Origin of the sequence: Vibrio gallicus (assembly GCF_024346875.1) — a bacterium.
Classification (GTDB): Bacteria; Pseudomonadota; Gammaproteobacteria; order Enterobacterales; family Vibrionaceae; genus Vibrio; species Vibrio gallicus.
Genome location: NZ_AP024871.1, coordinates 2,018,499 through 2,076,169, shown reverse-complemented (window position 1 = coordinate 2,076,169; position 57,671 = coordinate 2,018,499). Strand labels below are relative to the sequence as shown.

The window sequence follows — 57,671 nt, the reverse complement described above, 5'->3', positions numbered from 1 at the left end:
CATCTTGCAACGCCTAGGCGCTTGGCCCGCTATCGCTGAGTTGCGATGTACCGCTTATCAAACAATGCAGGTATGGGATCAAGATAGCTTTGCTAAGATTGAGTTTTCGGCGAGTGATGTAGTTCAAGACAATTTAGGCTACATAGTTGAAAACCAGATCATAGCTAATGGGCTATTGAAGCAAGTCCAGCAACAGTCAAACGTGAGCTTTTTTCAACCTAATCGCTGTCAAAGCTTGGCGGTTGGAGAGCGTGAAACATGGCTGACCTTAGACAATGGACAGAACCTAACTGCAAAGTTAGTGGTTGCGGCAGATGGTGCAAACTCTTGGGTTCGTCAGCAGCAACAAATCCCATTGACTGAATGGGATTATGACCATACAGCAATCGTATGTAATGTTGAGATGGAAGAAGGGCACCATAATACCGCTCGCCAAGTCTTTACCGAGTATGGACCACTTGCTTTTCTGCCTTTGGATGACCACAAGCTGTGTTCTATCGTTTGGTCACAGCAAACCGATAAGGCAATTCAATTACTTGCTTTATCAGATGCTGAATTTTCTAAACAGCTAGCGGTTGCTTTTGATATGCAGCTTGGGCGGGTTACCAGCCTTAGCCAACGGCAGGGAATTCCACTTAAAATGCGCTACGCCAGAGACTTTGCTCAGTCTCGTATTGCGTTAATTGGTGATGCAGCACATACCATTCATCCTCTTGCCGGCCAAGGTGTCAATCTAGGCATACTTGATGCAGCAAGCTTAGCTCAAGAGCTACAACAGCTTTGGGAGCAAGGTAAGGATATCGGTGACTATGCTAATTTGCGACATTTTGAGCGCTGGCGCAAAGCTGAAGCTGTGAAGATGATCTCTGCTATGCAGCTGTTAAAAGATCTGTTTAGCGGCAGTGATCCAGTTAAGAAGTTGGTCCGTGGTGTAGGGATGAACCTAGCCGGAGCTGTGCCAGGCCTTAAGCATGAGGTAATGCAGCGTGCGCTAGGGCTAAAGGGCGATCTTCCTAAGCTAGCCAAATAAGAAAGGGGAGGATATACCTCCCCTTTAAATTACACGTAACATTCCCTGAGTCGTTTGATCTCAACGTTCACTTCTTTTACAGTTTTGAAGTGACGCTCCTGTGCATGATGCGGCAAAATCAGCTTGCCATTGTCAAACTCAAATTGGCCCACACCGTAGATATAAATTCGTCCTCTGAATAATCTACTAATATGTTTTGCAATCAAGGTTGGAATATAACGCTTAAACAGTCTCATTACTGATACCTTTTTATATAGTTTTTGCTGTGCCTCCATGGCGAAGCAGATTATAGGCTACTTACTATTACGAAATTGTGATGCAACTGGATTAATGCACATCGTTCATTATCCAAACGAGATTATCGTCTCATTTAGTGACCTGAGTCGGGATTATATTGTGTTACATTTCGCTTGGTCGAAAGGTAAAACTTGAGTCACTGAATATTTGATGAAATAAAACCCAATTGGTTCAAAAGTAATTGAGCCCTATTTGTAACTAAGTATGTATTTGGTTTTCGACAACAGGTTGACTCAAACGATGCTTGTTTGTGGCTGTATGTCTGCAACATAAATGTGCATAGAGCTTGAGTTAAATTATGAAGTGCATGCTAAGGGGGTAGAGAGTGGTTTTTTGGGCTTGAAGCTATTGTGTTTAAAAGGTCTACATATTTAATACCAGCACAAAATAAAGCATCAGGCGCCTATCTTATGCTGGTGTCATTGGGGTGAATGTGAGTAGTTAGTCATCTAATCCGTAAGGAAGAGCCTGAAACTGCCATAGGTTTCCAGGGGCATCTTTTAAGCGAAACTTGGTTTGCTCTTCTAAATCTTTGTTGACTACGATAAGAGCAGATGCAACACCGTCTTGGTCGACAACATGCTTAATGGCAGTGCCTGCGCTGCGCCAGTTGTCTCCAACTTGGCGCTCAAACTCCATATTATCTGTTGCAGCTATACCGGTGATTAGACGCATTATGCGTTTGTTCATACCTCGATACTTCGCTCTTGCAACGATTTCTTGCCCGGTATAACAGCCTTTCTCAAAGCTAATGCCACCGACAGCTTGTAGGTTTAGGTTTTGAGGTATGTGTTGGTTTTGTTCTGAGGCCTCAAGGCTTGGGATACCTTGCGTAATATCTAACTCATCCCAGATGCTTGGTGTAACTTGCGGTATTTGAGCCAGTTGTTGGTTGAGGCTTGCTAGCTGTTCCTGTGCAACAAACAGTAACCAGCGACTGCCATCAATCTTGATAGCATGACCGCCTTCAATTGAGCGTACTGACTCACGGCCATCAGTTAGTGAATTAACAAAATCTTCAGCGCCTTCTCCAATTAGACCGAGACTACTATGATCGCTAATTGCCATATCTACCTTAGAAAATACAGAGTATTTCTTTAATTCAGTAAGAGCTGTTTCAATACCAGAAACGGGCTGCCATAGCGCGTAGCCTTGCTGCTGCTGAAAAAGACGGAAGATACTCCACATTTTACCCTTAGCATCACAGTGGGCACCTAGCGTTGATGTTGCTGTTGGTAAGGTGACGACATCACAGGTGAGTTGCCCTTGAAGGTAGCTCTTGGCATCGTTACCTGTCACAACAATCGCTTTCCATTGTTGTAATTCTGTCCATGCTAAAGTGGGTAGGTTCATGGTATTACCTTTTTGAGAGATTATAGGGGTATGGTAATGCTTAAATTCAATATTGTCTAAGTCAGTTAAAAAGCTGTGATTCATTTAATAGTTAGATCGAGATGCTATTGCTACACTCAAGCCAATTATAATGAATCAAAGGAATTAACTCATGTATAGCGTTGAGGATAAGGCACGTATCCGATGGGCATGCCGTAGAGGTATGTTGGAACTGGATGTGGTTATCATGCCATTTTTCGAAGAGTGCTTTGAAAACCTAACAGAGCAAGAGCAGCGTGATTTTGTGGCTCTATTAGAGTGCGATGATCCGGATTTGTTTACTTGGATTATGGGGCACGGTCGTAGTGAGAACTTAGCCCTAGCATCTATGATAGATAAAGTCGTAGCGCATAATATGAGTAAGGTTCGATAGCTTTTATAGATCACGAACACAACAAAGGCGCCCTCGGCGCCTTTGTTGTGTTCGTGCACTGAAAGACAGTGTTTACCAGTCAAATTTATCGTTGTTATTTGCGGGACGATATTCTGGTTTTAGTATTGTTGGCTTAGCTTCGTCTAAGGTATCAGGGTAGTCTAATGTGTAGTGCAGTCCACGACTCTCTTTACGCTCCATAGCCGATTTAACCATCAGGTCTGCAACCTGCAGTAGGTTACGCAGTTCTAGAAGGTTATTGGATACGCGGAAATTACTATAATAATCGTGTACCTCTTGCTGCAGCAGTTGAATGCGTCGTAAAGCGCGTTCAAGGCGTTTGTCGGTGCGCACTATCCCCATATAATCCCACATAAGTAGGCGCAGTTCGTGCCAGTTATGTTGCAGTATTACCTCTTCATCAGAGTTAGTTACCTGACTCTCATCCCAATGTGGGAGGTTTTGAGGCATTTCAGCATCATCAAGCTCGCTGAGGATGCTTTTTGCTGCAGACCAAGCGTAGACCACACATTCTAATAGTGAGTTAGAAGCCATACGGTTGGCACCGTGTAGCCCGGTATAGCAAACCTCACCAATAGCATATAAACGCTCAATATCGGTTTGGCCTTGTTTGTTTACCATAACACCACCACAGGTATAGTGAGCGGCAGGTACAATAGGCACAGGCTCTTTGGTCATATCGATGCCAAGGTCTTGTAGGCGCATGTAGATAGTAGGAAAGTGCTCCATGATAAACTCAGGAGACTTATGGGTGATATCCAGATACATGCAATCAACCCCCAATCGCTTCATTTCAAAGTCGATAGCTCGAGCAACAATATCTCTAGGTGCAAGCTCTTCACGCCCATCAAAATCCGGCATGAAGCGGGTACCATCTGGACGGCGTAGATAAGCGCCTTCACCGCGCAATGCTTCGGTTAGTAGGAAGTTACGTGCCTCTGGATGGTAAAGACAGGTAGGATGGAATTGATTGAATTCAAGGTTAGCAACACGGCAACCAGCACGCCAAGCCATAGCGATACCATCACCAGAGGATACGTCTGGGTTACTGGTGTATTGATAAACCTTAGAGGCTCCGCCAGTAGCAAGTACCACAAATTTGGCGGCAATAGTTTCTACGTGCTCAGAGTCTCGGTTCCATATGTAAGCACCCACTAATTTTTTGGTGCAGCCATTGGCAGTGGTTTTATCTTCAGTAATTAGGTCGACAGCATTATGACGCTCAAGAACCGTAATATTAGGGTGATTTAAAACATTTTCTTGTAAGGAGGTTTGCATTGCCATGCCAGTGGCATCGGCTGCATGTAAAATACGGCGATGGCTGTGACCCCCTTCTCTTGTTAAGTGGTAACGAGGTTCGTCATTCTCTGAGTCACTTTTTTCTTGATCAAAAGGAACGCCGCCATCGATAAGCCACTGCACACATTCACGTGCATTTTCTGCGATGAACTGAACTTTATCTTTTTCGCACAGGCCTGCACCCGCAATGAGTGTATCCTCTACGTGCGATTCAACGGTATCGCTTTCATCAAAAACGGCTGCGATACCTCCTTGTGCGTAAAAGGTAGAACCTTCGCGACTTAAGCTCTTGCTAATGACAGTTACTTTGGCTCGATTAGCAAGGCGTAGGGCTAAAGATAGTCCGGCTGCACCACTACCAATCACCAAAATATCGCATTCTTGCTGGGTATTTGAATTCATCGAAATGTCGTCCTTAAATATGATTGCCACGCTATCTGTCCGCTAAAGGGAAATTATAGTTTTGTTTTGTTATTATCTTTAGCGATAGTTAGGGTGCTACTATTCGACTATGTGTTGTTTTTTGATACCTTGTGTTGAATCAAAATTGCATCTAATTAAGCACTGTAATGAAAACAAAAATGCTCAATGGTATCTGTAGTACATCATATTTTTGATTAATTTTGGAAAAAAATTAATCAATCTGAACTTTTATGCATAGCGCTGGTCACAATAGTGCTCAAGCAAATAGTGGTGTCAGTGACAGATCACGTACTAGTACACTTATACCTGAGAAGGTACGAGAGAAATATAGGAGTATAGGCTCGAATGAACGAGCAATTGACCGATCAAGTTCTGATTGAGCGTATTCAAAATGGAGACAAACAGGCTTTTAACCTGCTGGTAGTCAAGTACCAAAATAAAGTGTGTAACTTGATTTCTCGATATGTGAATAACCCAAGTGATGTGCCGGATGTTGCACAAGAAGCGTTTATCAAGGCGTACAGAGCGATCCCTAATTTCCGTGGTGAAAGTGCCTTTTATACATGGTTATATCGTATTGCGGTGAACACGGCTAAAAATCATCTTGTTGCCCAAGGTCGTAGACCACCGGCTACTGATGTGGATGTTGAAGACGCAGAATATTACGAAGCAGGACACGCGCTAAAAGAAATTTCGAACCCAGAGAACTTGGCGTTGTCGAAAGAATTGAAGCAGGTAGTATTTGATGCAATCGAAGCACTGCCCGAGGATCTAAAAACGGCAATGACGTTGCGAGAATTAGATGGCCTCAGTTATGAGGAGATAGCAGCTGTAATGGAATGCCCCGTAGGGACAGTTCGCTCAAGAATCTTTCGCGCACGTGAGGCGGTTGAACAAAAAATGAAACCGCTTTTACAACGATAGAGTAACCATTAAGGTGAAGGTAATGTCTAATAAAGAAAACATTTCTGCTCTGCTTGACGGTGAAGCCGTCGATAAGGCGCTTATAAGCGAGATAGAGCATGACAAGGACGCGCAGCAGATTTGGCACGATTATCATTTAATAGGTGATGTGATGCGAGGGGATGCTCCTCAATCGCCGCAGTGGGATATAGCATCTCGAGTTGCTATCGCTCTAGAAAATGAACCAACACACTCTAAAGTGCAGCCGATGCTTGAATCTCAACCATTGCCGCAGCATGCAAAGAAAGCATTGCCACAATGGGTGACTCAGTTTGGTCAAGTAGCGATGGCCGCTTGTGTCTCGTTAGCTGTGATTGTCGGTGTGCAGCAGTACGGAGGAAGTGCTGATGGTAGTGTTACCGAGCAAGGTGAAATACCTGTACTGCAAACGGTTCCACTAGCTGGCAGCATTGAGCCGGTAAGCCTTACGCGAGAGTCGGTGCACCCTAAAGCCGTGAGCGAAGAGAAACTCACCGAGCAACGCCATCGTATTAATAATATTCTGCAAGACTATGAATTGCAGTTACGCCTAGATCAAGGCGTTAAGCCACTACCTGAAGAATCGGATATCCAATGAAAAAATTCCTGGCCAGTGCCGCAGCACTGATCAGTCTCTCCCTATCAACTGTTGCGTTGGCTGATGACGGTGCGTCGACGCTATTGGATAAGATGAGCGAAGCGAGTCAGTCTCTTAATTATGAAATGTCTTATGTACTGATTCGAAAGGGCAGTATTGAGCCTTTAGTGTATCGTCAAGCTAACGACAATGGTAAGCATCTAGCTCAGCTAGTTTACCTAAGTGGACCGGTACGAGAGGTTATTCAACGTGGCAGTCAAGTTAGCTATATTGAACCGGGTATCGATCCCTTCACTATTGCATCAGACCGTATGGTTGCACCCTTAATGCCAATGCTAAAAGTGGATGTCCAAGACCTTAAAGATAACTACGATATTGTAAAGGTCGGGCGTGCTCGTGAGGCAGGCTCTGCAACCGATGTAATTCGTGTCGTACCTAAAGATGGACAGAGATACTCATACATAGTGTGGATTGATGAGCACACTAGCTTACCACTTCGAGCCGATTTGATAGACCGAGATGGGGAAGTATTGGAGCAGTATCGTACGGTTTCTTACTCTGTTACCGACCATCTTGTGCCAATAATGAAAGGCTTAGAAGGTGCGGCTTTGCCTGAACTTGTAACCTTGCCTAAAAGTAATACCAAGCAAGTAGCTTGGCAGGTGACATGGATGCCTCAAGGGTTCAATAGCAAGAAAATACAGAGTCATCCTCTATTTGGCTCAAACCGCGTGGTTGAAAGTCAAATCTATACCGATGGCGTGTTTCAGTTTTCTATCTATGTTGCACCCGAAGATGATTACTCACTTAAGCGTCAATTAGTACGCCAAGGGCGAAGAACCCTGCAAAGCGGTATTGTCGATAAACATGAAGTTATCGTTATTGGGGATATTCCTCCAAGTACAGCAGAAAGAATCCTTCATTCTGTCACGTTTAATGCGGTAGCTTCCCAATGATGCAGGCACTGGCTGTTGTGACATCTGTTACGCCGGATCCTAAAAATTCGGCTAACTTTTTGGTTGGTCTGTCATGTGAACAGCAAACCAGTTGTAATGGATGTGCTTCAAAGTCGCATTGTGCAACAGGGCAAGTGACCAAAGCAATTGGTAATCGCCAACACGCTTGGACGCTTAATACATCGCACGCTTTGTCGGTGGGGGATGTAATTGAGATTGGCTTACCAGAGAAAGAGCTATTGTCTGTAGCATCTATCGTCTATTTGGTTCCTTTATTCGGATTAATGATTGGCGCTGCAATTGGTAATTGGATATCTAATTTGATGCTAGGCGATGTCGAATGGCCAAGTATTTTATTAGGTGTCGCTGGGGCGCTAGTTAGCGGTTATGTTGTAAAAGTCTACCTGCAGAGTAGCCAGGCAGACCAGAAGGTCACACTGGTGCGCGCCTTAGGTCAAGCTGTCGAAGTAAAATAGAGATAATCACAACCTAAGCTCAGTTCCAAATCACTTGGCTATGGCTACCAAGGCCGAAATTAGGTAGAATCTGCCCACTTAAGTAAAATGTATCTCTACATTTCCCTTTCAATTAGCAAGAGTCTAACTGCATTCAACTATGAAGAACATTCGTAACTTTTCGATTATCGCCCACATTGACCATGGTAAATCCACCCTATCGGATCGCTTAATCCAAGTTTGTGGTGGCTTAAGTGACCGCGAAATGGAAGCGCAAGTTCTTGATTCTATGGATCTAGAAAGAGAACGTGGCATCACTATTAAATCACAGAGTGTTACTCTAGATTATAAAGCTAGTGATGGGGAAACATACCAATTAAACTTCATCGATACCCCAGGACACGTTGACTTCTCATACGAAGTATCTCGTTCATTAGCGGCTTGTGAAGGTGCGCTATTGGTGGTCGATGCAGGTCAAGGCGTTGAAGCTCAGACCCTTGCTAACTGTTACACCGCAATCGAAATGGATCTAGAGGTAGTGCCAATCTTGAATAAGATTGACCTTCCAGCCGCTGATCCAGAGCGTGTCGCAGAAGAAATCGAAGAGATCGTTGGCATTGACGCGATGGAAGCAACTCGCTGTTCTGCTAAGACAGGCGTCGGTGTTGATGAAGTTCTTGAGACCATCGTTAGCTCTATTCCAGCGCCAGAAGGTGACCCTGAAGGGCCACTGCAAGCACTGATCATTGATTCATGGTTTGATAACTATCTTGGCGTTGTATCTCTAGTGCGTGTAAAACACGGTAAGCTTAAGAAGAACGACAAGATCAAAGTAATGAGTACAGGCCAAGTTTGGGGCATTGACCGCATCGGTATCTTTACGCCAAAACAGCTTGATACAACCGAGCTAAATACTGGTGAAGTAGGCTGGGTAGTATGTGGCATTAAAGACATCCTAGGCGCGCCAGTAGGCGATACCCTAACTCACGCTAAAGGCGGCTGTGAAACGGCACTACCTGGATTCAAAAAAGTGAAGCCACAGGTATATGCCGGTTTATTCCCTGTATCTTCTGATGACTATGAGAACTTCCGTGATGCATTAGGTAAGTTAAGCCTTAATGATGCTTCATTGTTCTATGAGCCAGAGAGTTCAGCTGCACTAGGCTTTGGTTTCCGTTGTGGTTTCTTGGGTATGCTTCATATGGAAGTTATCCAAGAGCGTCTCGAGCGTGAATACGATCTAGACCTTATCACTACAGCACCAACGGTGGTATATGAGGTAGTTAAAACCAATGGCGAGACACTATATGTGGATAGCCCAGCTAAACTGCCAGCGGTAAATGACCTCGAAGAGATCCGTGAGCCCATCGCTCGTTGTAATATCTTGGTACCGTCAGATTACCTAGGTAACGTGATCACCTTATGTGTTGAAAAACGTGGTATTCAGGTTGATATGGTTTATCACGGCAATCAAGTGGCATTAACCTACGATCTGCCAATGGCAGAAGTGGTTCTCGACTTTTTTGACCGTTTGAAATCTACCTCTCGTGGTTATGCATCATTGGATTACAGCTTCCAACGCTATGCTCAGTCAAATATGGTGCGTGTTGATGTATTGCTCAATGGTGATACTGTCGATGCACTGGCTATCATTACCCATAAAGACAATTCTCAAAATCGTGGTCGACTATTAGTTGAAAAGATGAAGGAATTTATTCCTCGTCAGATGTTTGATATCGCTATTCAAGCGGCAATCGGTAACCACATCATTGCGCGTTCAACTGTGAAACAGTTGCGTAAAAACGTAATCGCAAAATGTTATGGCGGGGATGTGAGCCGTAAGAAAAAACTATTGAAGAAGCAGAAAGAAGGTAAGAAACGCATGAAGCAAATTGGTAACGTAGAGTTACCACAAGAAGCGTTCTTAGCTATTTTGCATGTCGGTAAAGATTAATTTATTGAATCAATAGTAATTTATTTTGTAAAAGTGAAAGGGTCGATGACTCTTTCACTTTCGTTGTTTTAGAAACTTGTAATTTAAGGGATGTTAATGGCTAACACGTTTTCTTTAATCCTAGTTATCGTGACTTTGGTGACAGGTGTTGTTTATGCTTTGGAAAAGCTAAAGTGGAGTAAGCAACGTCAGGCTAAGGTAGCTGAGGTTGAGGCTCAAACCAATTCACTGGATGAGCAAACCAAGGCTAAGATCTCAATGCAACCGTGGTGGATCGAAAACAGCGTATCTATTTTCCCTGTGATTGCGTTTGTATTGATATTGCGTTCATTTATTTATGAGCCATTCCAGATCCCATCGGGTTCAATGATGCCAACTCTATTGGTTGGTGATTTCATTGTTGTTGAAAAATATACATATGGCCTTAAAGACCCTGTATTCCGTTCAACATTAGTTGAAACCGGTAAGCCACAACGCGGTGATATCGCTGTGTTTAAGTTTCCACCTCAACCAAATATTGACTACATTAAACGTGTGGTTGGGTTGCCTGGTGATACGGTTCGCTACTCAAGAGATAAGCAAATCTGTGTTCAGCCAAAAGGTGAAACTCAATGTAATATCGTGGCGTTGACCAATTATGAAGAAAGCGAATTTACTCAAAATAATATTCCCTTGATTCGCCTCGATGAGAAACTAGGCCAACATAAACACCAAATCTTGGTAAACCCTTTACGCCAAGACAATGTAGCAGCGTATCAGCCTCGCTCTGGTGTGAATGAATGGGTTGTACCACAAGGTCATTATTTCATGATGGGAGATAACCGAGACAATAGCGCAGATAGCCGTTATTGGGGTTTTGTTCCTGAAGCCAACTTCGTTGGTAAAGCGGTGGGTATCTGGATTAGCTTCGAATTTGATCGTGGCCAAGACAGTATTCTGCCATCTTGGATTCCTACTGGAATTCGTTTCAACCGCATTGGCGGCATAGAGTAATTAGAGAGTATGAATTCTCAACTATCAAGATTAGAAAGATGCATAGGTTATAAATATCAAGATATGGATAACCTATTATTGGCACTCACTCATAGGAGTGCCAATGGGAAACACAATGAACGACTAGAGTTTCTGGGCGATTCAATTTTAAGTTTTGTTATCACTGATGATCTGTATCACCGTTTTCCTAAGGTAAACGAAGGTGATATGAGTCGTATGCGTGCGACCTTAGTTCGAGGTAAAACCTTGGCTGAACTGGCGCGAGAATTCGAGCTAGGTGACTACTTAAAATTAGGTCCAGGTGAGCTAAAAAGCGGCGGATTCCGACGCGAATCTATCTTGGCGGATGCAGTTGAAGCCATTATAGGTTCAGTTTACCTAGACAGTGATACTGAAAGCGTGCGTAAAGTTGTATTGGGGTGGTACAAGTCACGCCTTGAATCTATTCAGCCAGGTGTATCACAAAAAGATCCTAAAACACGCCTTCAAGAGTTTCTACAAGGCAGACGTAAAGCGCTACCTAGCTATGAAGTGACTAGAATTAAGGGTGAAGCTCACAACCAAGAGTTTACCGTTATGTGTGCTGTAGACGGAATTGCACAACCTATAAAAGGGGTTGGTACTAGCCGTCGTAAGGCAGAGCAAGCCGCTGCTGAACTTGCATTGGAGAAACTAACGAATGTCTGATCACGATAACTCAGAAGAGCAAGAAATTGATCTTGATGCATATTTTGCATCTCACAATCAGCAAAAAACTACCTCAGAAGAGAACCAACACTGTGGATTTATTGCGATTGTAGGTAGACCAAACGTTGGTAAGTCAACGCTACTTAACCATCTACTTGGTCAGAAGATCTCAATTACATCACGTAAGCCACAAACTACCCGTCACCGCATTATGGGTGTGGATACCGATGGGGATTATCAAGCTATATTTGTTGATACTCCAGGCCTACATATCGAAGAAAAGCGTGCTATTAACCGCTTAATGAATAGAGCCGCCAACAGTAGCTTAAGCGATGTAAACTTAGTGTTCTTCTTAGTTGATGGTACACACTGGACTGCAGATGATGAGATGGTGCTCAATAAACTGAGAGCGGCTAACTTCCCAGTAGTTCTTTGTATCAACAAGGTTGATCAGGTTAAAGATCGCAACCTAGTGATGAGCCATATGCAGCAACTATCAGAAATGATGGACTTTGTTGATATCGTGCCTATCTCTGCTAAACAAGGCAAGAATACAGAGGTTCTGCGCAAGCATGTACGTGAACACCTTCCTAAAGCCGTTCACCACTTTCCTGAAGAGTATGTGACTGATCGTTCGCAGCGCTTTATGGCTTCAGAGATCGTTCGCGAGAAACTGATGCGTTTTACTGGCGATGAGCTTCCATATTCAGTAACGGTCGAAATTGAACGCTTTGACTATAATCCAGATAACGATGGTTTTCATATTAACGCCCTTATCTTAGTTGAGCGTAGTGGCCAGAAGAAAATGGTCATTGGCAAAGGCGGAGATAAAATCAAGACCATAGGTCGAGAAGCTCGCCTTGATATGGAAGAACTATTTGGCCGAAAAGTCTATCTTGAGACTTGGGTTAAGGTTAAATCAGGTTGGGCCGATGACGAACGAGCATTGCGCTCTCTTGGTTATATGGACGACCTATAACGTAAATAAAACTCCACCCACTGCGGTGGAGTTTTTTGTGGTGTGTTGAGCTAATGAGTGTAATTGATGGCTTTCAGCGTTGCTTTGTATTGCATCGTCGCCCCTATACAGAATCAAGTCTCATCTTAGATGTCTTTGCCGAAGACTACGGGCGGATGACTTTATTGAGTAAAGGTGGTCGTAGTAAGCGCTCACCGTTAAAGGGGGCACTACAACCCTTCACACCTTTGCTGCTAAAGTGGTCAGGCTCAGGCTCAATGAAAACCCTGCGCCAAGCTGAACCAATAAGCTTAGGCTTACCTTTAAACGGTGTTTTCCTTTATTCTGCAATGTACGTCAATGAAATACTGGCGCGTGTGACCGCCTATGAGGTGCCGTATCCTGAGCTATTTATCGACTATCTGCACGCCTTAACAGAACTTGCCCAAGCGGAAAATCCAGAGCCTGCCTTGCGCCGCTTTGAGCTCGCTCTATTAACATCATTAGGTTACGGGGTTGATTTTTTACACTGCTCAGGCAGTGGTGAGCCTGTGGATCCTAAAATGACCTATCGATATCGTGAACAGCAGGGCTTTATCGCTTCAGTGCGCAAAGACAACCTAACCTTTAGCGGTGATGAGCTAATTGCCATTGCAGAGCGCAGATTTACAACTCCAGCGCAACTGAGTGCGGCAAAGCGCTTTACACGTATAGCCCTAAAGCCTTATCTTGGGGGCAAACCATTAAAAAGTAGGGAACTTTTTCTTCCCCGCACACGGAGCATTGGACAATGAATTCAATTCTACTTGGGGTCAATATCGACCATGTAGCAACCTTACGAAACGCACGCGGTACCAAATATCCTGATCCTGTACATGCAGCAGAGATTGCAGAACGGGCTGGTGCTGCTGGCATCACGATTCATCTGCGTGAAGATCGTCGTCATATTAAAGACCGTGATGTACGCCTACTAGCTGAAACTATTCAGACTCGAATGAATCTAGAGATGGCAGTAACCGATGAAATGGTTGCGATTGCATTAGACACTAAGCCTGAGTATGTATGCCTAGTACCTGAAAAGCGCGAAGAGCTTACAACCGAAGGTGGTTTAGATGTGGTGACGCATCTAGAAAAAATTAAGGCAGCAACACAAAAGCTAACCCAAGCCGGAATTAAGGTTTCTCTATTTATCGACCCTGAGCAGTCTCAGATCGATGCCTCTAAAGCGGCAGGAGCCCCCTTCATTGAGCTGCATACGGGTCACTACTCTGAAGCAACTACGGATGATGTTCTATACAAAGAGCTCGATCGTATTGCACAAGCTGCTCGTTATGCCTCTGAACAAGGTTTAACGGTCAACGCTGGACATGGATTGACTTATCACAACGTAGCGCCTATCGCAGCTCTGCCTGAGATATATGAGCTTAATATTGGACACTCTATTATGGGACGTGCTGTATTTGATGGCCTGCACAAGGCTGTCGCTGATATGAAAGAAATTATGGAGCAGGCTCGTAGCTAATGGCTATCCTTGGTTTAGGTACGGATATCGCAGAGATCGAGCGAGTTGCAAAAGCACTCTCGCGAACTGGAAAGCCATTTGCTCAGCGCATCCTTACCGAAACAGAGATGAGTCATTTTGACGGCTTAAGCTTTCAAGCAAAATACCTAGCCAAACGCTTTGCGGCCAAAGAGGCTGCATCTAAGGCTTTGGGTACTGGAATTTCCAAAGGCGTCTCTTTTCAAGACTTTGAGATCCATAATGATCCATTAGGGAAGCCTTGCCTTACCTTATCTGGGCAAGCCAAGGTAATTGCCGATAGCCTTGGAGTTAAGCGCTACCACATCTCTATATCTGATGAGCGCCACTATGCAGTGGCGACCGTTATTTTAGAAGATTAAGTGCGCTTAACTTCATGTAGGAAGCTTGGCTCTAATTGAGGTACAAACGAGCCGTCGTTTGTACCTTTTCTATTTCATCTTGTAGCTCTAGCAATTCTGGCTCAACATCTTCGACGCTCGCTCCAGAGCGCAATGCTTTTTCTACCTGTGCACAGGCGCTTTTTAGCTTAGGTACACCACAGTAGCTGCTACTGCCATGCAGTTTATGTACGTGATGAAGTAGCTCCTCTTTAGCTAGTGATTGTTCTTCTAATGACTGCTCAATAATCTTATTTACTTCAGGAATAGAGTCTACCAGCATCTGTAACATCTCTTTTGCGAGATCTTCCTTATTTGCTGATTGCTTTAATGCCATCTGCCAGTCAATGATGACATCATTTTGCTGCGGGTTTGTATCGTCAACCTTTGTCCCTGATATAGGTTGGCACTCGCTATTATCTTCTTTACGTCCCCAATGGTTTAATACGTTAAGCAGAATAGGCTCTTCAATAGGTTTGGTTAGGTAGTCATCCATGCCTGCGTTGAGCAATCGATCGCGTTCACCCGTCATGGCGTGAGCTGTGACTGCGATAACCGGTGTTTGGGCATTGAGTGTGCTATTTTTGATAGCCTCACACGCTGCGACCCCATCCATTCCAGGCATCTGAATATCCATCAATATTAAATCGAAATGATGTTTATTGGCTTCAGCTACCGCATCGTGACCATTGCTGCAGGTGACGACAGAATCAACGTGTTCTTCTAATAGAGCGTCGATAAGTTTAAGGTTAGCTGGATTGTCATCAACGGCCATTATCTTAAGTGGTAGCTTTTCTAGCATTAGCGGTTCAGGCTTAATATACGGTGCGGAGTGCAGTTCTTGCCCATGAACTAAGGCCTGCATTAACTTAGTCTTGGTTAATGGCTTAATTACACAGGTCACAGAGTGTTGTGACATCAACATCTCAGATAGCGCAAGCTGGTTACTTGGCAGGCCTAGAATGATGTTAGGGGATACCGCCTTGGCTTTGTGAATAAAATCAATCAACTCAGTTTCACTATACACCTCATTTATCGGCAGGCTATACACGATATAGTCATGTGCTGTGAGCTGCTCTGGTATCGTTGAACGATATTGCGTAACGACACCTTCTTGAGTCAGAACCTGTTGCACCACATTAGCTGCTTGCAGATTCTGCTCAATAAGTAATACATCTTTTTCTCGGATAGGAGTGAGATCAAGCTGCTGTAATGGGAGGTCAGTAGTAGCAAGGCGGATAGTAAACCAGAATGTGGAACCTTGATGAAGGCGACTGGTTAAGCTGATTTCGCCTCCCATCTGACGTACCAATTTCTGGGTGATAACCAAACCTAGTCCTGTACCACCATAGCGTCGAGTGATGCTGGCATCTGCTTGGCTAAAGGCTTGGAATAGCTGTGCTTGTTGTCGCTCGGAAATACCAATTCCGGTATCTCGAATCATAAACTGGATTTCAACTTGATCTTCTTTTTGTGAACGCAGCTCAATAGAGACATCAATATTACCACGCTCAGTAAACTTGATAGCGTTGCCCACAAGGTTAGTCAGGACTTGTTGAATACGTAATGAGTCACCCACAACCCCAGTCGGGATCTTAGGATCGACTTTAAGCGTCAGTTCTAGCCCTTTATCATGTGCACTTGGAGCTTGTAAATTGACCACCTCTTCAAGGGATTCTTGAATATCAAATGGGATGTTTTCTAACAGCAGTTTACCGGCTTCAAGCTTGGAGAAATCTAGAATATCATTGATGATGTTAAGTAGGCTGTTGGCTGAGTGTTCTATGGTTTGCAAATAATCGGTTTGACTGCGACTAAGGTTGGTTTTGAGCATTTGTCGAGTAAAGCCAATTACACCGTTAAGTGGGGTTCGTAATTCGTGGGACATATTAGCCAAGAACTCAGATTTTACCCGTGCCGCTTCTTGAGCTCGTTTTTTAGCAATATCAAGTTCGACGTTTTGGATCTCAAGCTGTTCTAAGGTTTCTCGTAAATCGGAAGTAGCCTGATCTATGCTGTGTTGCATCTCTATATGGTATTCAGATAAAGACATTGCCATAGCGTTGATACCCGTTTTTAGGGAGTTTAATTCGCCATGCATTTTGCCCTCAATTCGGACATCGAGTTGTCCGCGTCGAATGCGATCTACACTATTTTTAAGGTGTGTGATTGGGGCGGTAATATCTTGCATCAAGCGATAAGCAAAGAATGCAGACAGACCGACCCCAAGGAACATTACAATCAGTGCAACTACGATTTCTTGATATTGTTGCAGGCGTAGGCTGGAGAGGTCGAGCTCTATCGCAATATAACCTAATACCTGGTCGGCTTCTTTAGCATTGGCTTGGGGGGCTATGTATTGCGCTTCAGCTATGATAGGAGAGCGGATTATCAATTTAGTATCAATCAACTCTACCGTACTGTGCATAGGGATGGGTTTCGATTTAGGAAACATCAAGCTTTCGAAATTGGGATGAAAGTTGGAGGTAACGAACAGTTCATGTTTTGCATCAAATACCGCAATACTACGCACCACATCCGAGTGTTTTCGGTGGCTATAGCTTATTAAGCGTCGTACTGCTTCCCGATTCTGCTGAAGCATGGCAAACTCGCTGGCGATAGCCAAGGGTTCGACGATATTGGTACCGGCAGTAATCAATTGAGATTCAAGGTCATTGTATCTATTTGATGTAAAAAAGACGCTCAATAGCAATCCGACAATTAACGTCGGAGCTAAGGTCAATGTGATTACGCGCGCGCGTAAGCCGTATCTTGTCATGTTTTATTGGTGCGCTATCTGTGAAAAAATAAGCCTAAATCCATTCCCTGCACGCATTAGTGAGGGGGCGTTGGTATAGTTTAACTAATTAAAAGCAATATTTCTGCATAGTGAAGGCATTGTGCGGAAAATGTTCAAGTGAGAATTTGTAATATGGCCAACTTTTTTAAGCCACAAAAGAAAAACTCTATTTCAAACAAGCACTTCGTGGTAGATATTGAAAAATACGACTATCAAGGTGCTGGTATTGGCTTTGATGGTAAAAAACCTATATTTGTAGAAGGGGCGTTGGTCGGAGAGAAGGTATTAGTTGCGCCGATAGAGGTAAAGGCTAAGTTTACCCGTGCCAAAATAATTAAGGTCCAAAATAGCAGCCCTTCGCGTCAGGTTCCATTTTGTGCTCATTTTGCAAAATGTGGTGGTTGCTCGTTACAGCATATGCCGTACCAGACACAGTTGGAAGTAAAGCAACAAGCGTTCAAAAAGCTGATGTCTAAACTTGCTCCAGTGGTTGGTTTATCGGAAGTTATTCAGGGAAGTGAGCAAGGCTATCGCCGCCGCTCTAGAGTTAGCCTGCGTTGGAACGCTAAATCACAACAACTTGAGTTTGGGTTTAGACAAGGTAAGAGCAATCAAATTGTAGATATAATCCAGTGCCCAGTTATGGCAACGGAACTACAGGGGTTACTAGAGCCGCTAAAAAAAGTACTGCAGTCTCTTTCTCAGCCAAGAATCTTGGGGCATGTGGAGCTAGTAGCTGCGGATAATGCTCAGGTAGTATTACTGCGCAGTAGTGATCAATTAAAGCCCAGCGATCAAATATTGATGCAAGAGTTTGCCCAGCAAAATGGGGTGTCGTTATACCTTCATCAAGGGGAGACATTGCCTCAACTTATCCATGGTAGCGCACCATGTTGTAATGAAGTGGGGGTAGAACTAGCGTTCTTGCCAACGGATTTCATTCAAGTGAATCGTTTGGTGAATCAACAGATGGTATCGCAAGCGATGGCTTGGCTTGCTCTAGATAAGCAAGATCGCGTATTGGACTTGTTTAGCGGTATTGGTAATTTCACTTTTCCGATGAGTCAGAGCGCGATTCAGGTTATTGGGATTGAAGGCGTGCAGGACATGGTAGAGCGAGCCAGCCAAAACGCGACAGCATTACAGGTCAACAACGCTCAGTTTTTCCAAGCCGACTTAGCGAATTTGGATGGAACAGAGGCGTGGTCTTTGCAAGGGTTTGACAAAATCTTACTCGACCCTGCACGGGCAGGGGCGGCTGGCATAGTTGATAAGCTTGGGCAATTTAAGGCATCGCATATTGTGTATGTATCTTGCAATCCTTCAACCTTGGCAAGGGATAGTGAATCCCTGCTTAAGCAAGGTTATCGAATTACTAAAATGCGGGTGTTAGATATGTTCCCACAAACGGGACATCTAGAGTCGATGGTGTTATTCGAAAAATAGTCGAACAGAATCAAAAAAGTACAAATTCAGATACAGGGATGTAGTGTAGATAGGTATACTAACTTAGTTTGGTGTTTACCTAAATATAACATAATGACAGCAAGGTTTTAGGGAAGAAATATGGTCGCAATACGCAGTGCGCACATTAATAAGGATGAAGAGTTTGGCCTTGAGCGCTGGGTAGATAGTCTTCAACAAGGACAGAAAACAGAGAACAAGCTTAAGAAGCTTTATATTGAGTGCCAACAGCTACTAGATGGTCATGAGCGACAGGAGTTGTTGCTATGGCGTGGGCGCGAGATGATAGAAATTTTGATTACTCTATCTATGGACCGCGCCACACTTGAGGCGGCCATGTTGTTCCCTGTTGTATCGAGTGGTTTGTATGATACTGAAGAGCTTAAAGAGCGCTACGGTAAAGAGATCATCAAATTGATTGAAGGGGTTGAGGAGATGGCCGCAATTGGTCAACTTAATACCTCAGAAAGCGATTCTAGTGCTTCTGGCCAAGTGGATAACGTGCGCCGTATGCTACTGGCAATGGTGGATGATTTTCGCTGTGTGATTATCAAGCTGGCAGAGCGGATCTGTAACCTACGTGAAGTAAAAAACGCTCCAGATGAAGTTCGTCAGCGAGTGGCAAAAGAGTGCGCCAATATCTACGCTCCACTAGCTAACCGTCTAGGTATAGGCCAGTTAAAGTGGGAGATTGAAGACTACGCGTTTCGTTATCAACAACCCACAACTTACAAGGCAATAGCTAAGCAATTAGGTGAGCGTCGTATCGAGCGCGAACAGTATATTACAGATTTTGTTGATGACCTTGAGAGTGAGATGAATCACTCTCATATCAATGCTGAAGTAAGTGGACGTCCCAAACACATATTTAGCATCTGGAGAAAGATGCAGAAGAAAAAGCTGGCCTTTGAACAGCTTTTTGATGTGAGAGCAGTGCGTATCATTGCTGACCAACTGCAAGATTGCTACGGCGCTTTGGGTGTCGTTCATACCAAGTATAATCACCTATCTAGTGAATTTGATGATTATGTTGCCAACCCCAAACCAAATGGCTATCAATCAATACATACCGTAGTGCTAGGCCCTGAAAACAAAACCATTGAGATTCAGATCCGCACCAAACAGATGCACGAAGATTCGGAGCTGGGTGTTGCGGCGCACTGGAAGTACAAAGAAGGCGGTTCGGGTGGACGCAGCGGATATGACGAGAAGATAACGTGGTTGCGTAAACTATTGGATTGGCAAGAAGAAATGTCAGACTCGGGCGAGATGCTCGATGAACTTCGTAGCCAAGTGTTTGATGATAGGGTATATGCCTTTACACCGCGTGGTGATGTGGTCGATTTACCTATGGGGGCAACCCCATTAGATTTTGCTTATCACATTCACTCAGAAGTAGGGCACCGCTGTATCGGAGCGAAAGTTGGCGGACGCATTGTTCCCTTTACGCATAAGCTCACCATGGGCGATCAAGTTGAGATTATTACCCAAAAAGAACCGAATCCATCTCGTGATTGGTTAAATTCATCACTGGGCTTTGTTCATTCTGGTCGAGCACGAGCCAAGATTAATGCATGGTTTAGAAAGCAGAGCCGCGAGAAAAATATTGAAGCGGGTAAAGATATCTTAGAAGCGGAGCTAGCTAAGATTGAAGCGACACTCAAAGATGCTGATATCTATGCTCTTAAACGCTTTAACGTTAATACCGCCGATGAGCTATATGCAGGGATTGGTAGTGGCGACTTAAGAATTACTCAGGTCGTTAATCATATCAATGCCTTGGTAAACAAACCCTCGGCAGCTGAAGAAGACCAGCAAGCCTTAGCAAAGCTACAGACTTCTGAGTCGATAATGCCACTGCCGAGTAAGCCTCACAAAGATGCGGTGGTGGTTGAAGGGATTGATAACCTAATGACGCATCTTGCTCGATGCTGTCAGCCGATACCCGGAGATACGATTAGTGGCTATGTAACCCAAGGGCGAGGTATTTCGGTGCACCGTAGTGACTGTGACCAGTTAAATGAGCTGCGATTACATGCACCCGAGCGTATTATTGATACGGTTTGGGGAAGCGGATTTGTCGGGTCGTTCATTCTTACCTTGCGTATAGAGTCTCTGGAGCGTACTGGATTACTTAAAGATATTTCAACCCTCATTACTAATGAAAAACTCAAGATTGCCAATATGCGTTCGCGTACCGACCATAAACGACAAATGGTGGTGATGGATATGGATATTGAGGTTAGTAATACCGATATTAGTAGCCGCCTGCAATCGAGGATAGAGCAGATAAAAGACGTTATCTTGGTGAAACGCCTCGGTTAATAGTAAATTTTATAAGACCCAAGCCCCTTAATCAGGGGCTTGATTTTTTTAGGAGATAACATGCCTAGCAAGTCCGATAACCTACAGCAATTACTCGAAATCATGGCAACCCTTAGAGACCCAAACAAGGGGTGCCCATGGGATATAAAGCAGTCCTTTGATTCAATTGTTCCCCACACCATAGAGGAAACTTATGAGGTGGTGGATGCGATTCAAAATCAAGATTGGAGTAACCTCAAAGAAGAGCTCGGTGATTTATTGTTTCAGATTGTGTTTTATGCACAACTGGCAAAGGAGCAGAACCTTTTTGAGTTTGATGATGTGCTAGAGGGCGTGAATGAGAAGCTTATGCGCCGACACCCGCATGTATTTGGTGAGCAACAATTTGCTACAGAAGCAGATATAGCCAAAAACTGGGAACAAGAGAAGGCAAAAGAAAAAGCGCGTGTAGGAAAAATTGAACAAAGTATTCTAGACTCTGTACCGAGATCGTTACCGGCCTTAAGTCGAGCCGATAAGGTGCAAAAACGCTGTGCTAAATTTGGCTTTGATTGGGATACGATTGGCCCTGTGGTTGATAAGGTTCACGAAGAGGCACAAGAGGTGTTAGATGAAGCCTTGTGTGTGCCATTATCTCAACCACGTGTAGAAGAAGAGGTTGGTGATTTGTTATTTGCCAGCGTCAATCTTGCTAGACATTTAGGGTGTCACCCTGAGGTCGCTCTAAACAAGGCCAATTTGAAGTTTGAACGACGATTTCGCGCAGTTGAACAAAAAGTAAAAGAGAATGGAGTTATTTTTGAAAACTGTGATCTAGATTACCTTGACAGCTTATGGGAGCAAGTAAAAGCTGAGGAGTCTAAACTACGATAATATGGTGATTTGATTTGAAGCAAAAAATAAATCAAATACGTATGATAAGTTTCGCGTTGTGGCAACTAGGTGCTTCTGGTATATTTGCTTCCCGTCCAGAAGAAGTCTATTCCCTCATTCAACCAACTTCAGGTTAAACATGACGACAAATTACATTTTTGTTACTGGCGGGGTTGTATCCTCACTAGGTAAAGGCATTGCAGCGGCATCGCTAGCAGCTATTCTCGAAGCTCGTGGTCTTAAAGTGACTATGATGAAGCTTGATCCTTACATCAACGTTGACCCAGGCACAATGAGCCCTACGCAACATGGTGAAGTGTTCGTCACCGAAGATGGTGCAGAAACTGACCTTGACCTTGGTCACTATGAGCGATTCATTCGCACCAAGATGACTAAGCGTAATAACTTTACTGCTGGCCGTGTTTACTCTGATGTTCTCGCAGCAGAGCGTCGTGGTGACTATTTAGGTGCTACGATTCAGGTTATTCCACATATTACTAATGCGATTAAAGACCGTGTAATCAAAGGCTCTGAAGGCCATGAAGTGGCTATCGTAGAAGTAGGTGGCACTGTTGGTGATATTGAATCACTACCATTTATGGAAGCTATCCGTCAGCTTGCTGTTGAGCTTGGTCGTGAGCGTGCGATGTTTATGCACCTTACGTTAGTTCCTTATTTAGCGGCGGCTGGTGAAGTGAAAACTAAGCCAACTCAACACTCGGTTAAAGAGTTATTGTCGATCGGTATCCAACCAGATATCTTGATTTGCCGTAGTGATCGTATCATTCCTGCCAATGAACGTAAGAAGATTGCTCTATTCTGTAACGTACAGGAACGCGCAGTAATCTCGATGAAAGATGTAGACTCTATCTATAAGATTCCTCAACTGGTTAAAGCACAAGGTCTAGATGACTTAGTATGTGCTCGCTTTGGCATTTCAGCGCCAGAAGCGAACCTATCTGAATGGGAACAGGTGATCTACGAAGAAGCAAACCCAACTGGCGATGTAACTATCGGTATGGTTGGTAAATATATTGAATTGCCTGATGCATATAAGTCAGTCAATGAAGCGCTTAAACATGCAGGGTTGAAAAACCGCCTAAACGTCCATATTAAATATGTAGACTCTCAAGATGTAGAGAGCAAAGGCGAAGAAGCCTTACTAGGTTTAGATGCAATCCTAGTTCCAGGTGGTTTTGGTGACCGTGGCGTTGAAGGTAAAATTCGCGCAGCACAATATGCTCGTGAAAATAAGATACCTTATTTAGGCATCTGCTTAGGTATGCAAGTTGCGTTAATTGAGTTTGCGCGAAATGTTGCTAATCTTGCTGATGCGCATTCAACAGAATTTAATAAAGAAACACCAAACCCTGTGGTAGGCTTGATTACTGAGTGGGTTGATAAAGAAGGTAACGTTGAAGAGCGTACTGAAACCTCTGACCTTGGTGGTACAATGCGTCTAGGTTCTCAGCTATGTCATTTAGAGAAAGGCACCAAAGCCTATGAGCTCTATGGCAATGCTAAGATCCATGAGCGCCATCGTCACCGTTATGAGGTGAATAACAACTTACGTCCGTTGATTGAGAAAGCAGGGCTTAAAGTTTCTGGTTTGTCTGCGGATAAGAAATTGGTGGAAGTTATTGAAAACCCTGCACACCCATGGTTTGTTGCCGCTCAGTTCCACCCTGAGTTCACCTCAACCCCTCGTGACGGACATCCGTTATTTGCAGGGTTTGTAAAAGCTGCTGGTGAATTTCAGCGCGGCGAACTTAAGTAAAATTAAGAATTAAGGTGTCTTAAAAGAGTGTTATGGCACCTGTAAATATTTAACATTTAAATTTTTAAATAAGAGGAAACATTTAATGTCTAAGATCGTTAAAGTTCTAGGTCGTGAAATCATCGATTCACGTGGTAACCCAACAGTAGAAGCTGAAGTTCACTTAGAAGGTGGCTTTGTAGGTATGGCTGCTGCTCCTTCTGGCGCATCTACTGGTTCTCGTGAAGCTCTTGAGCTACGTGACGGTGACAAATCACGTTTCCTAGGCAAAGGTGTTCTTAAAGCACTTGAAGCTGTAAACGGCCCTATCGCTGAAGCTCTAGCTGGCAAAGACGCTAAAGACCAAGCTGCTATCGACCAAGTGATGATCGACCTAGACGGTACTGAAAACAAGTCTAAGTTCGGTGCTAACGCAATCCTTGCTGTTTCTCTTGCTAACGCAAAAGCTGCAGCTGCGGCTAAAGGCATGCCTCTTTTTGAGCACATCGCTGAGCTAAACGGCACTCCAGGTCAATTCTCTATGCCTCTACCAATGATGAACATCATCAACGGTGGCGAGCACGCTGATAACAACGTTGACATCCAAGAGTTCATGATCCAACCAGTTGGCGCGAAAACTCTTAAAGAAGCTCTACGTATCGGCGCTGAAGTATTCCACAACCTAGCTAAAGTTCTTAAGGCGAAAGGCCTAAACACTGCTGTTGGTGATGAAGGTGGTTTCGCTCCTAACCTTGAGTCTAACGCTGCTGCTCTAGCTGCAATCAAAGAAGCTGTTGAAGCTGCTGGCTATGTTCTTGGTAAAGACGTTACTCTTGCTATGGACTGTGCTGCTTCTGAGTTCTACGACAAAGAAACTGGCAAGTACAACATGAAAGGCGAAGGCAAAATCTTCACTTCTGAAGAGTTTAACTTCTACCTACAAGACCTTGCTAACCAATACCCAATCGTATCTATCGAAGACGGTCTTGACGAATCAGATTGGGCTGGCTTCAAGCACCAAACTGAACTTCTAGGTGACAAGCTTCAACTAGTTGGTGACGATCTATTCGTTACAAACACTAAGATTCTTGCTCGTGGTATCCAAGAAGGCATCACTAACTCAATCCTTATCAAGTTCAACCAAATCGGTTCACTAACTGAGACTCTAGCTGCAATCAAGATGGCTAAAGATGCTGGTTTCACAGCAGTTATCTCTCACCGTTCTGGCGAAACTGAAGATGCAACTATCGCTGATCTAGCGGTTGGTACTGCTGCAGGTCAAATCAAAACTGGTTCTATGAGCCGTTCTGACCGTGTTGCTAAGTACAACCAACTTCTTCGCATCGAAGAAGCTCTAGGTGAGCGTGCACCATTTAACGGTCTTAAAGAAGTTAAAGGTCAATAATTCATCTTATTTGTGATTGCCTTGCTGCAGTCTCTATGAGTTAGAATTTTTGCATACTTATATAAACACCTCGCTTTGCGAGGTGTTTTTTTTGGTTTAGATAAAGAGCTTTGGTGATTTAATGTTTTATGCATCGAGTTTACAGCCAGCATAAAAGATTAAGCGGGTAAACATGGTAAGGGTTTTGTGATATAAATAGCGCAATATTATCGATAGGGATTTGAGCTGGTGCGTGTTTTTTCAGTAATACTGTTTGGGTTGCTAATTTGGCTGCAAACCGACTTGTGGTTTGGTAAAAATGGCATAAATGAGCTAAGACAAGTGCAAGATGAAACTGCGGTACAAAGCTCAGTGAATAGTCAACTGCGTAAACGTAATGACGAGATGTTTGCGGAAATTGACGACCTTAGCCAAGGCCTTGATGCTATTGAGGAACGTTCTCGCAACGAGCTTGGTATGGTGAAAAAAGGTGAGACCTTTTATCGTATTGTTGACTCTGATTGATTTAGGAACGGTTTGCAATTTTGAATAAGTATATCGCAATAGTTCCAGCGGCAGGTATTGGTAGCCGTATGCAGGCTGATAGGCCTAAGCAATATTTACTACTACAGAGTAAAACGATTTTAGAGCATACAGTTGAGCGTTTGCTGTCGCATCCTCAAATAGAACAAGTAGTGGTTGCGATAAGCGCGACTGATGATTACTTTGCTACTACTACGCTAGCGAGTAATTCCAGAGTTATTCAGGTTTTAGGTGGTAAAGAGCGCTCTGACTCGGTTCTCAATGCTTTGCAGTATCTGCATGCACAGAATTACAGTGGACAGGTTTTAGTGCACGATGCCGCTCGTCCAAATATCGATTTAGGCGACATTAGCGCGCTAATTGAAGCCGCTTGCCAGCACCCGACAGGGGCTATTTTAGCCAGTAGGGTAAAGGACACCATGAAGCGCTCGGATGGCGACAGTACTATTATCGAAACCGTATCTAGAGTAAATCTTTGGCATGCACTAACACCACAAATGTTTGATGCCGTAGCGTTGCGTCTAGCATTACACTCTGCCGTAGACCAAAATCAAGTTATTACCGATGAAGCCTCTGCTATGGAACTGATAGGCGAAGCGCCTATGATTGTTGAGGGTAGGGCAGATAACATCAAGGTCACTCAACCGGAAGACTTTTCATTGATGGGTTTCTATTTATCACAAAGTAGCAAGGGAAAAGCATGATTCGCATTGGACATGGGTTTGACGTACATAAATTTGGTGGAACAGGACCGGTCATAATAGGTGGGGTTGCTATCCCATATGAGCAAGGCTTGTTGGCTCACTCTGATGGTGATGTCGCATTACATGCTATTTGTGATGCTCTATTAGGCGCCATCGCTGCCGGTGATATTGGGCACCATTTTCCTGATACAGATGACAAATGGAAGGGAGCTAATAGCCGAGAGTTACTAAGGGATGTCTACAGTCGAGTGATCGAAGAAGGTTATCACTTGGGAAATGTCGACGTTACTATAATGGCTCAAGCACCTAAAATGGCTCCACATATTGAGTCTATGCGAAGCGTCATTGCCCAAGATTTGAATGCAGATTTAAATCAGGTCAACGTAAAAGCCACCACTACAGAACGCTTAGGTTTTACTGGGCGTAAAGAAGGCATCGCGGTTGAAGCCGTGGTACTTATCCTAAAAAATCAATAAGAAATATTATGACTGATACTCTTGGACATCTCGCTTATCTGCATGGTAAGCCGCTAGCAAAAGCTAAACTAAAGGTTAAGCCTGAACACTTCATTGTAAAAGAAGACCTTGGCTATGAGTTTAGCGGGCAGGGTGAGCACCTGATGGTAAGGATCCGCAAAAGCGGAGAAAACACCAGCTTCGTTGCCAACGAATTGGCAAAATTTATGGGTGTGAAATCCAAGGATATTGGTTGGGCTGGTCTAAAAGATCGTCATGCGATTACCGAGCAATGGCTAAGTGTGCATCTGCCAAAAGGTGATACTCCTGACATGAGCTTGTTTACTAAGCGTCACCCTAGTGTGCAGATCCTAGAAACGACCCGTCATGATAAAAAGTTACGTCCTGGAGATCTCAAAGGAAACTACTTTGAAATTACCTTGACTGAGGTTAGCGATCTCTGTGAGGTTGAAATGCGATTGCAACAAGTTGCCAAGCAGGGTGTTCCAAACTACTTTGGCGAGCAACGCTTTGGAAATAACGCTAACAACGTTATTGAAGCCCGTCGCTGGGGGCGCGATAACGTGCGTACCCGTAATCAAAATAAACGCAGCCTATACCTTTCGGCTGCGCGTTCTTGGATATTCAATCAGATTGTTTCAAATCGTATTGAGCAACACTGTTTTGAGCATGCTATTGAGGGAGACCAGGTAATACTTGATGGCAGTTTACAAGCTTATACTGATGATTTTAATGCTATTACAGCAGCCCTTGCGGGTGACAATGCGCTACCTACACAAGGTGCGGCCTTAGCTTTAGAGCAGCAGGTTGTTGATTCAGAGCCGGATCTTATGGCTTTAATTCGTGGTAACCGAATGCGCCATGACCGCCGCGAAATAAAGCTATGCCCAAGTGATTTAAGTTGGCGTAGCGATGCAGACCAGGTGCAAGTTAGCTTCTGGTTATCTTCGGGCAACTTTGCCACCTCAATCTTTAGAGAGGTTGTTGAAGAGATCCCATTTACTCGTGAATTTGCGGTTGAGGCAAAGCCTGAATGAAGATCTTAATTAGCAATGATGATGGTGTTCATGCTAAAGGGATACACGTTCTAGCTGAAGCGCTAAAAGATATTGCAGAGATTATTATTGTCGCACCGGATCGTAACCGTAGTGGTGCGTCAAATTCATTAACGCTAGAGACTCCCTTGCGAGTGAACGAGATAAAACCTAAGGTGTATTCTGTACAAGGTACACCGACGGATTGTGTCCATTTTGCACTGAATGAGCTTATGAAAGATGATTACCCAGACTTAGTGGTCAGTGGGATAAATCACGGAGCAAACCTAGGTGACGACGTTCTTTATTCTGGAACGGTAGCGGCGGCCATGGAAGGGCACTTTCTCGGCGTGCAAGCGATAGCCGTTTCATTGGTTGGTAAAACAAACTTTGATACCGCAGCCAAAGTGGTAAAAGAGTTGGTTATACAGCATCAAAATAACCCGATACCAACCAATCGTTTGTTAAACGTCAATGTCCCTGATGTTGCACAGCAGCCTAATATTGAGATCACTCGCTTAGGGGCGCGTCACCATGCAGAAGATATGATCAAACAACTTGATCCGCGTGGCCAGCAAATTTATTGGTTAGGGCCTCCGGGCAAAGAACAAGACGCCGGTGTTGGAACCGACTTTTACGCGATTGAGCATTCTCGTGTATCAATAACGCCGTTGCAGGTCGATCTTACTGCACATGAGTCTTTGCCTTCGATGAAGGCTTGGTTAGAAAGGTAATTAATGGCTCAGTTTCATGCGCAGCGTTTGGTTGACCAGCTTCGTCAGTTAGGTATCGAAGATCAGAGTGTATTAGATGCGATAGGAGCTATTCCTCGGGAGATGTTCTTATCGGAGGCAATGCATCACCAAGCGTATGATAATAACGCTTTACCTATAGGCTGTGGGCAGACTATCTCTCAACCCTATATCGTTGCCAAGATGACATCACTGCTTAAGCTTGAGCCTACAAGTAAAGTCTTAGAGATAGGAACTGGTTGCGGCTATCAAACCGCAATTTTGTCTCAATTGGTGCAAAAGGTTTACTCTGTTGAGCGAATTAAAACCTTACAGTGGGATGCTAAGCGGCGTTTGTCGCGACTTAATATCTACAATATTGCGACTAAACATGGTGATGGTTGGATGGGGTGGAACGCCAATGCTCCTTATGATGCGATTATTGTTACTGCTGCTGCCAGCGAGGTACCTGCGGCATTAATCGAACAATTGGTTACTGGTGGTCGATTAATTATCCCGGTAGGAATTGACCAGCAGCACCTATATCAGATAGTAAAAACGGAAACAGGAATAGAGTCATGCTTTATTGAGCATGTAAGATTTGTTCCCTTGGTACATGGAGAGTTAGCTTAACCCTATGAGAAAGTCGTATTGGTCTAGTATTGTTGCGATATGTTTAATTACGCTGTTGGCGGGTTGTGCCCCTAGTTCTATGCGTAATGGTAACCACGGCTATAATAAAAAAGACCGAGGAACCTATCGTGGTAGTTACTACGTTGTAAATAAAGGAGATACCTTATATTACATCGCTTATGTAACCGGCCGTGATGTGAATAAATTAATCCGTTTTAACGAATTAAAATCCCCTAATTCTTTGCGTATAGGGCAGAAAATTAAGCTGTGGTATCCAGATTATCAAGATGAAACAACATCTTACGCTTATTCTAATGCGGGAAGTAAAGCAAGTCACTCAACGCCATCTGCATCAACTACTAAAAAAAGTACTCAAACCAAGGTTGATTCAACATCCACAAAGGGTTATGTTGGTGCTAAACAAAATGCTAACAAGGTTGCAACATCAAGTTCTGCGAATAAGCCGATATCTTCTTGGATCTGGCCAACTAAAGGCCGAGTTATAAACAACTTTGATGCCGGAGGTAAAGGAATAGACATTACTGGGCAACGGGGGCAAGACGTGCTCTCTACTGCAAGTGGTAGTGTTGTTTATTCTGGTAGTGCTTTAAGAGGATACGGTAATTTGATTATTGTTAAGCACAATAGTAAGTATCTAAGTGCTTATGCACACAATGATCGATTACTTGTCCATGAAGGGCAAAAGGTAAAAGCAGGACAAAAGATAGCAACCATGGGCAGCTCAGGTACGAGCGCGGTTAAATTGCATTTTGAGATTAGGTATCAAGGAAAATCGGTTAATCCCGAACGATATTTACCATGACCAGGTAGTTGGCAAGTAAGCCCCACCTGTTGAGCCATTGGAGGCGCTATGAGTATGGATAACACAGCAGCAAAAGTGGAAGACTTGAATCAAAATGGTGAAGAGGCAGAGGTGGCAAGTGTTGAATTAGAGCCCACCGCCAAAGCCCCCGCTCGAGAGGCAAAAGAAGAATTTGACGCCTCAGCAAAGAATCTAGACGCTACTCAGCTTTATCTTGGAGAGATCGGTTTTTCTCCTCTATTAACCGCAGAAGAAGAAGTGCTGTATGCGCGTCGTGCTCTGCGTGGTGATGAGGCGGCGCGAAAGCGTATGATTGAAAGTAACCTTCGCTTAGTTGTAAAAATCTCTCGTCGATATAGTAATCGTGGTCTGGCATTGTTAGACCTTATTGAAGAGGGAAACCTAGGCTTGATTCGCGCGGTAGAGAAATTTGATCCTGAGCGTGGTTTCCGTTTTTCGACGTATGCTACGTGGTGGATTCGACAAACTATCGAACGCGCTTTAATGAACCAAACCCGCACCATTCGCTTATCTATTCATGTTGTTAAAGAGCTCAATATTTACCTGCGCACTGCGCGTGAGTTGTCTCAAAAACTGGATCATGAACCAACAGCAGAAGAGATTGCTCAACAGCTCGATAAACCAGTGGATGACGTCAGCAAGATGTTGCGTCTTAATGAGCGAGTAAGCTCAGTTGATACCCCTATTGGTGGTGATGGCGATAAAGCACTGCTAGATATCATTCCTGATATTAATAACTCTGATCCAGAGGTTTCAACCCAGGACGAAGATATCAAGCACTCACTGATTGATTGGCTTGATGAGTTGAACCCAAAGCAAAAAGAAGTATTGGCAAGACGTTTTGGGTTATTGGGTTATGAGCCATCAACGCTCGAAGAGGTAGGGCGCGAGATCAATCTTACTCGTGAACGTGTTCGTCAAATCCAGGTTGAAGGCTTGCGTCGTTTACGTGAGATCCTACTCAAACAAGGGCTGAATATGGAATCCCTGTTTAACTTTGATAGCGAATAATATAGCAAGTTAAAACAAAAAGAGGGCCTGCATCAAGCAGGCCCTCTTTTTTATCAAACACTTATATCAGTTTCTTTAATCGATATAGTTCTTCTAAAGCTTGTCTTGGAGTGAGCTCGTCAGGGTCTATATCGGCGATGGCTTGCTCAACTTCACTAGGCTCTGGTATCAGGCTGAGTTGGTTCGCTATATCAACGCTCCCATGACTCGATGATGCTTTTGGATCACCGTTACTCAATTGCTCTAATAGGTTCAGTTTTTGACGAGCCTGCTTAATGACTGCTTTAGGAACACCGGCAAGGGCTGCTACGGCAAGACCATAAGATTTACTGGCAGCTCCCTCTTGTACCGCATGCATAAACGCAATTTCATCACCGTGTTCCACCGCATCCAGATGTACATTGGCAAGGCCATTTATCTGATTGGGCAGTTCGGTTAATTCAAAATAGTGGGTGGCAAATAAAGTCAGGGCATTAATCTGGCTTGCTAGCCATTGCGCACTTGCCCATGCTAGGGATAAGCCATCATAGGTACTGGTGCCACGTCCAATCTCATCCATCAATACGAGACTATGTTGAGTGGCGTTGTGTAGGATATTAGCTGTCTCTGTCATCTCCACCATAAAGGTTGAGCGGCCAGACGCGAGGTCATCAGAGGCGCCGATACGAGTGAATATTCGGTCTAGTGTACCCATTGTTGCTGATTGGGCAGGAACATAAGAACCGATATGAGCCATTAATGAAATGAGCGCCGTTTGACGCATATAGGTGGATTTACCCCCCATATTTGGCCCGGTGATGATGAGCATCTTACGCTCAGGAGCCAGCTCTACTGGGTTTGCAATAAAGGGAGCGTCTAACACCTGCTCTACAACAGGGTGGCGACCATTTTTTATTGAAATACCTATATCCTGATGGAGGCTTGGTCGACAATATTCAAGCGTCTCAGCTCGCTCGGCGAGGTTTTGTAATACATCGAGCTGTGCAATAGCATCAGACATTGATTGTAGTGCTGCTAGGTGAGGCAACAGTAAGTCAAAAAGCTCATCCCAAAGTTTTTTCTCAGCCGCTAGAGCCTTGGATTTGGAGTTAAGAACCTTGTCTTCATGCTCTTTCAGTTCCGGAATAATATAACGCTCAGCATTCTTTAGGGTTTGGCGGCGTACATAATGTGGCGGAACCAGATGGCTCTGCCCGCGACTTACCTGAATATAGAAACCGTGTACTGCGTTATATCCAACCTTTAAGGTATCAATCCCATGACGCTCACGTTCATCGCTTTCTAGTTTGTTTAAATACTCAGTTGCTCCATTTGCGAGGTCACGCCATTGATCTAACTCCTGATTATATCCCGGTGCAATCACGCCGCCGTCGCGTATTACGACAGGAGGATTCTCTATAATGGCTTGCTCTAATAGTTGGCAAAGTGCATCGATTGGTTTGGCGTCATCGCGCAGCTGTTGCAGTTTGTGCGCGCTAACCTCATTGATGGTAGATTCAACCTCAGGCAGCATTTGTAGTGCGTTGCGTAAACGAGCCAGATCTCTAGGCCTCGCACTGCGCAAGGCTAAGCGAGCAAGGATACGCTCAACATCACCAATCAACTTAAGGGTAGGGCTTAATTGCTGCGCAAGCCCGGTATCTATAAGCTCACCAATAGCATCTAGGCGCTGGTTAATGACCTCTAGATCGCGAGTTGGTTGATGTAACCAACGCTTGAGCATACGACTACCCATAGGCGTTGCGCTGTAATCAAGCACCTCAGCCAGGGTGTTATCAGTACCGCCAGCTAGGTTTTGCGTGAGTTCTAGATTGCGACGTGTCGCGGCATCTAAAATAACCGAATGGTCTTGACGGTCTATGGTTAATGATCGGATGTGCGGCAGTGCAGTGCGTTGTGTATCCTTAACATATTGGATAAGACAGCCAGCAGCACATAGTCCAAGCTCTGAGTTTTCGACACCAAAACCGATAAGGTCTTTGGTTCCAAATTGTTGATTTAGCTGTTGTTTGGCCGTTGATAATTCAAACTCCCAGCTTGGCCTGCGTCGATTGCCATTGCGCATTTCAAACAAGCGTACCGATTCTAAATCTTCCGGGAACAACAATTCTTTGGGATTGGTACGTTGTAGCTCAGCCAGCATCGCCTCTTCGGTTTGTGGCTCGCTTAGCATGAAGCGGCCGGAGGTAATATCTAAAGATGAGTAACCAAATTTCCCTTTATGTTGATAGATAGCGGCAATTAGGTTGTCCACCCGCTCACTCAGTAAGGCTTCGTCACTAACCGTACCTGGGGTGACGATTCGTACCACCTTTCGCTCTACGGGGCCTTTAGATGTTGCTGGGTCTCCCACCTGTTCACAGATAGCCACTGATTCACCAAGTTGCACCAATTTAGCTAGATAACCTTCAACCGCATGAAAGGGCACTCCAGCCATTGGTATCGGTTCTCCGGCCGAAGCACCACGCTTAGTGAGTGATATATCAAGCAGTTGAGAAGCGCGCTTGGCATCATCATAAAATAGCTCATAAAAATCGCCCATACGATAAAAGAGCAAGATCTCAGGGTTTTCTGCTTTCAACCCTAGATACTGTTGCATCATGGGAGTATGAGATGATTTTTGCTTTTGATTCTTAGTGGTGTTTTTTGTCATTTAATTATTTTAAATCAATTGGTTATAATGCTTGGGATCAGTGAGTCCCGTTAACTATCAAGGGGTTACTACCAGGCAGTTATTGGCAGTTCCGATACTCAATAATGAGATAGGTACTCTATACTGCGATAAGGGACTCAGAGAAGTGGTTAATAAGAAGAATATCAAATCTATAACCAATAAGACACATGTGACATTGACTACGAATTAGAGGTGCTTAGAGCTTTGAGGAAGTATTGCGTTTGGGCATAAGAACGCCCCTCAATAGTTGCTTTCAATGAGAGGCGTTGGGTAAGGTGGTTTGTATCGCCTATATTGTGGCGGCTATGCCTTTAGTTTATCGGCGAAGAAGTCGATGGTGCGGCTCCATGCCAGCTCCGCATCAGGCTCGGAGTATCGACCCGTAGAGTCATTATGGAAGCCATGATTTGCGTCTTGGTACATATACATTTTGTAGTCAGCGCCAATTGCTTTTAATTGCGCTTCATACTCAGGCCAGGTTGCATTTACACGCTTATCAAGACTTGCTAATTGCACCAATAGTGGTCCTTTGACGTTATTTCTTAGCTCTTTTGCGGCTGGCGTACCATAGAAAGCCACACCGGCATCTAGTTGCTCAGGAATGATAGCTGCTAACATATTGACTATATACCCACCAAAACAGAAGCCAACAGCACCTAACTTTCCGTTGCTTAGTTCATGAGATTTCAAGAACGCAGCTGCGGCAAGAAAGTCTTCTTCAATCTTGGCCTTATCCATGCTTTTCTGCATAGCTCTTCCTTCGTCATCATTACCCGGATAGCCCCCAAGTGGATAGAGCGCATCTGGGGCAAAAGCAACGAAGCCCTGCATAGCCAGTCTTCTTGCTACATCTTTGATGTAAGGGTTTAAGCCACGGTTTTCATGTATGACCAACACCACGGGTGCGTTATCTTTAAGTTCACGCGGCACCACTAAATAGCCTTGCCCTTCACCATGCCCTTTCGGAGACTCAAATTTGACATAACTCGCTTTAATTGCAGGATCGTTAAATGATACTTGCTCTGCTAGCGCATAATTTGGAATAAGTGCTGAGGTTAACGTGGTCATCGTAAAGCCTAGAACGGCTAAGCCTCCCAGGCGAGATAAAAATTCGCGACGGTTGATCAATCCATGAGCATATTCGTCATACCAATCGAATGCTTCTTGAGGGATCACTCGCGGTTCAGTTTGTAGTTCATCTTTAATTTGCTCTGACACTCTTTTGTTCCTCTTTGAATGTTATGACATCATAAGTTGATGTTTGTGTAGTAATTGTTGTGCAACTGTTTACGCAAAGATAACGATTTTCGAGGTAGAAATGAGAGTTATTTACAATAATTTACAATGAATACTCGTATGTGTGTTTTTGAGTAGCGGATTAGGGAGCAAGAGCACAAATAGACATATCTAAGCGAAGTTCTATTGATTGTTAGATATGATGCCTAGGATAAACAAAACACATCACGGGGGAGTCTATGAATGATCTTTGTTTGCTTTCACTAAGTAAAGACGTTGGGCAGCTTCTAAAAAAGCAGGGCTGGATGCTGGCGACCGCAGAATCCTGTACTGGTGGGGGCGTTGCGCAGACAGTGACTGAAATTGCAGGCAGTTCAGCATGGTTTGATAGGGCGTTTATTACCTACTCAAATGAAGCTAAACATGAAATGCTAGGCGTAAATCCTAAACTCATTCAGCAGCATGGGGCTGTGAGCGAAGAGGTTGCAACAGAAATGGCTCTCGGGGCTCTGGTGCACTCAAACGCTAGCATTGCGGTTTCGATTACTGGAATTGCAGGCCCAGGTGGCGGTAGCGATGCTAAACCTGTTGGGACAGTCTGTTTTGCTCTGGCTGTATTGAGTGAGGTTATACAGGTAAATACCGTTCACTTTACTGGTGATAGAGGTGAAGTGCGAAATAAGTCTATTCAGTATTCTTTGCAACTTATTGAAAAATATATATAAAATGAATAACGCGGTAATGTTTAACAAAAAATTACGTTTTAGACTAGACACTGTATGAATTAACAGTAATAATTGCTTTTAACAAACGAGTTATCCGTCTTTCTGGAGCAAGTAATGGACGAAAATAAACAAAAAGCACTGGCGGCAGCGCTAGGTCAGATCGAAAAGCAGTTCGGTAAAGGCTCAATTATGCGCCTTGGTGACAACAAAACCATGGATGTTGAAACCATTTCGACCGGCTCACTTTCTCTTGATGTTGCTCTAGGCGCCGGTGGTTTGCCTATGGGGCGTATCGTCGAGGTATATGGCCCTGAGTCTTCAGGTAAGACGACATTAACTCTTGAGTTAATTGCTGCGGCACAACGTGAAGGCAAAACCTGTGCTTTTGTTGATGCTGAACATGCACTTGATCCTATATATGCTCAAAAACTTGGCGTTGATATTGAACAGCTACTTGTTTCCCAACCAGATACTGGTGAACAAGCTCTTGAGATCTGTGATGCGTTGGCTCGCTCTGGCGCGGTTGATGTCCTTGTAGTGGATTCAGTTGCGGCCTTGACTCCAAAGGCTGAAATTGAAGGTGAGATGGGTGACAGCCACATGGGTCTGCAAGCTCGTATGCTTTCTCAAGCAATGCGTAAGCTAACCGGTAACCTAAAACAGTCAAACTGTATGTGTATTTTCATTAACCAAATTCGTATGAAAATTGGTGTAATGTTTGGTAACCCAGAAACAACTACTGGCGGTAACGCACTCAAATTTTATGCCTCAGTTCGTCTAGATATTCGCCGTACCGGTGCTATCAAAGATGGTGATGAAATTGTCGGTAACGAAACACGCATTAAAGTCGTTAAGAACAAGATTGCAGCACCGTTTAAACAAGCTGAAACCCAAATCATGTATGGTAAAGGCTTTAACCGCGAGGGTGAGCTTATCGACCTTGGGGTGAAGAATAAGCTAATTGAAAAAGCAGGCGCTTGGTACAGCTACAATGGAGATAAGATTGGTCAAGGTAAGGCTAATGCAGGTAAATTCTTACGAGAAAACCCTGAAACAGCTAAGACAATTGACAGCAAGCTGAGAGAGATGCTGCTAGCTACTGCTCCTCAGGTTGAAGAAGCTCCAGCAGCCGAGACAGAATAATTTCGCAATATCTATAACAAGAGCCTAAGGGCTCTTGTTTATTTTCTCCCGTCACTAAATTCGAATATGGAGGTCTGTATGTATACAACCTCATCTAAAATAACACCCACTTTCAAGCACTGGTCAGCAAAAGAGGCTGCTCTAAATCTTCTTAGCCGCCGAGATCATGGTCGATATGAATTACAGCAAAAGTTATTAAATAGAGGCTATGAACTAGCTGATATTGATGACGCTGTTTCTTTTTGTTCTGAGCATCATTACCTAGATGATTTGCGTTACGCTAAGAGTCAGGTGCGCCAACATGTCAATAAAGGGCATGGTGAACGCCGTATTCGCCAAGAATTACAGATCAAAAAAGTAAATGAGCAGACAATAGAACAAGCGTTGCAAGCAGAACCCCAAGATTGGTTTGAGCTTGCTGTGCAAACTGCCTATAAAAAGTTTAGAGATGCCAAAGGCTCTGAATCAAAGGATTACGCCAATCAGGTTCGCTTTTTACAGTACCGAGGCTTTAGCTTTGAGCAGATCAAATACGCATTGAGTGAGCAAGAGCAAGAGGCTTAATCGTCTATATTCTCCACCTCAAAGAAACCTCTCCTTTTCTTATTAGTCACTTAATAAACTTAGTTACCCATTACTTCCTCTATCTCTAGGGAGTTAGCACCAGTTATTCACTTTAAATCTTATATTAATTGTGGGTCTCCACCACAGATGAGAAACATAGCCCTAATAGTGAGTGAATTAAGCAAGAAAAGCGCAGTAATCGAAGGCTATGTTGAGCGCAAAAATATAACTGGCGCTAGCATAATAAAGCGACTTAAGTGTAGAATGTGACAAAATTTTCAGTTGATCATTTCAGGAATTGTCGCATGCACATGAGCACCGCAGAAATTCGTACTGCCTTTTTAAAGTTCTTTGAAGGTAAAGGGCATCAGATCGTAGAGAGTTCTTCTCTCGTTCCACATAACGACCCAACCCTATTGTTTACCAATGCAGGTATGAACCAGTTTAAAGACTGTTTTTTGGGTGCAGAAAAGCGTAGCTATTCTCGAGCGACTACGGCTCAACGCTGCGTGCGTGCTGGTGGTAAACATAACGACCTAGAAAACGTCGGTTTTACTGCACGTCACCATACTTTCTTTGAAATGCTCGGTAACTTTAGCTTTGGTGATTACTTCAAACAAGAAGCGATTGAGTTTGCGTGGGAATTTCTAACTGAAGTACTGCAACTACCAAAAGAAAAATTGCTGGTCACTGTCTATGAGACTGATGACGAAGCATTTGAGTTATGGAATAAAGGTATCGGTATCGATGCTGATCAAATTATACGCATTGGTGACAAAAAAGGCGGGAAACCATACGAATCAGATAACTTCTGGTCTATGGGAGATACCGGTCCTTGTGGTCCATGTACTGAGATATTTTATGATCACGGTGAGCATATCTGGGGTGGAAAGCCTGGAACGCCTGAAGAAGATGGTGACCGATTCATCGAGATCTGGAACAACGTATTCATGCAGTTCAACCGTCATGCTGATGGTACTATGGAACCTCTTCCTAAGCCTGCAGTAGATACTGGTATGGGGATTGAGCGTATCTCTGCGATTATGCAAGGTAAGCATTCAAACTACGAAATCGATGTATTCCAAACGCTGATCAAAGCCGCTGCTGATACCATAGGTTACCAAGACCTTACCAATCAATCACTGCGCGTAATTGCTGATCATATCCGTTCTTGCTCATTCTTGATTGTCGATGGTGTTATGCCTTCAAATGAAGGACGTGGCTATGTATTGCGTCGCATTATTCGCCGTGCAGTTCGTCACGGCAATAAGCTTGGGGCTCAAGGTGCGTTTTTCCATAAATTGGTTGGTGTTTTAGCTGAGGTTATGGGTGAAGCGGGTGTTGAACTTAGCAAGCAGCAAGCGCTGGTTGAGAAAGTACTGCGTATTGAAGAGGAAAACTTCGGTCGTACTTTAGAGCGTGGCATGGTAATTCTGGATGAAGCACTCGAGACTCTAAGCGCAAACAACCAAACCGTACTAGACGGTGAAACCGTATTTAAGCTTTATGATACCTATGGTTTCCCAGCTGATTTAACTAACGACGTTGCTCGTGAACGTGGGTTTACGATTGACGAAGATGGTTTTGATACAGCGATGGAAGCTCAGCGTAAACGAGCTCGTGAAGCAGGTCACTTTGGTACTGATTATAACGAAGTGATTAAAACCGACAGTACCACTGAGTTCTGCGGTTATGATGCGACAGTAGCTAGTAGTGAGCTAGAGTCTATTTTTGTTGATGGAGAAGAGGTTGATAACCTTGCCCAAGGACAAAAAGCTATTGTTATCCTTAAGCAAACCCCATTCTATGCAGAATCTGGTGGTCAATGTGGCGATAGTGGCGTATTGAAAACTGATACGGGGCTATTTGAAGTGTCTGACACTCAAAAGCTGGGCAATGCTATCGCTCATCATGGTGTGCTTAGCCAGGGAGTAATGAGTAAAGGCGAAGCGGTGCAGGCGCAAGTTAATGCTGAACGTCGCACGCTTACTTCTCTAAACCACTCCGCGACTCACCTATTGCATGCAGCTCTACGTCAGGTGCTCGGAGAACACGTAGCACAGAAGGGCTCTCTAGTTAAACCTGAAGGCTTACGTTTTGACTTCTCAAACCTAGAAGCAGTAACTGCAGCGCAACTTAAACAAGTTGAGCGTTTAGTCAATGCACAGATTCGTCATAACCACGTTATTGAAACCAATATAATGGATATCGAATCTGCCAAACAAAAAGGTGCAATGGCACTGTTTGGTGAGAAGTACGATGATGAAGTACGAGTGCTATCTATGGGTGAGTTCTCTACAGAGCTCTGCGGTGGTATTCACGCCAATAATACTGGTGATATTGGTCTGTTTAAGATTACTTCTGAAGGCGGCATAGCTGCGGGTATCCGACGTATTGAAGCAACTACTGCCGATGCTGCTATTGATGCATTTGAGCTACAACAACAGCGAATTCAAGATAAGCTTGCTGACGCAAATGCTAAATCTAAAGCACTAGAGAAAGAGATTTCTCAGCTTAAAGATAAAATTGCCAACCAAGAAAGTGCGAACTTGATTGGTAAAACTCAAGAGATCAATGGTAGTAAAGTATTGATTGCTGGCCTTAAAAATGGCGATAGCAAAGCGTTGCGCGGCATGGTTGATGACCTGAAGAATCAGATCGGTAGTGGCGTTATCCTGCTCGCGAATATTAGCGATGATAGAGTTGCCTTGATTGCAGGTGTGACCAAAGACCTTACTTCTAAGGTTAAAGCCGGTGAGCTAGTTAATATGGTCGCAACCCAAGTCGGTGGTAAAGGGGGCGGTCGCCCTGATATGGCTCAAGCGGGTGGTACCGATGTAGCCGCGCTACCAAGTGCAATGAAGTCAGTACTTCCATGGCTGGAAGAGCGTTTGTAATAAATGATAGCTAGTCAGACTACTGAGTAACAGCTTCAGTAGTCAATTGTATGAAAACCAAGCTTTCTGAGAAGAAAGCTTGGTTTTATTCGTTTTTAATGTCCAATGAAAAAAAAGCAAAATGCGTTTTTGGGAAGGTGGAAAAGTCAGTGAATAAACCATTGATTGTACAAAAGTTTGGTGGAACCTCAGTCGGTTCGGTAGAGCGTATTCGCGCTGTAGCTGAGCAGGTTATTAAGTCGAAAAACGAAGGTAACCAGATAGTGGTTGTGGTTTCGGCCATGTCTGGAGAAACCAATCGACTGCAAAGCTTAGCGTATGAGGTTGATAGCGTTCCTAACACCAGAGAGCTAGATGTTATCTTGTCTGCTGGTGAGCAGGTAACGGTCTCTTTATTAGCTATGATGCTAAATAAACTTGGATACAAAGCGATTTCGTTGACAGGCTGGCAGGCTGGCATCTTGACGGATGACACCCATAACCAAGCGACAATTCAGTCGGTAGATAAAGATAAGCTGTATGGCTTGCTTGATGATGACTACGTTGTGGTCGTTGCAGGTTTTCAAGGTATCAATCAGCACGGGGCAATTACCACGCTAGGTCGCGGTGGCTCTGATACTAGTGCCGTTATGCTTGCTGGGTTATTAGAAGCCCAAGAGTGCCAGATTTTCACTGATGTTGATGGTATTTACAGCTGTGATCCTAGGGTCGTGAGTTCGGCAAAACGAATGGATAAGGTCGATTTCTCCGATATGTTGGTCATGGCGGAGCATGGCGCGAAGGTATTACATCTTCCATGCGTGGAATATGCTGAGAGTAAAAACTTGGATATTCGGGTTTTATCTTCTTTTTCTCCACAGGGTGGCACCTTGGTGACTCGCATGGCATCGCGTAAGGATATCTGTGGGCTAGCCCTGAAACGCGAGCTATCAAAGGTAAGCTTACAGCCGAATCATATCGATACCGTTGTAGCTCAATGTCAATTGTTGGGCATATCAATTCATTATTGTGCTAAAAACTACCTAATAGTTAATGATTCTGATATCTCGAAATTATTGCAGGTATTAACTAATAATATCCAAAATATCGAGCCAATTAGTGCATTAGCTCTAGTTGGGTATGCTCTGAGTGGCATAAAAGATGAAGTAGAAACGAGACTTAAGGCAGAGAATATCGATGTTATTGATAGTTTTCAGTGTGATGGGGTAGTGAAGTTGCTATTATTACCTACAGATTTGGACTCTGCGGCAAATTGGGTGCATGCATTCTATATTGAGCATGAATCCACATTATCAGGAAAGAAAAAAGAACTTATTATGTAATAAGTTCTTTACCATATTGTTATTTTTATTGAATAATAGACCTCAAAGTAATTTGAGTGAAAGCAAGGAGCTATCAAATGCTAATTCTGACTCGCCGTGTTGGCGAAACCTTAATGATTGGTGATGAAGTTACCGTTACTGTTCTTGGGGTTAAAGGAAACCAAGTACGTATCGGTGTAAATGCACCAAAAGAAGTATCTGTTCACCGTGAAGAAATTTACATGCGTATCCAGGCTGAAAAAGGCAATGGAAACGTAGCGACAGGCAACTACTAAGCAATACCCATAAAGCTAGCCATTCGGCTAGCTTTCGTGTTTTAGCAAAACGGAAATAGTAAATTTTAGCCATTTGGTTGAAAGTTGGTCTGTTAATCGTTTTTTTAAGTATTTTACTAAGAAAATGTTTGACTTATTTTTGGTAAAATATAATATGTGCCTCCGCAAGACGGTGAGGTGGCCGAGTGGCCGAAGGCGCTCCCCTGCTAAGGGAGTATACGGTTTGTAGCCGTATCGAGGGTTCGAATCCCTCCCTCACCGCCATTCTTGCTAAGTTCTTGAATTAGAACAATGTGCGTCCTTAGCTCAGCTGGATAGAGTACCTGGCTACGAACCAGGCGGTCGGAGGTTCGAATCCTCCAGGACGCGCCATATCGTTTATCGATATAAATGCTAACTTGTTAGTAATAATGCGGTGAGGTGGCCGAGTGGCCGAAGGCGCTCCCCTGCTAAGGGAGTATACGGTTTGTAGCCGTATCGAGGGTTCGAATCCCTCCCTCACCGCCATTTATTGGCCCTTGGGTCAATTTTTTTGTTTCTAACTATAGAAAGTGTGATAGACTTCACGCCCTTCGTTAAGAAGCACCGTGCGTCCTTAGCTCAGCTGGATAGAGTACCTGGCTACGAACCAGGCGGTCGGAGGTTCGAATCCTCCAGGACGCGCCACTATTTACAACGAATTGCATTAGCGATTCTATAAAGTCTTCGTTAGAAGCATTGCGCGTCCTTAGCTCAGCTGGATAGAGTACCTGGCTACGAACCAGGCGGTCGGAGGTTCGAATCCTCCAGGACGCGCCACTATTTACAATGAATTGCATTAGCGATTCTATAAAGTCTTCGTTAGAAGCATTGCGCGTCCTTAGCTCAGCTGGATAGAGTACCTGGCTACGAACCAGGCGGTCGGAGGTTCGAATCCTCCAGGACGCGCCACTATTTACAATGAATTGCATTAGCGATTCTATAAAGTCTTCGTTAGAAGCATTGCGCGTCCTTAGCTCAGCTGGATAGAGTACCTGGCTACGAACCAGGCGGTCGGAGGTTCGAATCCTCCAGGACGCGCCACTATTTACAATGAATTGCATTAGCGGTTCTATAAAGTCTTCATTAGAAGCATTGCGCGTCCTTAGCTCAGCTGGATAGAGTACCTGGCTACGAACCAGGCGGTCGGAGGTTCGAATCCTCCAGGACGCGCCACTATTTAAAGCCTCGCAAATTGCGAGGCTTTTTTTATGCCTGCAATATAGTCCCCCTCTTACCTAACAAATCCCTGTTTTTTTATTGTTTACTATCTAGATCGCAGTAATTAGTTGCATACTCCTGTAGTCTCATATGAGCATAACAGCGATATTTATTTCAAACGGAAGTGGAATGTTGAACTCGAGTTATGAGAATTAACGCCTGCTATCCAGTTTAGATAGTCGCTATTCATACCGTTTAAACGGAACCGTCAGGATGACGATTACAAGGATGAGTAAATGAATAGTATTGTAGAGCTGCTGCGAGAAGCGGCCTCCATCATGGCTCTAGGAATGAGCATGGTGTTTCTTTTTCTGACGCTATTAGTGTTTGTGGTTAAGGTTATGTCCAAATTTTTTGGGCCACAACCGATGGAGGCGAAAACAGCCCCACTGCATCCCAAATCGAATGCAAATTCCCTAGCTGATCAAAATGTTGATCCAAACATAGTTGCGGCCATCTCTGCTGCACTACATAAACATCGCTCAGCTACCCCAAAATAAAATATTTAAAGGAGTTAAATATGACTAAGCCTCTCGCTATTACAGATGTGGTGTTGCGCGACGCACACCAATCCCTATTTGCTACTCGAATGCGCCTTGAAGATATGTTGCCTATCGCAGCTGAATTGGACAAGGTCGGCTATTGGTCGCTAGAAACATGGGGAGGGGCCACCTTTGACGCCTGTATCCGTTTTTTAGGTGAAGACCCATGGGAGCGCTTACGCGAGCTTAAAAAAGCGATGCCTAATACACCAATGCAGATGCTATTACGTGGGCAAAACTTGCTGGGCTACCGTCATTATGCGGACGATGTGGTTGAGAAGTTTGTTGAGCGCGCACATAAAAATGGTATGGATGTATTCCGTATTTTTGATGCAATGAATGACGTGCGTAACTTTCAAACAGCGGTGAAGTCAGTTGTTGATGTCGGTGCGCACGCTCAAGGTACACTCTCTTATACAACCAGCCCGGTACACAATACTGAAACCTGGGTTGACCTTGCCAAACGCTTAGAAGACCTTGGTTGTCATTCGCTATGTATTAAAGATATGTCAGGGCTTCTTAAGCCTTATGAAGCGTATGAGCTTATCTCTAAGATCAAGGATTCGTGTGATGTGCCATTAGCACTCCACTGTCATGCGACCACTGGCTTAAGCACTGCTACTGCGGTCAAGGCCGTTGAGGCCGGGGTTGATATCCTCGATACTGCAATTTCGTCAATGAGCAGCACTTATGGGCATACCCCAACCGAAACTGTGGTCGCTATGCTTGAAGGTACTGAGCGAGATACCAAGCTTAAGCTCGATAATATTGAACCTATTGCGGCGTATTTTAGAGAAGTACGTAAGAAATATGCCCAGTTTGAAGGCCAACTAAAAGGGGTAGATTCACGCATCTTGATTGCACAAGTTCCCGGTGGCATGTTGACTAATATGGAAAGCCAACTTAAGGAGCAAGGTGCAGCAGATCGCTTAGACGAAGTGCTCGAAGAGATCCCTAGAGTTCGAAAAGACCTTGGTTACATTCCACTGGTTACTCCCACTTCACAGATTGTCGGTACTCAAGCGGTTATTAATGTTCTAACTGGCGAACGATATAAGAGTATTACCAAGGAAACCGCTGGCGTACTTAAGGGTGAATATGGGGTAGCTCCAGCAGAGCTTAATACTGAACTACAAACTAAGGTATTAGATGGCGCGGAACCGATTACCTGCCGCCCAGCAGATTTACTTGAGTCTGAATTTAAAGCCCTAACCACAGACCTGAAAGACAAAGCCAAACAAGAGCAAATCAAGCTTGCTGAAGAGATCGAGGATGACGTTCTTACCTATGCCTTGTTCCCGCAGGTTGGCTTGAAGTTTCTTAAAAACCGTAACAACCCACAAGCATTTGAACCGGCACCACAAAAAGAGCCTGCATCAGCCCCTGCGGCAATTAAAGCTAATACGTCAACAGAGGCTTATAGCGTTAGAGTGAATGGTCAGGTTTATGATGTTGAGGTGGGGCCTCAAGGTGAGTTAACTTCCGTTGCGCAGGTATCGACTGCTGCGCCCGCTGCAATTCCAGCCCCAGCTTTATCTGTGGGAGAGGATGTACCGGCACCATTAGCTGGCAATATATTCAAGGTCAATGTAGGCAGTGGTACATCTGTAGAAGAAGGGGATGTGTTACTTATCCTAGAAGCGATGAAGATGGAAACTGAGGTACGAGCGGCACGAAGTGGCGTGGTGCAAGACCTGCATGTTAAAGAGGGAGACGCTGTTGCGGTGGGTTCTCCTTTGCTTAGCTTGACTTAAGGAACCTAAAGCATGGAAGGTTTGATTACTCTCTGGGAAGAGACCGGGATTGCGAACTTTGAGATTGGCCAGATCTGTATGATCTTGGTTGGCTGTGGGTTGTTGTTCTTAGCTATACGTAAGGGATTTGAGCCCTTACTGCTATTGCCTATTGGCTTTGGGGCTATCCTTGCCAATATTCCTAACGCTGGCTTTACTGAGCCCGGAGGCTTGCTTTACTACGTCTATGAGGCTGGGATTTCGACTGGGATCTTCCCATTGTTAATCTTCATGGGCGTTGGAGCAATGACCGACTTTGGCGCTTTGATTGCTAACCCCAAGACGCTGTGGCTTGGCGCCGCGGCTCAATTTGGTATCTTTGCCACCTTGTTTGGTGCGATTTTACTCAATTATGTACCGGGGATGGAGTTTAGCCTCGCGGATGCCTCTTCTATTGCGATTATTGGCGGCGCGGATGGTCCGACTGCTATTTTCTTAGCCAGCCGACTTTCGCCTGATTTATTAGGCGCAATCGCGGTTGCTGCATATAGCTATATGGCGTTAGTTCCAATTATCCAGCCACCGATAATGAAAGCGTTAACTACTGAAAAAGAACGCTCAATACAGATGGCACAGCTTAAACCAGTAGGCAAGACAGAGAAGATCTTGTTTCCCTTGGGTGTGCTGCTAATGACAATACTGTTTCTGCCTTCGGCAACGCCGTTAGTAGGCATGTTCTGTCTAGGCAACCTTATGCGCGAAGCTGGGGTAGTGGAGCGTTTAAGTAAAACTGCGCAAAACGAGCTCATCAATATCGTGACGATATTCCTCGGTTTAGGTGTCGGCTCTAAGTTGCAGGCTGATAAATTCTTGAATGTAGAAACCTTAGGTATTTTAGGGCTAGGTGCTGTGGCCTTTAGTATTGGTACAGCAGCTGGTGTGTTGATGGCTAAGCTTCTAAATAAGGTCTCGAAAGAAGATATCAATCCATTGATTGGTGCGGCGGGCGTTTCTGCGGTTCCGATGGCCGCGCGAGTAGTGAACAAGGTTGGTCTTGAATCTAACCCTCAGAACTTCTTGTTAATGCATGCGATGGGCCCTAATGTTGCTGGTGTACTGGGTTCTGCGGTAGCGGCAGGTATCTTGTTAGCACTGGTTGGCTAACTACAATAGTCGCCATATAAAAAGGATGCCAATTGGCATCCTTTTTTGGGCTCTAAATCCATGACCTTTACTATTTACCTCGGTAATATAGGAGGATATGTATTTAATGTAATGGCGTGATGGACTTTATTTTTCAACAACTTGGGATCTGGCTTGCAGATTCAGCCTTGACTCTGCTATTTGTTACTGGTTTTTTCAGTGCGACCTTATTACCTGGTGGGTCAGAGGCTGCATTACTGGCGACATTGAGCCTAAAACAATATTCGATATTTAGTATTTTGCTGGTTGCTACCTTAGGTAATACCTTAGGTGGATTGACTAATTACGGATTAGGTCGCTGGATTCCAAATCGAACTCAAGATGAAAAATATGGTCATAAAGCGTTGCAATGGGTGAATAAATACGGCTATTGGGCACTGCTATTGAGCTGGACTCCAATCATTGGAGATCCGCTATGTTTAGCGGCAGGTTGGTTGCGTATGCGTTTTGTACCTTGTCTCATTTTTATTTTAGTCGGTAAGTTGTTGCGCTACATAATGCTAGTTGGCTTGTTTACTGGGTTTGGTTATTAAGAAGGAAAAGCAATGATATTTCGAACGGTTAAAAATCAGTTTAAGCTGGTACTGAGCATTGCTTTGGTAGGAGGTTTAGTCGCGTGTTCAACTGAACATAACATAACGCCTTTTAAGTCTATGCCAACCCTAGTGGAGCAAGTGGAGGCAACCCCAGGTAAGGCGTCAATTGCCTACTCCAAGTACAAGCTCGATAATGGCCTAACCGTTATCCTTGCACCAGACCATTCAGATCCTTTAGTTCATGTTGATGTAACCTATCATGTGGGCTCCGCTCGTGAGGTTGAGGGGAAGTCAGGCTTTGCTCATTTTTTCGAGCATATGATGTTTCAGGGTTCAAAACATGTAGCCGATCAACAGCACTTTAAGATAATCACCGAGGCTGGTGGTTCACTAAATGGCACTACCAATCGAGATCGAACCAATTACTTTGAAACCGTACCATCGAATCAATTAGAGAAGGTTCTTTGGCTAGAGTCTGATCGCATGGGGTATCTATTGGAGACGGTCTCACAACATAAGTTTGAGATCCAGCGTGATACGGTTAAGAATGAGCGGGCTCAAAACTATGAGAACCGACCATATGGTTTAATGTGGGAACGTATGGGGGAAGCCATGTATCCAGCGGATCATCCATACTCTTGGCAAACCATTGGTTATGTTGAAGATTTAGACCGTGTCGATGTAAATGACCTTAAGGCATTTTTTCTGCGTTGGTACGGACCTAACAATGCGGTGCTAACGATTGGAGGGGACTTCGACGAGCAGCAAACCCTAGAGTGGATCGAAAAATATTTTGCTCCCATCCCACAAGGGCCAGAAGTAAATCCTGCACCTAAGCTGCCAGCACTGTTGCCTGAAGATCGCTATATCACTATGCAGGATCGGGTTCAGCAACCTATGCTGCTTATTGGTTGGCCAACAACCTATCAAGGTGAGGCTCGTAATGCCGACCTTGATATGCTGGCTAAGGTACTTGGTAGTGGACGCAATAGCCTCCTTTATCAAAAACTGGTCAAGACAGAGAAAGCGCTTGATGCTGGGGCGTTTCATCAGTGCGCGGAGTTGGCGTGTAACTTTTATATCTATGTGATGGCAGATTCTGCAAAGCGTGCTGACCTTAGCCCACTTTATACAGAAGTGAAGGGGATTTTAGATAATCTTAAGCTGTCAGATATTGATCCTGAAAACCTACAACAAGTGGTAGGGCGTGCAGAGGCCGATTCGATATTTGCCCTGCAAAGTGTGCGTGGTAAGGTGACTCAACTGGCTTCCAATCAGACCTTCTACGATCAACCCGATCGTCTACAAATTGAGCTAGATAATTACCGAAAGGTAACACCTGCTTCGGTGTATAAGGCTTTTGAAACCTTTGTACCAAATAAGAATAAGGTTGTTTTATCTGTGGTACCAAAAGGAAAGCTTGAGTTGGCGGTAAGGGAGGCAACCTTTGAAACGCCGCCCCGCCAATTACCTGAACATAAAGTTATCCAAGATAGCGAGTTAGAATACCGCTTTGTTGAAGATACCTTTGACCGCTCTAAGGTGCCCGAAGTTCAGCAGTCAGTAACCGGTAGTATGCCTGAGTTGTATAACTTTCACTTAAGCAATGATATTGAGGTGTTAGGCACTGCAAGTTCAGAGACCCCAACCGTTGTTATGCAAATTAAAATGCCAGCAGGTAACCGCTATGCAAGCAAAGGAAAAGAAGGTATAGCATCATTAACTGCCTCGGTTGTCGCTGAAGGTAGCGAGCGTTTGAGTAGTGAGAAGCTACAGGCGGAGCTTGATAAGCTTGGTAGTAGTGTCTCTCTTGATGCTGGGCAGTATCGGACCACGGTAACCATTTCATCGCTAAGCAAAAATTTCGCAACGACCTTAGCTTTGGTTGAAGAGTCACTGTTTACGCCTAAATTTGATAAACAAGACTTCCAGCGCGCCAAGAGGCAAATGTTAGAAGGGTTGATCTATGAGCATCAAACACCCTCGTGGTTGGCCTCTCAAGCGACTCGTGAGGTTCTATATGGGGATACCATTTACGGTCGTTCAAGCTCTGGAACACTAAATTCAGTGAAAGGCTTAACCCTGCAGGATGTAAAACAGTTTTATCAAAACTACTACACCCCTAAAGGGACTCAAGTGGTAATTGTGGGCGATCTATCGCAACAAAAAATGCGCGAGCAGCTAACGTCAATAGCAAAGTGGCAGGGAGACATGCCGCCTATTTTACGTCGCCAAAGCTTACCTCAGCTTGAGCAACGAAGCATTTATATAGTTGATAAACCAGATGCTCCGCAAAGCTCAGTTCGTATAGTCCGTAGAGGGCTTCCATTTGATGCGACTGGAGAAATGTACCTATCGCAGCTCGCCAACTTTAATCTTGGTGGCAACTTCAATAGTCGGATCAACCAAAACCTGCGAGAAGACAAAGGATATACTTACGGTGCAAGTAGCTATATTGCCGCAAATCGTGAGGTTGGTGCTGTCATCGTAAGCGCTCAGGTAAGAGCGGACTCTACTGGTGATGCTATTTCTGAGCTGATTAAAGAGATGCAACAGGCTGCCAATGGTGGCTTCACTGATAAAGAAATTGAGTTTATGCGTTTAGCTATTGGCCAGCAAGATGCCTTAAAGTATGAGACTCCGGGACAAAAGGCATCACTACTTAGTGCAATTCTTACCTACAATCTAGATTATGACTATTTATCGACACGCAATAAAATCGTCGCTAAGGTCACAAAGCAAGAGTTGGATGAAGTAGCAAGGAAGTGGTTTAATCCAGATGATTATCAGATAGTCGTTGTTGGAGATGCAAAAAAATTAGCTCCACAGCTAGAGAAGTTAAATTTGCCAATCCAAGCCCTTGAAATTCAACCTTGATGAACCAATGTTAGTGGTTAAATACGTGTCCTGCGCTACAGCATAGGGCACTTTATAAGAGCCGAACATTACAGTAATAAAATCTCGGTTCATTACTATCCTTACAGTTACGTTGTCGGGATTCCATAAAAGTGATTTTGTTTTGACTAGTTTTAATTCACGTCTACAACAAGTAGCGTCAAATAAGCAGGTATTTTCTCAATTTGGACGCGGCGTCGAGCGTGAAACGCTCCGTTATAATCCTGGTGGGTATGTGGCAACAACACCTCACCCAGTGACCTTAGGTTCACCATTGACTAATAAATGGATAACAACGGATTTCTCGGAATCATTAATGGAGTTTATTACTCCTGTTTCTCATGATATCTCGACCTTGTTATCTCAATTAAAAGATATCCATCACTTTACCCATAGCAAGTTGAATGGTGAGCGTTTATGGCCCCTTTCAATGCCATGTCGGGTACACAGTGAAGACGATATTGAGCTTGCCAAATATGGTTCATCAAACTCAGGCAAGATGAAAACCCTGTACCGCCAAGGCTTAAAGCATAGATACGGTAGTTTGATGCAGGTTATCTCTGGGGTGCACTTTAATTTCTCGTTTCCAGAGAGCTTTTGGGATGCATTGTACGGTGAGCAATCTGAGCAGCAGCGACAAGATACCAAGTCCGACGCATATTTTGGTTTGATTCGTAACTACTACCGCTTTGGATGGTTAATCCCATATTTCTTTGGCGCTTCGCCAGCAATATCTGGATGTTTCTTGCAGGGCAAAGAAACAACGCTTCCATTTGAGAAGCTAGATAAAACACGGTATTTACCGCACGCAACCTCGCTGCGTTTGAGCGATCTTGGTTATACCAATAGTGAGCAAGGCTCACTAAATATTGGCTTTAATAGTGTTGATCAATACCTTGAAGGGCTTAATAAAGCCATCAGGACGCCATCTAAGGCATTTTCTGAGATCGGCCTTAAAGATGAAAATGGCTTAAAGCAACTCAATAGTAATGTGTTGCAGATAGAGAATGAGCTATACGCACCGATTAGACCTAAGCGCGTAGCTAATAGCGGCGAGAAACCATCAGAAGCGCTATCAAGAGCGGGCGTTGAATATATTGAAGTGCGCTCACTGGATGTGAATCCATTTAGCCCTATCGGAATTGATGAGAAGCAAGTGCGCTTCTTAGACATCTTCCTAACCTGGTGCACCTTAAGCGATTCAGCCCCAATGGATAACTGTGAGCTTGAGTGTTGGAAGAAAAACTGGGAGTCGGTGATTACTGAAGGCCGACGTGAAGGTGTTGAGCTAACGATTGGTTGTCAGGGTGAAAAATTAACCTTACAACAGTGGACACATAGTATCTTTGATGACTTTGAAAGTATCGCTAAAGCTATGGACCAAGATCAGCAAGGTAACCCTTATACTGAGGTATGTGCCGAACTAAGAACCTGGATTGATAACCCACAGAAAACCCTATCAGGTCAAATGCTACAAGCTATTAAGCAGCACGGTGGTAATGGCTTATTTGGGGAAGCCTTGGGAGAGTCTTACGAGTCTCAATATCAACAAGGGGATTACGAGGTTTATAGCCAAGAAATGATGGACTCCGAGGTAAGTGAGTCCGTCAAAAAACAACAACAAGTGGAAAAGAGCGATACACTAGACTTTGAACACTTTCTTGAAAACTATTTTGATTATCTAAAATAACTCGGAGCACACAAATGCCTTTATTAGATAGCTTTACTGTCGATCATACAAAAATGCACGCCCCAGCTGTACGCGTAGCTAAAAAAATGACAACTCCGGGCGGCGATACCATTACGGTATTTGACCTTCGCTTTACCCAGCCAAACAAAGCGCTGCTTTCAGAGGCGGGAATTCATACCCTAGAGCACCTATATGCTGGCTTTATGCGTGATCATCTAAACGGTGACAGTGTGGAGATTATCGATATATCTCCAATGGGGTGCCGTACTGGTTTTTATATGAGCTTAATTGGTACTCCTTCAGAGAGCGAAGTGGCACAAGCGTGGCTAGCCGCGATGCAAGATGTGCTTAAAGTTGAGACTCAAAACAAGATTCCTGAGCTGAATGAATATCAATGTGGTACTGCGGCAATGCACTCTTTAGAAGATGCAAAAGCCATTGCGCAAGGGATTGTGGATGCTGGTATCTCAGTGAATAAGAATGACGAGTTGGCCCTTCCAGAAGAGATGCTAAAAACACTGAAGGTGTAAACGGACGTTATAATTAAGTAAAAATCCCCTGCCGGTTATTGTCGACAGGGGATTTTTTTATGCGGCAGGGTAAACGCGGACCAGTTTTATCTTGTTCTCAGAAAAATCAACAACCTTCATTTTATGTTCAGCGATATGGATGCTGATATGAGTCTCAGGGATATCTTCTAAGTGCTCTAGTATGAGGCCGTTTAGGGTTCTAGGCCCATCGGTAGGCAGCGCCCATTGCAAGCCTTTGTTGATATCACGAATGTTCGCACCACCTTCGATAAGGTAGCTACCATCCGCTTGAGGGATGATCTCTTCGGCCAAGCTTGGCGTTATAGAGGTGGTGAACTCACCGACAATCTCTTCTAGAATATCTTCTAGCGTAACCAAGCCTATGATATCGCCATACTCATCAACAACTAGCCCAATACGCTCTTTATTGCGCTGAAACTTTAATAGTTGAACATTTAGCGGTGTCGCTTCAGGTATGAAATACACCTCATCGGAGGCCTTGAGCAGGGTTTGCTTGTTGAATTCATTCTTCTCAAGCATGAGTCGGTAGGCTTCTTTAAGCCTAAGCATCCCCACCACTTCATCTATTTGGTCGCGATATAGCACAACTCGACCATGAGGAGAGTGGGTGAGTTGGCGAACAATTGATTTCCAATCGTCGTTGACATCAATACCTGTGATCTCATTACGCGGCACCATAATGTCATTCACGGTTACCGTTTCAAGGTCTAGAATCGACAGCAGCATCTCTTGGTGTCGCGTTGGAATTAAGCTACCCGCTTCATTTACTACCGTGCGTAATTCGTCAGAGCTAAGGTTATCTGTTTTACTGGCCGCAGCATTAATGCCGACAAGACGTAAAAAGCCATTGGTAATGAAGTTTACCAAGATAACCAGTGGTGAAAGCACTTTCATCAGTATTCTGAGCAGTAGACTGCTCATATATGAAACGCGCTCTGGGTAAATAGCCGCTAGTGTTTTTGGGGTAACCTCAGCGAAGACTAAAACCACCAAGGTTAATACGCCCGTTGCAATAGCAACCCCATAGTCACCATAGAGTCGCATACCTATGATGGTTGCAATCGCAGAGGCTAGAATATTGACAAGATTATTCCCGATAAGGATTAAGCCTATCAAGCGATCAGGCCGTTCAAGGAGTTTTTCAACGCGGCGTGCGCCCTTGTGCCCTTGGTTTGACAGGTGCTTTAAGCGGTAGCGATTCAAAGACATCATGCCTGTCTCTGAACCTGAAAAATAACCTGATATAATAATTAGACATGCAAGGATGCCAAATAGGAATCCAGTTGAGATGTCATTCAAAACGTTTTAAATCCTTAATTAGAGCTGATCTTTCCATAAGGGGTCGGACCAATTTATGAATAGTAGGTAAGTTGCTAATTTAGGGTGTAGCAATCTACCTGTTGTGATTTATGTGAGTATAACTTCGCTTACGAAGCGGCTACCAAAGTAGGCTAGGGTTAACAGAAATGCACCAACGATTGAGAACCAAGTTACTGTTTTTCCACGCCACCCTTGCTTGTAGTGCCCCCACAACAAAATGCTGAATACGATCCAAGCAATAAATGAGAGTACCGCTTTGTGGATGTCTTCACTAGAGAAAAAGTTGTGCACAAAGAAAGGACCGCTAATTAATGTTAGGGTAAGAAGCCCATTTCCCATTAGCAAGATGTTGAACAGCTGGCGTTCAATTCTCATTAACGGAGGGAGGTTAGGGTTTAGGGCCTGAGAGGCTTTTTGCTTTAACTTGTAATCAAGCCACGCCATTTGTAGCGCATAGAGAGCACCAATCATTAGCGTCACATATGAAAACAGAGCCAATGTAATATGAGCGATTAAGCCTGGAGAATGCTCAAAATGGGTCATAAAGGTACTAGTGATAAAGTATGCGGCAAGTAAACTTAGGGCAGCAAAGCCATAAGCGATAGGCAATAAAAACCAAAGGCGTGTCTTAAGCATTGCGCCAGTCAGCACTAAAGAAATTAAGAAGCTCACTAAAGATGTGACATTTAATATGCTGAGGTTTTGCCCTCCAGCACTGAAAATCGTATGCGATAGAATCGAAAAGTGCACCAGTACAGCAAGAAATGCCAAGGTCAAAACTGCCTTAGAATTGATACCTGTTTTTTTTAGTAACCCAGGAAGTATTAATAGGATTGCTACAAGATATAAGGCTACGGCTGCGCAAACTGCAACTAAATTCATTTTTTTTCGACACTACCCTTTGAGATAAAGTGAAATTATAACCTTAAGCATGATTAAGTTGAACTGGATAAATGCGACTTTAGGCTTTGTTGATTTTATTGTAGCAAGTTCAACCCTAAATCAGAGTAACATTTCAGGCTTCTTCTGAACTAAGTTCACATTTTAGCGGTATTATTACACTATATAGAGTGATCTAAATAAAGAAGTGACGCTCAGGTATGGTTTTGTTCAATACGCCTCTGAGGTATACTTTTAATAATTGACCGAATTTGTCAGCCTAGAGAGCATCATGTTTGATAACTTAACCGACCGTTTATCCCAGACGCTGAAGAATATCAGCGGCAAAGGGCGTCTTACTGAAGACAATATAAAAGAAACTCTACGTGAAGTCCGTATGGCGTTGCTAGAGGCAGATGTTGCCTTGCCTGTGGTACGTGATTTCATTAAGCGTGTTAAAGAAGGCGCTGTTGGGGTTGAGGTTTCAAAATCTCTAACCCCAGGCCAAGAGTTCATCAAAATAGTTCAGTCCGAGCTAGAAGCTGTAATGGGAGAGTCCAATGAAGGGCTTAACCTAGCAGCTCAACCGCCAGCGGTTGTTTTGATGGCAGGCCTTCAAGGTGCAGGTAAGACGACCAGTGTTGGTAAGCTATCTAAACTATTAACCGAGCGTGACAAGAAAAAAGTACTGGTAGTTTCTGCGGATGTATATCGCCCTGCGGCGATCAAACAGTTAGAAACACTTGCTTTAGATGTTGGCGTGGATTTCTTCCCATCTTCGGCTGACCAAAAGCCACTCGATATCGCTACTGCGGCAATCGACCACGCTAAGAAAAAGTTTTATGACGTATTGCTGGTAGATACTGCCGGTCGCTTAGCCGTTGATGAAGAGATGATGGCTGAGATTCAGCAACTTCACGACGCAATTACCCCTGTTGAAACCCTATTCGTTGTTGATGCAATGACTGGGCAAGATGCGGCCAACACGGCTAAAGCATTTGGAGATGCGTTACCACTAACGGGTGTGATCCTGACCAAGGTCGATGGTGATGCGCGTGGTGGTGCTGCTTTATCTGTTAAGCACATTACAGGTAAACCAATTAAATTCTTGGGTGTAGGTGAAAAAACTGACGCCCTTGAACCCTTCCACCCTGACCGTGTGGCATCACGTATTCTTGGTATGGGGGATGTTTTATCTCTTATTGAAGACTTACAGCGTAATGTTGACACCGATAAAGCTCAAAAACTGGCTAAGAAGTTCAAGGAGAAAAAGGGCTTCGATCTTGAAGACTTCCGCGAGCAGCTAGGGCAGATGCAAAATATGGGCGGCATGATGGGCATGATGGATAAGCTGCCGGGCATGAACAAACTGCCAGATAACGTCAAAGACAAGGTTGATGACAAGATATTTAAGCAGATGGAAGCCATCATCAGTTCAATGACCATGAAAGAGCGTCAACGCCCAGAATTGATTAAAGGTTCGCGCAAAAAGCGTATTGCTGCGGGTTCTGGTACCCAGGTTCAAGATGTTAACCGCCTACTTAAACAGTTCACCCAAATGCAAAAGATGATGAAGAAAATGCAAAAAGGCGGCATGCGCGGCATGATGCGTAATATGCAAGGCATGATGGGCGGCATGGGTGGTGGCGGTATGGGCGGAATGGGTGGTCCATTCGGTCGATAGACTCTAGCCGCTGAAAGCGGACAGCTCAACGCTTATGGCTGTGATTTTGAGGCTCTATTTTGATAGAGCCTTTTTATTTTCAAGATGTTAACTAGCTCACACTCAATTAGTTGGCTAAAAAGTAGCTAAACCTCTTGCAAATAATGGGAATAAGAGTAAAATTCCCGAGCTTTATTTTGGCACGAGACCCCATGCAACTCTAAGAGTAGTCTGGGGTTAATTTTATTATTGAGAAAGCAAAGAGGACGACATGGTTACCATTCGTTTGGCACGTCACGGCGCTAAAAAGCGTCCATTTTATCAAATCGTAGTAGCAGACAGCCGTCGCGCAGTTACGGGTCGTTTCATCGAGAAAGTAGGTTTCTTTAACCCTACAGCTCAAGGCCAAGAAGAAGGCCTACGTCTAGATCTAGACCGTGTAAACCATTGGGTTTCACAAGGTGCTACAGTATCTGACCGTGTAGCTAAGCTAATCAAAGACGCTCAAAAAGCGGCTTAATTAGTACTCGATGTAAGGAAAAGAATGAATGAGTGAGCAAATCGAAAATATTGTTGTAGGAAAGCTAGGTGCTACTTATGGCATTCGTGGCTGGCTTAAAGTTCATTCCTTTACAGACAGCGCTGAAAACATTTTTCAGTATAGCCCTTGGTTACTTAACCAAAATGGTAGCTTAGTTGAGTACAAAGTTGAGAGCTGGAAACGCCACAATAAGGGGTATGTTTGCAAGCTTGAGGGGATAGATGTTCGTGAAGACGCACATTTGCTCACTAACTTTGAGATCTCAATAAACGCTGCTTCTCTACCGAAGCTGTCAGAAGATGAGTTCTACTGGCGTGAATTGTTTGGAATGCAAGTCGTAACCACTAAAGGTTATAGCCTTGGCACAGTTGACGACATACTGGAAACTGGCTCAAACGATGTTTTGGTGGTGAAGGCAAACCTAAAAGATGCTTTTGGCAAAAAGGAACGCCTAATACCGTTCCTTGAAGAGCAAGTGGTCACTAATATTGATCGCGATGCTCAACGGATCGAAGTTGACTGGGATCCTGGTTTCTAGTCCAAAATTAGCGAGTGAACTATGTGGGTTGGCATAATTAGCCTATTTCCAGAGATGTTCCGCTCTGTGACTGATTTTGGTGTAACAGGTCAAGCGGTTAAAAAAGGTCTTCTATCAGTACAAGCGTGGAATCCTCGTGATTTTACTCACGATAAACACCGTACTGTTGATGATAGACCTTACGGGGGTGGCCCTGGGATGTTGATGATGGTTCAGCCTTTGCGCGAGGCCATTCATACAGCAAAACAAGCCGCACCGGGTAAGACGAAGGTTATCTATCTTAGCCCTCAAGGTCGTAAACTCGACCAACAAGGGGTTGAAGAGTTGGCAACAAATGAGAATTTGCTTCTTATCTGTGGTCGCTATGAAGGGGTAGATGAGCGCATCATACAGTCTGAGGTTGACGAAGAATGGTCAATTGGAGACTTTGTGATGACGGGTGGTGAGATACCTGCCATGACCTTGATTGACTCAGTGTCTAGGTTTATTCCTGGAGTATTGGGTGATTTTGCGTCAGCAGAGGAAGATTCCTTTGCAAATGGTTTATTGGATTGTCCTCATTACACACGTCCGGAAGTGTTGGATGGAACTGAAGTACCTTCGGTATTGATGTCTGGAAATCACAAGGA

51 protein-coding genes and 8 tRNA genes (2 of these 59 cut by a window edge) are annotated in these 57,671 nt (G+C 44.2%); 51 read left to right on the top strand and 8 right to left on the bottom strand.

Annotated features, from left to right (window positions below; all coding sequences use genetic code 11):
• Positions 1-1,030, top strand: the 3' portion of a protein-coding gene (locus tag OCU28_RS09620; RefSeq protein WP_261815985.1) for an FAD-dependent monooxygenase. It extends 173 nt beyond the left edge of the window; only the last 1,030 of its 1,203 coding nucleotides appear in the window; its start codon lies beyond the left edge, outside the window; the stop codon is at positions 1,028-1,030.
• A 29-nt stretch (positions 1,031-1,059) separates the two neighbouring features.
• Here the strand turns inward: OCU28_RS09620 and OCU28_RS09615 are convergent, their stop codons facing one another.
• Positions 1,060-1,266, bottom strand: a complete 207-nt coding sequence (locus OCU28_RS09615; RefSeq protein ID WP_261815984.1) for a DUF1107 domain-containing protein — start codon at positions 1,264-1,266, stop codon at positions 1,060-1,062.
• Between the two features lie 502 nt (positions 1,267-1,768).
• Entirely contained in the window at positions 1,769-2,680 is a 912-nt protein-coding gene (gene ygfZ, locus OCU28_RS09610) for a tRNA-modifying protein YgfZ (RefSeq protein WP_261815983.1), read from the bottom strand.
• A 151-nt stretch (positions 2,681-2,831) separates the two neighbouring features.
• Here ygfZ and OCU28_RS09605 point away from each other — a divergent pair, with 151 nt between their 5' ends.
• Positions 2,832-3,092, top strand: a complete 261-nt coding sequence (locus tag OCU28_RS09605; RefSeq protein ID WP_261815982.1) for an FAD assembly factor SdhE — start codon at positions 2,832-2,834, stop codon at positions 3,090-3,092.
• Between the two features lie 72 nt (positions 3,093-3,164).
• Here OCU28_RS09605 and nadB read toward each other — a convergent pair whose 3' ends face one another.
• Positions 3,165-4,814: an L-aspartate oxidase gene (nadB, locus tag OCU28_RS09600; protein WP_261815981.1), complete on the bottom strand. Its 1,650-nt coding sequence runs from the start codon at positions 4,812-4,814 to the stop codon at positions 3,165-3,167.
• Positions 4,815-5,180: 366 nt separating this feature from the next.
• Between nadB and rpoE the strand changes: the two genes are divergently transcribed.
• From rpoE to acpS, 11 genes are all read left to right on the top strand, one after another.
• Positions 5,181-5,759: an RNA polymerase sigma factor RpoE gene (gene rpoE / locus OCU28_RS09595; RefSeq protein ID WP_261815980.1), complete on the top strand. Its 579-nt coding sequence runs from the start codon at positions 5,181-5,183 to the stop codon at positions 5,757-5,759.
• Positions 5,760-5,781: 22 nt separating this feature from the next.
• Entirely contained in the window at positions 5,782-6,375 is a 594-nt protein-coding gene (locus OCU28_RS09590) for an RseA family anti-sigma factor (protein WP_261815979.1), read from the top strand.
• Positions 6,372-7,331: a sigma-E factor regulatory protein RseB gene (rseB, locus tag OCU28_RS09585; RefSeq protein WP_261815978.1), complete on the top strand. Its 960-nt coding sequence runs from the start codon at positions 6,372-6,374 to the stop codon at positions 7,329-7,331. The genes OCU28_RS09590 and rseB overlap by 4 nt, the downstream gene beginning before the upstream one ends.
• A complete protein-coding gene (locus OCU28_RS09580) occupies positions 7,328-7,807 on the top strand; it encodes a SoxR reducing system RseC family protein (protein WP_261815977.1) in 480 nt (159 codons plus the stop codon). Before rseB ends, OCU28_RS09580 begins: the two co-directional genes overlap by 4 nt.
• Before the next feature lie 139 nt (positions 7,808-7,946).
• On the top strand, positions 7,947-9,740 hold the full coding sequence (gene lepA, locus OCU28_RS09575) for a translation elongation factor 4 (protein ID WP_261815976.1): 1,794 nt from the start codon (positions 7,947-7,949) through the stop codon (positions 9,738-9,740).
• Between the two features lie 96 nt (positions 9,741-9,836).
• A complete protein-coding gene (lepB, locus tag OCU28_RS09570; RefSeq protein ID WP_261815975.1) occupies positions 9,837-10,733 on the top strand; it encodes a signal peptidase I in 897 nt (298 codons plus the stop codon).
• Between the two features lie 9 nt (positions 10,734-10,742).
• Positions 10,743-11,420, top strand: a complete 678-nt coding sequence (gene rnc, locus OCU28_RS09565; protein WP_261815974.1) for a ribonuclease III — start codon at positions 10,743-10,745, stop codon at positions 11,418-11,420.
• Positions 11,413-12,399, top strand: a complete 987-nt coding sequence (gene era, locus OCU28_RS09560) for a GTPase Era (protein WP_261815973.1) — start codon at positions 11,413-11,415, stop codon at positions 12,397-12,399. The genes rnc and era overlap by 8 nt, the downstream gene beginning before the upstream one ends.
• Positions 12,400-12,452: 53 nt before the next feature.
• Complete coding sequence (recO, locus tag OCU28_RS09555) at positions 12,453-13,172, top strand: DNA repair protein RecO (RefSeq protein ID WP_261815972.1); 720 nt, start codon at positions 12,453-12,455, stop codon at positions 13,170-13,172.
• The gene (gene pdxJ, locus OCU28_RS09550) at positions 13,169-13,900 is read left to right on the top strand and encodes a pyridoxine 5'-phosphate synthase (protein WP_261815971.1); all 732 of its coding nucleotides are present in this window, start codon (positions 13,169-13,171) and stop codon (positions 13,898-13,900) included. The genes recO and pdxJ overlap by 4 nt, the downstream gene beginning before the upstream one ends.
• Positions 13,900-14,280, top strand: coding sequence for a holo-ACP synthase (acpS, locus tag OCU28_RS09545; protein ID WP_261815970.1), 381 nt, complete (start codon positions 13,900-13,902; stop codon positions 14,278-14,280). Before pdxJ ends, acpS begins: the two co-directional genes overlap by 1 nt.
• A gap of 31 nt (positions 14,281-14,311) precedes the next feature.
• Here acpS and barA read toward each other — a convergent pair whose 3' ends face one another.
• On the bottom strand, positions 14,312-17,077 hold the full coding sequence (gene barA, locus OCU28_RS09540; RefSeq protein ID WP_261815969.1) for a two-component sensor histidine kinase BarA: 2,766 nt from the start codon (positions 17,075-17,077) through the stop codon (positions 14,312-14,314).
• Between the two features lie 153 nt (positions 17,078-17,230).
• Between barA and rlmD the strand changes: the two genes are divergently transcribed.
• From rlmD to rpoS, 13 genes are all read left to right on the top strand, one after another.
• The gene (rlmD, locus tag OCU28_RS09535) at positions 17,231-18,544 is read left to right on the top strand and encodes a 23S rRNA (uracil(1939)-C(5))-methyltransferase RlmD (RefSeq protein ID WP_261815968.1); all 1,314 of its coding nucleotides are present in this window, start codon (positions 17,231-17,233) and stop codon (positions 18,542-18,544) included.
• 120 nt (positions 18,545-18,664) lie between these two features.
• Positions 18,665-20,887: a GTP diphosphokinase gene (gene relA / locus OCU28_RS09530; protein ID WP_261815967.1), complete on the top strand. Its 2,223-nt coding sequence runs from the start codon at positions 18,665-18,667 to the stop codon at positions 20,885-20,887.
• 60 nt (positions 20,888-20,947) lie between these two features.
• On the top strand, positions 20,948-21,760 hold the full coding sequence (gene mazG, locus OCU28_RS09525) for a nucleoside triphosphate pyrophosphohydrolase (RefSeq protein ID WP_261815966.1): 813 nt from the start codon (positions 20,948-20,950) through the stop codon (positions 21,758-21,760).
• Between the two features lie 139 nt (positions 21,761-21,899).
• Positions 21,900-23,537, top strand: coding sequence for a CTP synthase (locus OCU28_RS09520; RefSeq protein ID WP_261815965.1), 1,638 nt, complete (start codon positions 21,900-21,902; stop codon positions 23,535-23,537).
• 85 nt (positions 23,538-23,622) lie between these two features.
• Positions 23,623-24,921 carry a phosphopyruvate hydratase gene (eno, locus tag OCU28_RS09515; protein ID WP_261815964.1) on the top strand — a complete coding sequence of 433 codons (1,299 nt, stop codon included), beginning with the start codon at positions 23,623-23,625 and terminating at the stop codon, positions 24,919-24,921.
• 228 nt (positions 24,922-25,149) lie between these two features.
• Entirely contained in the window at positions 25,150-25,425 is a 276-nt protein-coding gene (ftsB, locus tag OCU28_RS09510) for a cell division protein FtsB (protein ID WP_261815963.1), read from the top strand.
• Positions 25,426-25,445: 20 nt separating this feature from the next.
• Positions 25,446-26,147, top strand: coding sequence for a 2-C-methyl-D-erythritol 4-phosphate cytidylyltransferase (gene ispD / locus OCU28_RS09505; RefSeq protein ID WP_261815962.1), 702 nt, complete (start codon positions 25,446-25,448; stop codon positions 26,145-26,147).
• Positions 26,144-26,623, top strand: coding sequence for a 2-C-methyl-D-erythritol 2,4-cyclodiphosphate synthase (gene ispF / locus OCU28_RS09500; RefSeq protein ID WP_261815961.1), 480 nt, complete (start codon positions 26,144-26,146; stop codon positions 26,621-26,623). Before ispD ends, ispF begins: the two co-directional genes overlap by 4 nt.
• 8 nt (positions 26,624-26,631) lie before the next feature.
• Positions 26,632-27,660 carry a tRNA pseudouridine(13) synthase TruD gene (truD, locus tag OCU28_RS09495; RefSeq protein WP_261815960.1) on the top strand — a complete coding sequence of 343 codons (1,029 nt, stop codon included), beginning with the start codon at positions 26,632-26,634 and terminating at the stop codon, positions 27,658-27,660.
• On the top strand, positions 27,657-28,391 hold the full coding sequence (surE, locus tag OCU28_RS09490) for a 5'/3'-nucleotidase SurE (protein ID WP_261815959.1): 735 nt from the start codon (positions 27,657-27,659) through the stop codon (positions 28,389-28,391). Before truD ends, surE begins: the two co-directional genes overlap by 4 nt.
• Before the next feature lie 3 nt (positions 28,392-28,394).
• A complete protein-coding gene (locus OCU28_RS09485; RefSeq protein ID WP_261815958.1) occupies positions 28,395-29,021 on the top strand; it encodes a protein-L-isoaspartate(D-aspartate) O-methyltransferase in 627 nt (208 codons plus the stop codon).
• A 4-nt stretch (positions 29,022-29,025) separates the two neighbouring features.
• On the top strand, positions 29,026-29,844 hold the full coding sequence (locus OCU28_RS09480) for a peptidoglycan DD-metalloendopeptidase family protein (protein ID WP_261815957.1): 819 nt from the start codon (positions 29,026-29,028) through the stop codon (positions 29,842-29,844).
• A gap of 48 nt (positions 29,845-29,892) precedes the next feature.
• The gene (rpoS, locus tag OCU28_RS09475; protein ID WP_261815956.1) at positions 29,893-30,876 is read left to right on the top strand and encodes an RNA polymerase sigma factor RpoS; all 984 of its coding nucleotides are present in this window, start codon (positions 29,893-29,895) and stop codon (positions 30,874-30,876) included.
• Positions 30,877-30,937: 61 nt separating this feature from the next.
• Here rpoS and mutS read toward each other — a convergent pair whose 3' ends face one another.
• Together mutS and OCU28_RS09465 are read right to left on the bottom strand one after the other, a co-directional pair.
• Positions 30,938-33,529 (bottom strand): DNA mismatch repair protein MutS, encoded by a 2,592-nt coding sequence (gene mutS, locus OCU28_RS09470; protein WP_261815955.1) that lies wholly within the window; start codon positions 33,527-33,529, stop codon positions 30,938-30,940.
• Between the two features lie 324 nt (positions 33,530-33,853).
• Positions 33,854-34,768: a dienelactone hydrolase family protein gene (locus OCU28_RS09465; RefSeq protein WP_261815954.1), complete on the bottom strand. Its 915-nt coding sequence runs from the start codon at positions 34,766-34,768 to the stop codon at positions 33,854-33,856.
• A gap of 257 nt (positions 34,769-35,025) precedes the next feature.
• Between OCU28_RS09465 and OCU28_RS09460 the strand changes: the two genes are divergently transcribed.
• The 21 genes from OCU28_RS09460 to luxS all read left to right on the top strand — a co-directional run bounded on the left by OCU28_RS09460 (position 35,026) and on the right by luxS (position 52,080).
• Positions 35,026-35,511 (top strand): CinA family protein, encoded by a 486-nt coding sequence (locus OCU28_RS09460; protein ID WP_261815953.1) that lies wholly within the window; start codon positions 35,026-35,028, stop codon positions 35,509-35,511.
• Between the two features lie 114 nt (positions 35,512-35,625).
• Positions 35,626-36,654, top strand: a complete 1,029-nt coding sequence (gene recA, locus OCU28_RS09455; RefSeq protein WP_261815952.1) for a recombinase RecA — start codon at positions 35,626-35,628, stop codon at positions 36,652-36,654.
• Between the two features lie 78 nt (positions 36,655-36,732).
• On the top strand, positions 36,733-37,218 hold the full coding sequence (gene recX / locus OCU28_RS09450; RefSeq protein ID WP_261815951.1) for a recombination regulator RecX: 486 nt from the start codon (positions 36,733-36,735) through the stop codon (positions 37,216-37,218).
• Positions 37,219-37,523: 305 nt separating this feature from the next.
• Entirely contained in the window at positions 37,524-40,115 is a 2,592-nt protein-coding gene (gene alaS, locus OCU28_RS09445) for an alanine--tRNA ligase (RefSeq protein ID WP_261815950.1), read from the top strand.
• Positions 40,116-40,264: 149 nt separating this feature from the next.
• A complete protein-coding gene (locus tag OCU28_RS09440; protein ID WP_261815949.1) occupies positions 40,265-41,437 on the top strand; it encodes an aspartate kinase in 1,173 nt (390 codons plus the stop codon).
• 77 nt (positions 41,438-41,514) lie between these two features.
• On the top strand, positions 41,515-41,712 hold the full coding sequence (csrA, locus tag OCU28_RS09435) for a carbon storage regulator CsrA (protein ID WP_021712262.1): 198 nt from the start codon (positions 41,515-41,517) through the stop codon (positions 41,710-41,712).
• 171 nt (positions 41,713-41,883) lie between these two features.
• A tRNA-Ser gene (locus OCU28_RS09430) sits at positions 41,884-41,976 on the top strand.
• A 31-nt stretch (positions 41,977-42,007) separates the two neighbouring features.
• Positions 42,008-42,084: transfer RNA gene (locus tag OCU28_RS09425), tRNA-Arg, on the top strand.
• 42 nt (positions 42,085-42,126) lie between these two features.
• A tRNA-Ser gene (locus OCU28_RS09420) sits at positions 42,127-42,219 on the top strand.
• Between the two features lie 82 nt (positions 42,220-42,301).
• Positions 42,302-42,378, top strand: a tRNA-Arg gene (locus OCU28_RS09415).
• A gap of 55 nt (positions 42,379-42,433) precedes the next feature.
• Positions 42,434-42,510: transfer RNA gene (locus OCU28_RS09410), tRNA-Arg, on the top strand.
• 55 nt (positions 42,511-42,565) lie between these two features.
• Positions 42,566-42,642, top strand: a tRNA-Arg gene (locus OCU28_RS09405).
• A gap of 55 nt (positions 42,643-42,697) precedes the next feature.
• Positions 42,698-42,774, top strand: a tRNA-Arg gene (locus OCU28_RS09400).
• A gap of 55 nt (positions 42,775-42,829) precedes the next feature.
• Positions 42,830-42,906 (top strand) — tRNA-Arg (locus tag OCU28_RS09395).
• 281 nt (positions 42,907-43,187) lie between these two features.
• Positions 43,188-43,451 (top strand): oxaloacetate decarboxylase subunit gamma, encoded by a 264-nt coding sequence (locus OCU28_RS09390; protein WP_261815948.1) that lies wholly within the window; start codon positions 43,188-43,190, stop codon positions 43,449-43,451.
• Between the two features lie 20 nt (positions 43,452-43,471).
• Complete coding sequence (oadA, locus tag OCU28_RS09385) at positions 43,472-45,247, top strand: sodium-extruding oxaloacetate decarboxylase subunit alpha (protein WP_261815947.1); 1,776 nt, start codon at positions 43,472-43,474, stop codon at positions 45,245-45,247.
• A gap of 12 nt (positions 45,248-45,259) precedes the next feature.
• Positions 45,260-46,390, top strand: a complete 1,131-nt coding sequence (locus tag OCU28_RS09380) for a sodium ion-translocating decarboxylase subunit beta (RefSeq protein ID WP_261815946.1) — start codon at positions 45,260-45,262, stop codon at positions 46,388-46,390.
• A gap of 119 nt (positions 46,391-46,509) precedes the next feature.
• On the top strand, positions 46,510-46,962 hold the full coding sequence (locus OCU28_RS09375; protein WP_261815945.1) for a YqaA family protein: 453 nt from the start codon (positions 46,510-46,512) through the stop codon (positions 46,960-46,962).
• Positions 46,963-46,974: 12 nt separating this feature from the next.
• The gene (locus tag OCU28_RS09370; RefSeq protein WP_261815944.1) at positions 46,975-49,842 is read left to right on the top strand and encodes a M16 family metallopeptidase; all 2,868 of its coding nucleotides are present in this window, start codon (positions 46,975-46,977) and stop codon (positions 49,840-49,842) included.
• Between the two features lie 142 nt (positions 49,843-49,984).
• Positions 49,985-51,550, top strand: coding sequence for a glutamate--cysteine ligase (gene gshA / locus OCU28_RS09365; protein WP_261815943.1), 1,566 nt, complete (start codon positions 49,985-49,987; stop codon positions 51,548-51,550).
• Between the two features lie 14 nt (positions 51,551-51,564).
• A complete protein-coding gene (gene luxS / locus OCU28_RS09360; protein WP_261815942.1) occupies positions 51,565-52,080 on the top strand; it encodes an S-ribosylhomocysteine lyase in 516 nt (171 codons plus the stop codon).
• Between the two features lie 57 nt (positions 52,081-52,137).
• Here luxS and OCU28_RS09355 read toward each other — a convergent pair whose 3' ends face one another.
• On the bottom strand, positions 52,138-53,400 hold the full coding sequence (locus OCU28_RS09355; protein ID WP_261815941.1) for an HlyC/CorC family transporter: 1,263 nt from the start codon (positions 53,398-53,400) through the stop codon (positions 52,138-52,140).
• A gap of 108 nt (positions 53,401-53,508) precedes the next feature.
• Positions 53,509-54,303 carry a cytochrome C assembly family protein gene (locus tag OCU28_RS09350; protein ID WP_261815940.1) on the bottom strand — a complete coding sequence of 265 codons (795 nt, stop codon included), beginning with the start codon at positions 54,301-54,303 and terminating at the stop codon, positions 53,509-53,511.
• 289 nt (positions 54,304-54,592) lie between these two features.
• On the opposite strand from OCU28_RS09350, the gene ffh reads away from it, so the two are divergent.
• From ffh to trmD, 4 genes are all read left to right on the top strand, one after another.
• The gene (gene ffh / locus OCU28_RS09345; RefSeq protein ID WP_261815939.1) at positions 54,593-55,984 is read left to right on the top strand and encodes a signal recognition particle protein; all 1,392 of its coding nucleotides are present in this window, start codon (positions 54,593-54,595) and stop codon (positions 55,982-55,984) included.
• Positions 55,985-56,234: 250 nt separating this feature from the next.
• Positions 56,235-56,483, top strand: coding sequence for a 30S ribosomal protein S16 (rpsP, locus tag OCU28_RS09340; RefSeq protein ID WP_261815938.1), 249 nt, complete (start codon positions 56,235-56,237; stop codon positions 56,481-56,483).
• A gap of 28 nt (positions 56,484-56,511) precedes the next feature.
• Entirely contained in the window at positions 56,512-57,042 is a 531-nt protein-coding gene (gene rimM / locus OCU28_RS09335) for a ribosome maturation factor RimM (RefSeq protein WP_261815937.1), read from the top strand.
• A gap of 21 nt (positions 57,043-57,063) precedes the next feature.
• Positions 57,064-57,671, top strand: partial view of a tRNA (guanosine(37)-N1)-methyltransferase TrmD gene (gene trmD / locus OCU28_RS09330; protein WP_261815936.1) — the 5' portion only. Its footprint extends 139 nt past the window's final position; the window shows 608 of its 747 coding nt (coding positions 1-608); it begins with the start codon at positions 57,064-57,066; its stop codon lies off the right edge, out of view.

What these genes read in the sequence shown, in the direction of transcription:
- OCU28_RS09615 (WP_261815984.1), bottom strand. Translation starts at nt 1,266, where the DNA reads ATGAGACTGTTTAAGCGTTATATTCCAACCTTGATTGCAAAACATATT.
- ygfZ (WP_261815983.1), bottom strand. Translation starts at nt 2,680, where the DNA reads ATGAACCTACCCACTTTAGCATGGACAGAATTACAACAATGGAAAGCG.
- OCU28_RS09605 (WP_261815982.1), top strand. Translation starts at nt 2,832, where the DNA reads ATGTATAGCGTTGAGGATAAGGCACGTATCCGATGGGCATGCCGTAGA.
- nadB (WP_261815981.1), bottom strand. Translation starts at nt 4,814, where the DNA reads ATGAATTCAAATACCCAGCAAGAATGCGATATTTTGGTGATTGGTAGT.
- rpoE (WP_261815980.1), top strand. Translation starts at nt 5,181, where the DNA reads ATGAACGAGCAATTGACCGATCAAGTTCTGATTGAGCGTATTCAAAAT.
- OCU28_RS09590 (WP_261815979.1), top strand. Translation starts at nt 5,782, where the DNA reads ATGTCTAATAAAGAAAACATTTCTGCTCTGCTTGACGGTGAAGCCGTC.
- rseB (WP_261815978.1), top strand. Translation starts at nt 6,372, where the DNA reads ATGAAAAAATTCCTGGCCAGTGCCGCAGCACTGATCAGTCTCTCCCTA.
- OCU28_RS09580 (WP_261815977.1), top strand. Translation starts at nt 7,328, where the DNA reads ATGATGCAGGCACTGGCTGTTGTGACATCTGTTACGCCGGATCCTAAA.
- lepA (WP_261815976.1), top strand. Translation starts at nt 7,947, where the DNA reads ATGAAGAACATTCGTAACTTTTCGATTATCGCCCACATTGACCATGGT.
- lepB (WP_261815975.1), top strand. Translation starts at nt 9,837, where the DNA reads ATGGCTAACACGTTTTCTTTAATCCTAGTTATCGTGACTTTGGTGACA.
- rnc (WP_261815974.1), top strand. Translation starts at nt 10,743, where the DNA reads ATGAATTCTCAACTATCAAGATTAGAAAGATGCATAGGTTATAAATAT.
- era (WP_261815973.1), top strand. Translation starts at nt 11,413, where the DNA reads ATGTCTGATCACGATAACTCAGAAGAGCAAGAAATTGATCTTGATGCA.
- recO (WP_261815972.1), top strand. Translation starts at nt 12,453, where the DNA reads ATGAGTGTAATTGATGGCTTTCAGCGTTGCTTTGTATTGCATCGTCGC.
- pdxJ (WP_261815971.1), top strand. Translation starts at nt 13,169, where the DNA reads ATGAATTCAATTCTACTTGGGGTCAATATCGACCATGTAGCAACCTTA.
- acpS (WP_261815970.1), top strand. Translation starts at nt 13,900, where the DNA reads ATGGCTATCCTTGGTTTAGGTACGGATATCGCAGAGATCGAGCGAGTT.
- barA (WP_261815969.1), bottom strand. Translation starts at nt 17,077, where the DNA reads ATGACAAGATACGGCTTACGCGCGCGCGTAATCACATTGACCTTAGCT.
- rlmD (WP_261815968.1), top strand. Translation starts at nt 17,231, where the DNA reads ATGGCCAACTTTTTTAAGCCACAAAAGAAAAACTCTATTTCAAACAAG.
- relA (WP_261815967.1), top strand. Translation starts at nt 18,665, where the DNA reads ATGGTCGCAATACGCAGTGCGCACATTAATAAGGATGAAGAGTTTGGC.
- mazG (WP_261815966.1), top strand. Translation starts at nt 20,948, where the DNA reads ATGCCTAGCAAGTCCGATAACCTACAGCAATTACTCGAAATCATGGCA.
- OCU28_RS09520 (WP_261815965.1), top strand. Translation starts at nt 21,900, where the DNA reads ATGACGACAAATTACATTTTTGTTACTGGCGGGGTTGTATCCTCACTA.
- eno (WP_261815964.1), top strand. Translation starts at nt 23,623, where the DNA reads ATGTCTAAGATCGTTAAAGTTCTAGGTCGTGAAATCATCGATTCACGT.
- ispF (WP_261815961.1), top strand. Translation starts at nt 26,144, where the DNA reads ATGATTCGCATTGGACATGGGTTTGACGTACATAAATTTGGTGGAACA.
- truD (WP_261815960.1), top strand. Translation starts at nt 26,632, where the DNA reads ATGACTGATACTCTTGGACATCTCGCTTATCTGCATGGTAAGCCGCTA.
- surE (WP_261815959.1), top strand. Translation starts at nt 27,657, where the DNA reads ATGAAGATCTTAATTAGCAATGATGATGGTGTTCATGCTAAAGGGATA.
- OCU28_RS09485 (WP_261815958.1), top strand. Translation starts at nt 28,395, where the DNA reads ATGGCTCAGTTTCATGCGCAGCGTTTGGTTGACCAGCTTCGTCAGTTA.
- OCU28_RS09480 (WP_261815957.1), top strand. Translation starts at nt 29,026, where the DNA reads ATGAGAAAGTCGTATTGGTCTAGTATTGTTGCGATATGTTTAATTACG.
- rpoS (WP_261815956.1), top strand. Translation starts at nt 29,893, where the DNA reads ATGAGTATGGATAACACAGCAGCAAAAGTGGAAGACTTGAATCAAAAT.
- mutS (WP_261815955.1), bottom strand. Translation starts at nt 33,529, where the DNA reads ATGACAAAAAACACCACTAAGAATCAAAAGCAAAAATCATCTCATACT.
- OCU28_RS09460 (WP_261815953.1), top strand. Translation starts at nt 35,026, where the DNA reads ATGAATGATCTTTGTTTGCTTTCACTAAGTAAAGACGTTGGGCAGCTT.
- recA (WP_261815952.1), top strand. Translation starts at nt 35,626, where the DNA reads ATGGACGAAAATAAACAAAAAGCACTGGCGGCAGCGCTAGGTCAGATC.
- recX (WP_261815951.1), top strand. Translation starts at nt 36,733, where the DNA reads ATGTATACAACCTCATCTAAAATAACACCCACTTTCAAGCACTGGTCA.
- alaS (WP_261815950.1), top strand. Translation starts at nt 37,524, where the DNA reads ATGCACATGAGCACCGCAGAAATTCGTACTGCCTTTTTAAAGTTCTTT.
- csrA (WP_021712262.1), top strand. Translation starts at nt 41,515, where the DNA reads ATGCTAATTCTGACTCGCCGTGTTGGCGAAACCTTAATGATTGGTGAT.
- OCU28_RS09390 (WP_261815948.1), top strand. Translation starts at nt 43,188, where the DNA reads ATGAATAGTATTGTAGAGCTGCTGCGAGAAGCGGCCTCCATCATGGCT.
- oadA (WP_261815947.1), top strand. Translation starts at nt 43,472, where the DNA reads ATGACTAAGCCTCTCGCTATTACAGATGTGGTGTTGCGCGACGCACAC.
- OCU28_RS09380 (WP_261815946.1), top strand. Translation starts at nt 45,260, where the DNA reads ATGGAAGGTTTGATTACTCTCTGGGAAGAGACCGGGATTGCGAACTTT.
- OCU28_RS09375 (WP_261815945.1), top strand. Translation starts at nt 46,510, where the DNA reads ATGGACTTTATTTTTCAACAACTTGGGATCTGGCTTGCAGATTCAGCC.
- OCU28_RS09370 (WP_261815944.1), top strand. Translation starts at nt 46,975, where the DNA reads ATGATATTTCGAACGGTTAAAAATCAGTTTAAGCTGGTACTGAGCATT.
- luxS (WP_261815942.1), top strand. Translation starts at nt 51,565, where the DNA reads ATGCCTTTATTAGATAGCTTTACTGTCGATCATACAAAAATGCACGCC.
- OCU28_RS09350 (WP_261815940.1), bottom strand. Translation starts at nt 54,303, where the DNA reads ATGAATTTAGTTGCAGTTTGCGCAGCCGTAGCCTTATATCTTGTAGCA.
- ffh (WP_261815939.1), top strand. Translation starts at nt 54,593, where the DNA reads ATGTTTGATAACTTAACCGACCGTTTATCCCAGACGCTGAAGAATATC.
- rpsP (WP_261815938.1), top strand. Translation starts at nt 56,235, where the DNA reads ATGGTTACCATTCGTTTGGCACGTCACGGCGCTAAAAAGCGTCCATTT.
- rimM (WP_261815937.1), top strand. Translation starts at nt 56,512, where the DNA reads ATGAGTGAGCAAATCGAAAATATTGTTGTAGGAAAGCTAGGTGCTACT.